Annotated in this window: 46 protein-coding genes, 10 pseudogenes and 2 CRISPR repeat arrays (1 of these 58 running past the window's edge); of the genes and pseudogenes, 31 read left to right on the forward strand and 25 right to left on the reverse strand. The window is 70.2% G+C overall.

Annotated elements, in window-relative coordinates:
- The 3 genes in view from ACZ4WZ_RS15170 to cas6e are tightly spaced (each overlapping or abutting the next) and all read left to right on the forward strand, a layout consistent with a single transcriptional unit that may run on beyond the window.
- Window positions 1–116: the 3' portion of a type I-E CRISPR-associated protein Cas7/Cse4/CasC gene (locus tag ACZ4WZ_RS15170; RefSeq protein WP_467889969.1), read on the forward strand. 1,255 nt of this gene lie to the left of the window's left edge; 116 of the gene's 1,371 nt are visible here — the last part of the coding sequence; the start codon falls outside the window, past its left edge; it ends in the stop codon at window positions 114–116.
- Window positions 113–1,009 (forward strand): type I-E CRISPR-associated protein Cas5/CasD, encoded by an 897-nt coding sequence (gene cas5e / locus ACZ4WZ_RS15175; RefSeq protein WP_467889972.1) that lies wholly within the window; start codon window positions 113–115, stop codon window positions 1,007–1,009. Before ACZ4WZ_RS15170 ends, cas5e begins: the two co-directional genes overlap by 4 nt.
- Complete coding sequence (cas6e, locus tag ACZ4WZ_RS15180; protein ID WP_467889975.1) at window positions 1,006–1,746, forward strand: type I-E CRISPR-associated protein Cas6/Cse3/CasE; 741 nt, start codon at window positions 1,006–1,008, stop codon at window positions 1,744–1,746. Before cas5e ends, cas6e begins: the two co-directional genes overlap by 4 nt.
- Here the strand turns inward: cas6e and ACZ4WZ_RS15185 are convergent.
- Window positions 1,736–5,545, reverse strand: a complete 3,810-nt coding sequence (locus ACZ4WZ_RS15185; RefSeq protein WP_467889978.1) for a P-loop domain-containing protein — start codon at window positions 5,543–5,545, stop codon at window positions 1,736–1,738. The two genes, cas6e and ACZ4WZ_RS15185, sit on opposite strands and share 11 nt — an antisense overlap.
- 186 nt (window positions 5,546–5,731) lie before the next feature.
- On the opposite strand from ACZ4WZ_RS15185, the gene ACZ4WZ_RS15190 reads away from it, so the two are divergent.
- The 6 genes and pseudogenes from ACZ4WZ_RS15190 to ACZ4WZ_RS15215 all read left to right on the forward strand — a co-directional run bounded on the left by ACZ4WZ_RS15190 (window position 5,732) and on the right by ACZ4WZ_RS15215 (window position 8,979).
- Entirely contained in the window at window positions 5,732–5,911 is a 180-nt protein-coding gene (locus ACZ4WZ_RS15190) for a hypothetical protein (RefSeq protein ID WP_467889981.1), read from the forward strand.
- A 367-nt stretch (window positions 5,912–6,278) separates the two neighbouring features.
- Window positions 6,279–6,896: pseudogene (locus tag ACZ4WZ_RS15195) on the forward strand (CRISPR-associated endonuclease Cas1); the annotation flags it as partial.
- Complete coding sequence (cas2e, locus tag ACZ4WZ_RS15200; protein ID WP_467889984.1) at window positions 6,893–7,240, forward strand: type I-E CRISPR-associated endoribonuclease Cas2e; 348 nt, start codon at window positions 6,893–6,895, stop codon at window positions 7,238–7,240. The pseudogene ACZ4WZ_RS15195 and the gene cas2e, both read left to right, overlap by 4 nt.
- Before the next feature lie 345 nt (window positions 7,241–7,585).
- Window positions 7,586–7,732 carry a hypothetical protein gene (locus ACZ4WZ_RS15205; RefSeq protein ID WP_467889987.1) on the forward strand — a complete coding sequence of 49 codons (147 nt, stop codon included), beginning with the start codon at window positions 7,586–7,588 and terminating at the stop codon, window positions 7,730–7,732.
- 123 nt (window positions 7,733–7,855) lie between these two features.
- Window positions 7,856–8,511, forward strand: a pseudogene (locus tag ACZ4WZ_RS15210) (SDR family NAD(P)-dependent oxidoreductase).
- 30 nt (window positions 8,512–8,541) lie between these two features.
- Window positions 8,542–8,979, forward strand: coding sequence for an NUDIX domain-containing protein (locus ACZ4WZ_RS15215; RefSeq protein ID WP_467889989.1), 438 nt, complete (start codon window positions 8,542–8,544; stop codon window positions 8,977–8,979).
- A 120-nt stretch (window positions 8,980–9,099) separates the two neighbouring features.
- On the opposite strand, the gene ACZ4WZ_RS15220 is transcribed toward ACZ4WZ_RS15215, so the two are convergent.
- Window positions 9,100–9,345, reverse strand: coding sequence for a helix-turn-helix domain-containing protein (locus ACZ4WZ_RS15220; protein ID WP_467890124.1), 246 nt, complete (start codon window positions 9,343–9,345; stop codon window positions 9,100–9,102).
- 107 nt (window positions 9,346–9,452) lie between these two features.
- On the opposite strand from ACZ4WZ_RS15220, the gene ACZ4WZ_RS15225 reads away from it, so the two are divergent.
- A complete protein-coding gene (locus tag ACZ4WZ_RS15225) occupies window positions 9,453–9,773 on the forward strand; it encodes a DUF6087 family protein (RefSeq protein ID WP_467889992.1) in 321 nt (106 codons plus the stop codon).
- A 237-nt stretch (window positions 9,774–10,010) separates the two neighbouring features.
- Here the strand turns inward: ACZ4WZ_RS15225 and ACZ4WZ_RS15230 are convergent, their stop codons facing one another.
- The 3 genes and pseudogenes from ACZ4WZ_RS15230 to ACZ4WZ_RS15240 all read right to left on the reverse strand — a co-directional run bounded on the left by ACZ4WZ_RS15230 (window position 10,011) and on the right by ACZ4WZ_RS15240 (window position 11,157).
- Window positions 10,011–10,640, reverse strand: a complete 630-nt coding sequence (locus ACZ4WZ_RS15230) for a hypothetical protein (RefSeq protein ID WP_467889995.1) — start codon at window positions 10,638–10,640, stop codon at window positions 10,011–10,013.
- 167 nt (window positions 10,641–10,807) lie between these two features.
- A pseudogene (locus ACZ4WZ_RS15235) lies at window positions 10,808–10,879 on the reverse strand (hypothetical protein); the annotation flags it as partial.
- Window positions 10,864–11,157, reverse strand: coding sequence for a hypothetical protein (locus ACZ4WZ_RS15240; protein WP_467889997.1), 294 nt, complete (start codon window positions 11,155–11,157; stop codon window positions 10,864–10,866). The pseudogene ACZ4WZ_RS15235 and the gene ACZ4WZ_RS15240, both read right to left, overlap by 16 nt.
- A 133-nt stretch (window positions 11,158–11,290) precedes the next feature.
- Here ACZ4WZ_RS15240 and ACZ4WZ_RS15245 point away from each other — a divergent pair, with 133 nt between their 5' ends.
- Together ACZ4WZ_RS15245 and ACZ4WZ_RS15250 are read left to right on the forward strand one after the other, a co-directional pair.
- Window positions 11,291–11,788: a hypothetical protein gene (locus tag ACZ4WZ_RS15245; protein ID WP_467889999.1), complete on the forward strand. Its 498-nt coding sequence runs from the start codon at window positions 11,291–11,293 to the stop codon at window positions 11,786–11,788.
- A gap of 150 nt (window positions 11,789–11,938) precedes the next feature.
- Window positions 11,939–12,415, forward strand: a complete 477-nt coding sequence (locus ACZ4WZ_RS15250; RefSeq protein WP_467890002.1) for a hypothetical protein — start codon at window positions 11,939–11,941, stop codon at window positions 12,413–12,415.
- A 148-nt stretch (window positions 12,416–12,563) separates the two neighbouring features.
- Window positions 12,564–12,957: a CRISPR direct-repeat array (repeat unit 29 nt; unit sequence CTGCTCCCCGCACCCGCGGGGATGACCCC).
- Between the two features lie 328 nt (window positions 12,958–13,285).
- Here the strand turns inward: ACZ4WZ_RS15250 and ACZ4WZ_RS15255 are convergent.
- Window positions 13,286–13,441 carry a hypothetical protein gene (locus ACZ4WZ_RS15255; RefSeq protein ID WP_467890004.1) on the reverse strand — a complete coding sequence of 52 codons (156 nt, stop codon included), beginning with the start codon at window positions 13,439–13,441 and terminating at the stop codon, window positions 13,286–13,288.
- A 233-nt stretch (window positions 13,442–13,674) separates the two neighbouring features.
- Between ACZ4WZ_RS15255 and ACZ4WZ_RS15260 the strand changes: the two genes are divergently transcribed.
- From ACZ4WZ_RS15260 to ACZ4WZ_RS15270, 3 genes are all read left to right on the forward strand, one after another.
- Window positions 13,675–13,908 carry a hypothetical protein gene (locus tag ACZ4WZ_RS15260; protein WP_467890007.1) on the forward strand — a complete coding sequence of 78 codons (234 nt, stop codon included), beginning with the start codon at window positions 13,675–13,677 and terminating at the stop codon, window positions 13,906–13,908.
- A gap of 23 nt (window positions 13,909–13,931) precedes the next feature.
- Window positions 13,932–14,228 (forward strand): hypothetical protein, encoded by a 297-nt coding sequence (locus ACZ4WZ_RS15265; RefSeq protein WP_467890009.1) that lies wholly within the window; start codon window positions 13,932–13,934, stop codon window positions 14,226–14,228.
- Between the two features lie 186 nt (window positions 14,229–14,414).
- On the forward strand, window positions 14,415–14,687 hold the full coding sequence (locus ACZ4WZ_RS15270; RefSeq protein WP_467890012.1) for a PPC domain-containing DNA-binding protein: 273 nt from the start codon (window positions 14,415–14,417) through the stop codon (window positions 14,685–14,687).
- A 43-nt stretch (window positions 14,688–14,730) separates the two neighbouring features.
- Here the strand turns inward: ACZ4WZ_RS15270 and ACZ4WZ_RS15275 are convergent, their stop codons facing one another.
- Window positions 14,731–15,354: a nucleotidyltransferase domain-containing protein gene (locus ACZ4WZ_RS15275; protein WP_467890014.1), complete on the reverse strand. Its 624-nt coding sequence runs from the start codon at window positions 15,352–15,354 to the stop codon at window positions 14,731–14,733.
- 1,468 nt (window positions 15,355–16,822) lie between these two features.
- Window positions 16,823–17,582: direct repeats of the CRISPR family, unit length 30 nt; unit sequence GCTGCTCCCCGCGCATGCGGGGATGACCCC.
- A 314-nt stretch (window positions 17,583–17,896) separates the two neighbouring features.
- On the opposite strand from ACZ4WZ_RS15275, the pseudogene ACZ4WZ_RS15280 reads away from it, so the two are divergent.
- A pseudogene (locus tag ACZ4WZ_RS15280) lies at window positions 17,897–18,088 on the forward strand (helix-turn-helix domain-containing protein); the annotation flags it as partial.
- A 153-nt stretch (window positions 18,089–18,241) separates the two neighbouring features.
- Window positions 18,242–18,774 (forward strand): annotated as a pseudogene (locus ACZ4WZ_RS15285) (SDR family NAD(P)-dependent oxidoreductase).
- A gap of 504 nt (window positions 18,775–19,278) precedes the next feature.
- Here ACZ4WZ_RS15285 and ACZ4WZ_RS15290 read toward each other — a convergent pair.
- From ACZ4WZ_RS15290 to ACZ4WZ_RS15305, 4 genes are all read right to left on the reverse strand, one after another.
- The gene (locus tag ACZ4WZ_RS15290) at window positions 19,279–19,641 is read right to left on the reverse strand and encodes a hypothetical protein (protein ID WP_467890017.1); all 363 of its coding nucleotides are present in this window, start codon (window positions 19,639–19,641) and stop codon (window positions 19,279–19,281) included.
- Between the two features lie 512 nt (window positions 19,642–20,153).
- Window positions 20,154–21,353: a S8 family peptidase gene (locus tag ACZ4WZ_RS15295; RefSeq protein ID WP_467890020.1), complete on the reverse strand. Its 1,200-nt coding sequence runs from the start codon at window positions 21,351–21,353 to the stop codon at window positions 20,154–20,156.
- Between the two features lie 322 nt (window positions 21,354–21,675).
- Window positions 21,676–22,035 carry a hypothetical protein gene (locus ACZ4WZ_RS15300; protein WP_467890022.1) on the reverse strand — a complete coding sequence of 120 codons (360 nt, stop codon included), beginning with the start codon at window positions 22,033–22,035 and terminating at the stop codon, window positions 21,676–21,678.
- A 295-nt stretch (window positions 22,036–22,330) separates the two neighbouring features.
- Entirely contained in the window at window positions 22,331–22,909 is a 579-nt protein-coding gene (locus ACZ4WZ_RS15305) for a recombinase family protein (protein WP_467890024.1), read from the reverse strand.
- On the opposite strand from ACZ4WZ_RS15305, the gene ACZ4WZ_RS15310 reads away from it, so the two are divergent.
- Window positions 22,897–23,364, forward strand: coding sequence for an amidohydrolase family protein (locus tag ACZ4WZ_RS15310; protein WP_467890026.1), 468 nt, complete (start codon window positions 22,897–22,899; stop codon window positions 23,362–23,364). The two genes, ACZ4WZ_RS15305 and ACZ4WZ_RS15310, sit on opposite strands and share 13 nt — an antisense overlap.
- 96 nt (window positions 23,365–23,460) lie before the next feature.
- On the opposite strand, the gene ACZ4WZ_RS15315 is transcribed toward ACZ4WZ_RS15310, so the two are convergent.
- Together ACZ4WZ_RS15315 and ACZ4WZ_RS15320 are read right to left on the reverse strand one after the other, a co-directional pair.
- Window positions 23,461–24,036: a hypothetical protein gene (locus ACZ4WZ_RS15315; RefSeq protein WP_467890029.1), complete on the reverse strand. Its 576-nt coding sequence runs from the start codon at window positions 24,034–24,036 to the stop codon at window positions 23,461–23,463.
- A 1,348-nt stretch (window positions 24,037–25,384) separates the two neighbouring features.
- Window positions 25,385–26,296: an ArsR/SmtB family transcription factor gene (locus ACZ4WZ_RS15320; protein WP_467890031.1), complete on the reverse strand. Its 912-nt coding sequence runs from the start codon at window positions 26,294–26,296 to the stop codon at window positions 25,385–25,387.
- A gap of 150 nt (window positions 26,297–26,446) precedes the next feature.
- Here ACZ4WZ_RS15320 and ACZ4WZ_RS15325 point away from each other — a divergent pair, with 150 nt between their 5' ends.
- Together ACZ4WZ_RS15325 and ACZ4WZ_RS15330 are read left to right on the forward strand one after the other, a co-directional pair.
- Complete coding sequence (locus tag ACZ4WZ_RS15325) at window positions 26,447–27,577, forward strand: alpha/beta fold hydrolase (RefSeq protein WP_467890034.1); 1,131 nt, start codon at window positions 26,447–26,449, stop codon at window positions 27,575–27,577.
- A gap of 76 nt (window positions 27,578–27,653) precedes the next feature.
- Window positions 27,654–28,127, forward strand: coding sequence for a DUF397 domain-containing protein (locus tag ACZ4WZ_RS15330; RefSeq protein WP_467890037.1), 474 nt, complete (start codon window positions 27,654–27,656; stop codon window positions 28,125–28,127).
- A 169-nt stretch (window positions 28,128–28,296) separates the two neighbouring features.
- Here ACZ4WZ_RS15330 and ACZ4WZ_RS15335 read toward each other — a convergent pair whose 3' ends face one another.
- Entirely contained in the window at window positions 28,297–28,614 is a 318-nt protein-coding gene (locus tag ACZ4WZ_RS15335) for a hypothetical protein (protein WP_467890039.1), read from the reverse strand.
- A gap of 813 nt (window positions 28,615–29,427) precedes the next feature.
- On the opposite strand from ACZ4WZ_RS15335, the gene ACZ4WZ_RS15340 reads away from it, so the two are divergent.
- Entirely contained in the window at window positions 29,428–30,531 is a 1,104-nt protein-coding gene (locus ACZ4WZ_RS15340; protein WP_467890041.1) for a DNA alkylation repair protein, read from the forward strand.
- Window positions 30,532–30,771: 240 nt separating this feature from the next.
- Here the strand turns inward: ACZ4WZ_RS15340 and ACZ4WZ_RS15345 are convergent, their stop codons facing one another.
- Window positions 30,772–31,098, reverse strand: a complete 327-nt coding sequence (locus ACZ4WZ_RS15345; protein WP_467890044.1) for a Rossmann-fold NAD(P)-binding domain-containing protein — start codon at window positions 31,096–31,098, stop codon at window positions 30,772–30,774.
- On the reverse strand, window positions 31,080–31,616 hold the full coding sequence (locus ACZ4WZ_RS15350; RefSeq protein ID WP_467890047.1) for an SDR family oxidoreductase: 537 nt from the start codon (window positions 31,614–31,616) through the stop codon (window positions 31,080–31,082). Before ACZ4WZ_RS15350 ends, ACZ4WZ_RS15345 begins: the two co-directional genes overlap by 19 nt.
- Before the next feature lie 473 nt (window positions 31,617–32,089).
- On the opposite strand from ACZ4WZ_RS15350, the gene ACZ4WZ_RS15355 reads away from it, so the two are divergent.
- The 3 genes and pseudogenes from ACZ4WZ_RS15355 to ACZ4WZ_RS15365 form a co-directional block, all read left to right on the forward strand.
- Window positions 32,090–32,653, forward strand: a complete 564-nt coding sequence (locus ACZ4WZ_RS15355) for a hypothetical protein (RefSeq protein ID WP_467890049.1) — start codon at window positions 32,090–32,092, stop codon at window positions 32,651–32,653.
- A 162-nt stretch (window positions 32,654–32,815) separates the two neighbouring features.
- Window positions 32,816–33,660 (forward strand): annotated as a pseudogene (locus ACZ4WZ_RS15360) (helicase associated domain-containing protein); the annotation flags it as partial.
- A 32-nt stretch (window positions 33,661–33,692) separates the two neighbouring features.
- Window positions 33,693–33,957: pseudogene (locus ACZ4WZ_RS15365) on the forward strand (IS5/IS1182 family transposase); the annotation flags it as partial.
- Here the strand turns inward: ACZ4WZ_RS15365 and ACZ4WZ_RS15370 are convergent.
- Together ACZ4WZ_RS15370 and ACZ4WZ_RS15375 are read right to left on the reverse strand one after the other, a co-directional pair.
- A complete protein-coding gene (locus ACZ4WZ_RS15370) occupies window positions 33,870–34,424 on the reverse strand; it encodes a hypothetical protein (protein WP_467890052.1) in 555 nt (184 codons plus the stop codon). The pseudogene ACZ4WZ_RS15365 and the gene ACZ4WZ_RS15370 sit on opposite strands and share 88 nt — an antisense overlap.
- Complete coding sequence (locus ACZ4WZ_RS15375) at window positions 34,421–34,759, reverse strand: DUF7224 domain-containing protein (RefSeq protein WP_467890054.1); 339 nt, start codon at window positions 34,757–34,759, stop codon at window positions 34,421–34,423. Before ACZ4WZ_RS15375 ends, ACZ4WZ_RS15370 begins: the two co-directional genes overlap by 4 nt.
- 18 nt (window positions 34,760–34,777) lie before the next feature.
- Here ACZ4WZ_RS15375 and ACZ4WZ_RS15380 point away from each other — a divergent pair, with 18 nt between their 5' ends.
- Window positions 34,778–35,284, forward strand: a complete 507-nt coding sequence (locus tag ACZ4WZ_RS15380) for a hypothetical protein (RefSeq protein ID WP_467890057.1) — start codon at window positions 34,778–34,780, stop codon at window positions 35,282–35,284.
- A gap of 859 nt (window positions 35,285–36,143) precedes the next feature.
- On the opposite strand, the gene ACZ4WZ_RS15385 is transcribed toward ACZ4WZ_RS15380, so the two are convergent.
- Window positions 36,144–37,649, reverse strand: a complete 1,506-nt coding sequence (locus ACZ4WZ_RS15385) for a hypothetical protein (RefSeq protein WP_467890060.1) — start codon at window positions 37,647–37,649, stop codon at window positions 36,144–36,146.
- Between the two features lie 106 nt (window positions 37,650–37,755).
- Between ACZ4WZ_RS15385 and ACZ4WZ_RS15390 the strand changes: the two genes are divergently transcribed.
- Together ACZ4WZ_RS15390 and ACZ4WZ_RS15395 are read left to right on the forward strand one after the other, a co-directional pair.
- The gene (locus ACZ4WZ_RS15390) at window positions 37,756–38,097 is read left to right on the forward strand and encodes a hypothetical protein (protein WP_467890063.1); all 342 of its coding nucleotides are present in this window, start codon (window positions 37,756–37,758) and stop codon (window positions 38,095–38,097) included.
- Window positions 38,098–38,324: 227 nt separating this feature from the next.
- Entirely contained in the window at window positions 38,325–38,894 is a 570-nt protein-coding gene (locus ACZ4WZ_RS15395) for a hypothetical protein (protein ID WP_467890065.1), read from the forward strand.
- 368 nt (window positions 38,895–39,262) lie between these two features.
- Here the strand turns inward: ACZ4WZ_RS15395 and ACZ4WZ_RS15400 are convergent, their stop codons facing one another.
- Window positions 39,263–39,388 (reverse strand): hypothetical protein, encoded by a 126-nt coding sequence (locus ACZ4WZ_RS15400; RefSeq protein WP_467890068.1) that lies wholly within the window; start codon window positions 39,386–39,388, stop codon window positions 39,263–39,265.
- Between ACZ4WZ_RS15400 and ACZ4WZ_RS15405 the strand changes: the two genes are divergently transcribed.
- Window positions 39,371–40,093 (forward strand): hypothetical protein, encoded by a 723-nt coding sequence (locus ACZ4WZ_RS15405; protein WP_467890071.1) that lies wholly within the window; start codon window positions 39,371–39,373, stop codon window positions 40,091–40,093. The two genes, ACZ4WZ_RS15400 and ACZ4WZ_RS15405, sit on opposite strands and share 18 nt — an antisense overlap.
- 318 nt (window positions 40,094–40,411) lie before the next feature.
- Here ACZ4WZ_RS15405 and ACZ4WZ_RS15410 read toward each other — a convergent pair whose 3' ends face one another.
- Both ACZ4WZ_RS15410 and ACZ4WZ_RS15415 read right to left on the reverse strand, forming a co-directional pair.
- The gene (locus ACZ4WZ_RS15410; RefSeq protein ID WP_467890074.1) at window positions 40,412–41,074 is read right to left on the reverse strand and encodes a response regulator; all 663 of its coding nucleotides are present in this window, start codon (window positions 41,072–41,074) and stop codon (window positions 40,412–40,414) included.
- Window positions 41,071–42,204 carry a sensor histidine kinase gene (locus ACZ4WZ_RS15415; protein WP_467890077.1) on the reverse strand — a complete coding sequence of 378 codons (1,134 nt, stop codon included), beginning with the start codon at window positions 42,202–42,204 and terminating at the stop codon, window positions 41,071–41,073. The genes ACZ4WZ_RS15410 and ACZ4WZ_RS15415 overlap by 4 nt, the downstream gene beginning before the upstream one ends.
- A gap of 197 nt (window positions 42,205–42,401) precedes the next feature.
- Here ACZ4WZ_RS15415 and ACZ4WZ_RS15420 point away from each other — a divergent pair, with 197 nt between their 5' ends.
- Window positions 42,402–42,821 carry a DUF6223 family protein gene (locus ACZ4WZ_RS15420; RefSeq protein WP_467890081.1) on the forward strand — a complete coding sequence of 140 codons (420 nt, stop codon included), beginning with the start codon at window positions 42,402–42,404 and terminating at the stop codon, window positions 42,819–42,821.
- A 35-nt stretch (window positions 42,822–42,856) separates the two neighbouring features.
- On the opposite strand, the pseudogene ACZ4WZ_RS15425 reads toward ACZ4WZ_RS15420, so the two are convergent.
- Both ACZ4WZ_RS15425 and ACZ4WZ_RS15430 read right to left on the reverse strand, forming a co-directional pair.
- Window positions 42,857–43,053, reverse strand: a pseudogene (locus ACZ4WZ_RS15425) (amino acid permease); the annotation flags it as partial.
- A gap of 124 nt (window positions 43,054–43,177) precedes the next feature.
- Window positions 43,178–43,462 (reverse strand): annotated as a pseudogene (locus ACZ4WZ_RS15430) (DEAD/DEAH box helicase); the annotation flags it as partial.
- Window positions 43,463–43,478: 16 nt separating this feature from the next.
- Here ACZ4WZ_RS15430 and ACZ4WZ_RS15435 point away from each other — a divergent pair.
- Window positions 43,479–43,720 (forward strand): annotated as a pseudogene (locus tag ACZ4WZ_RS15435) (NF041680 family putative transposase); the annotation flags it as partial.
- A gap of 399 nt (window positions 43,721–44,119) precedes the next feature.
- Window positions 44,120–44,620: an RICIN domain-containing protein gene (locus tag ACZ4WZ_RS15440; protein WP_467890084.1), complete on the forward strand. Its 501-nt coding sequence runs from the start codon at window positions 44,120–44,122 to the stop codon at window positions 44,618–44,620.
- 408 nt (window positions 44,621–45,028) lie between these two features.
- Here ACZ4WZ_RS15440 and ACZ4WZ_RS15445 read toward each other — a convergent pair.
- On the reverse strand, window positions 45,029–45,865 hold an 837-nt coding region (locus ACZ4WZ_RS15445; protein WP_467890087.1), incomplete at its 5' end, for a helix-turn-helix domain-containing protein.

The raw sequence follows: 45,865 nt of genomic DNA on the forward strand, positions 1-45,865 counted from the left end.
CCCCCGGCAAAGTCCTCACCTACGACCCGGAGATCGACAAGCAGCTCAGGGAACGCATGACCGACCAGGGCGTACACGCCGAAATCGTCGACAGCGTCGAGAAGCTGACGGCGTGACGGCAACCGACCACGTCCTCCTCATCAGGCTCGCTGCGCCTCTTCAAGCCTGGGGGTCTGTGTCGCGGTTCTCGAACCGCGACACAGACAGCAGGCCGACCAAGTCCGGCGTCATCGGACTGTGCGCAGCGGCGATGGGCCTGGACCGCACCGACGAGCTGGGCGAGCTGGTACAGGTCCGGTACGGAGTGCGCGCCGATCACCCCGGCGAGCCCGTCCGCGACTACCACACGGTCGGCGGTGGCCGTTACCCCCTGAGCCCCCGCGACCTCGTCACCGACCACCGCCGGGCGGCAGCCGTCTCGGCATCGCTGGACGCGGCGACCGGCGACTTCTTCGGCCAGCACGAGCTGGCCGGCTGGTACGGCGCCCCCAAGAAGATCGGCACCGATGCCGTCTCCGGAGCCCTCGTCTCCGGTGAGCTGTTCCGCACGGCGTTGATCACCGAGCGCTGGTACCTGGCCGACGCCGCTTTCGTCGCGGCCCTCCAGCATCCCGACCCGGGGTTCCTCAGAACCGTCGCCAACGCCCTGGAGCGGCCCAAGCAGCTGCTGTGGCTCGGACGCAAGTCCTGCCCGCCCTCCGGAACCCTGGCTGGTGGCGTGCGTGCCGGGACCATCGAGGAGGTGTTCCGTACGACTCCGCTCCTGCCCTGGCCCGGCAGTCCGCGACGGCCGAGGGTGGAACCCCGCCCATGGGCCTGGATCGAGGTGGACGCCGGCAGTCGGGGCGCGGCCCCGGTCAGCGACCAGCCGCTTACTTTCGACGCCACCCGCCGGGCGCACGCGACCCGCTGGGAGACCCGTACCCGCATCACGATCGACGAGGCCGATCGGACCGACGGAACCGGTGGGGCCGCTGACACAAGCCCCTGGAAGGGCATCATCCTGTGACCACGACCGCGCCCGTCCCGAGCGCCGCAACCGCCCGTTTCATCGCCACCCACACCGTGCTGTCCCTCGACACCCGCCACCCGTTCGTCGCGAAGTCCCTGGTGGATGCCCAGGACATGCACCGCACTGTGATGAGCGGTTTCCGCGGCTGGGTGCAGGACGGCGATCCCACCGCCCGCTCCCAGATGGGAGTTCTGTCGACCTGGGCCGTAGACCTGAAGGAAAGCGCCCTGGTGCTGGTGGTCCAGTCCCGGGTAGCCGGCGACTGGTCCCGGATGCCGCGCGCCGCGCTGACCGCCCGCCCGCACACCCTCACCGTCGACCGGACCTTCCGCACCGGTGAGACCGTGGCCTTCCGCACGGTCGTCAACCCCACCAGCAACCGCTCACCCGGCAAAGGGCCCCAGGCACCTGGCCGGGGACGAGGCCCCAGGGTCGCCCACACCACCCCGCACCATGCGAAGAACTGGTTCGTACGGCGGCTGCAGCAGCCCGGCGAGCACCGCGTGGCACCCGACGGTGTGGCCCGCATCGGAGCCACCGCCGACCCGGCCGCGCTGGGCGTCCGGATGCTTCCGACGGTCAGCAGCCCGGCCCCGCACCAGAACCTCCGGATCGTACGCGCGGAGATCCGAGGCGTGCTGACCGTGACGGACCCGGTCACACTGGTGGACACCCTCAACCAGGGGTTCGGCCATGCTCGCGCCTACGGGTGCGGGTTGCTCCTCACCCGCTGACCTGTTTGCCCGTGCCATCCCAATGGGCGAAGAGCACGTCCCGGACCCGCAGCACCGCATTAGGGGCGATCAGGGCCAGCACGGGCAGCGCGTGGTACCAGCCTTCGCCCGCCGTAAGAGCGTCCCGGGCGAAGGCCGCGGCCTGGAAGGTTTGCGGGGGGCCGGGAGCCGGCGATGCCGACGTCCGTGCCAGGAAGCGCAGCACGGGCAGGTACGGGTACCGCAGCCGATTCTCGACCCCGGTGGGCAGGTGCGCCGGGAGCCCGGCCAGGTGGCCGGCGACGACAGCGGAGGCCTCCGCCTGGAGCGCGGGAACCCCCAGGCTACTCACGGTCCGGCGGGCACCGCCGAGGTCACCCAGCGATGCCCGGACGAGGGCGAAACCGGCCAGGGTGGAGAGGTCCGGATCGATTTGCCATGCGTACCGCTGGGCACGCACCAGCCGGTCGAGCACGGCGGCCCGCTGCTCTGCCGTCCCGCCGGGCTCCAACAGGGCGAGAACGAGGTCGTTGTCAGGCCGCCACCGATGGGGCGGTTCCGACATCAGGGGATTTGCCTCCCGTACGGCCTCCAGGAGCCGTTCCCGGCAGCCGGGAGCAGAGGCCGGCGCCGCGGTCAGCAACTCGGCCAGCAGAGGCAGGGGATCGGCGAGGCCCGGCCCCAGAGAGGCCGCTGTAGTCATGACCTGCTCCCGTAATGCGTCGATCTTCCGGCTGACCTCGTCCGGCAGATGCTTGCCCAGTCCGGCCAGCACTGCGAGCCGACTACGACGGACCTCCTCCCGCCGGGCACGACGGCCCGCACCCGCGGTCTCCGAAAGGGCCTCCGCAAGGAGTTCTTTCGCGGCTCTGCGGTCTCCCGCGTGTGCGAGCGCCTGGGCGATGAGTGCCTTTGCTGCGGCCGCCTCGCTGGACTTGGGCAGGGTACGGGCGGCCTGAGCTGCCGCATCGGCGAGACGCGAGGCGGAGTCGAGTCGCCCGCTCGCTGAGCAGGCGAGTGAGGCGAAGGCGTAGACCCGGGCCTTCTCCGGAGGATCGTGGAGCAAGGCGGCGAGCGCTCGGACGTCGGCGTCCGGATCACCGGCCGGGCCACCGGCTCTGCCCGTACGTGTGTCCGTGCCTGCGTCCGGCCCGTCATCGTCTGCTTCGGCCGGGCCGACGGCCGCCAGGGCCCCGGCCAGGACTAGTGGCCAGCGCACCCTGCCCGAGCCGTTGGGATTTCCTTCCGCGGCATGCCGGCGCAGCGCCGCGTCCAGCAGCTCCCGGGCGTCTGGCCCTTTGCCTTGCTCCGCCAGCTCGAGGGCCTGACGCGCCAGCTCCTCGCTGGAGGGGCTGCCGTGGTTATTCTGGCCGACCTGATCGTCGAACTCGAACTCGAAGCCCACTTCGGTGGGGTCGAGAAGGAGTTCCTGCGGCACATCCCCCAGAAACTGCTCGGCCAGGTGCTCCCTCCCGGTGTCCCGCAGGGCCTGCACGACCAGCTCGAGGATGTACGGGAACTGCCAGGCATCAGGAGCGCCTGCGGAAGCGTCGAGCAGGGCGGAGATTCCCGCGTGGGCCCGCTCCGCCAGGCATGCGGCTTGGGCAGGCCGGGCTGTGGCCAGGACAGAAGCGGCAACAGCCTGGTTCTCCGCTCCGACTCCGGAGGCCATCGCATGCTCGGCGATGCGGTCGTACATCCGTTCCGCCCGGTCCGGGTCCACGCGGGCGATGTCCGCCCAGGCGCCGACCGCCGTCAATCCGGCCCCGTCGAAGTACCCGCCCCGGACCTGCTCGGCACGGGACTCCGCCTCGTCGAGCAGCTCACCTGCCAGGACAGCGTCGTGCGGGGGACAGGACTCCGCAGCGTTGACGAACTCGAAAGGGCCGCAGCCCGCCGCCCTGAGCAAGGCCGCAGCGTCCCCTGCGCGTCCGGACTCGATCAGCGCGACCGTGGTTTCGGCGGCGACCCGTGCGCACTCCTCTTCGTCCCGGCTCGCCGGATCAGCCTCCAGGAGCGAGATCCGGAGCCACTTCTGGGCCTCAAGGGCGACCTCTGGAGCGGCATCCGCATGGTCGGCAGCAGCCAGGGTGCGGGCGACGTCGGCCAGAGCGGATGCTTTGGACGCCGGGCACCGAAAGGACAGGGCGAGGCCGCGGGCGCGGCGGGTGTCGCCGAGGACCGCGAAAGCCCGTGCAATGTCCCGGGGCAGGGGCCGGGCACCGGCGGTGATCATGTCGCGGATCGCCGCCACTTCGGCGAGCACTTCGAGGTCGGCGGGGCCGCATCCTCCGGTGGCATCGGCAGCCCGGTCCAGGTCGGCCAGTACCACGTCCGCAGCGGCGTCGGCCAGGAGCCTGCGCTGGCGGCGCCGGTCGAGGGTGAAAGAGACCAGGCGGGGCGCGTCCTGGGGGGAGTGGAGGAGGTTGGCAACGTAATGGTGCAGCAGATAGGGAGGGGTATCCGGTGGCCAGTGTCGGTCGCGGTGATCACTTGCCCAGTCGTGCAGCCGCTGCTCGTACACGGTCAGGTCCCCGAGCTGGGAGACGGCGGCGTCGTAGAAAACCTTGTGGCCCAGTACGTAGGTCCGAGTGGCCTCCGGCGTGGTGTGGTCGAAGGAGAAAGCACGCCCCTTGAGAGATAACAGCCGCTCGTTGACGTCCAGCGGAAGGACGTCGAGGAGATGGGCCAGGTCCCGTGCACTGAGACCCCCGCGGGCAGCGGCGACCAGTCCGACGATCCCGGCCCCGAGCGGCCTGTCCTTCAAGAGCCCGAGCAGGTCGCGCGTGGCGACGGTGAGCGCGGTCTCGGCACCGGGCCAGGCCCGCAGGACACGGCGAGTGGCCGGAAACGTCAGTGGATGGCCAGGCGGGACATCGTCGGGGACCGGAGGGTTGGAGCGGCCGGACACGAGGATGCGCAGGTTGGACGGTGGGTTCGGCGGAAGGCAGCCGGCGATGCTGTGGCCTCCGGGCTCGGCGCCTTCGTCCTCATCGAGTCCGTCGACGACGAGGAGCAGGATCCGCCCGCGGTTCTCGGCGGCCGAGGCGGCCGTCCGGCACAGCTCGTGGAACGATTCCCGGCTGAGTGCCGCGCCACCGGCCGGAGGCTTGCGCCCCGCGACCGCGGCCAACTGTCCGGCCACGGACCTCAGGAACAGGTCCTGACGGTTGTTGCCGAGCCGCGTGGCGATGAAGTACCCCACCACGTCCACGTCGGCGGGCCGGTCGTCCTGCACGAACTGGGCCAGCAGGGTCGACTTCCCGGCGTAGGGACCGCCTTGGAGGTACAGGTAGGCGGGGGCGTCGGGATGCCGGTCCGTCACGAACGCGCTGAGCATGGCGATGTCGGCCTGACGATCCCGGAGACCGCCGGGCACGCCGAAGTACTGCCGTACGAGGTCGGCGTGCGGCCCGGGAATCACGAAGTCGGGGACCGGCTCGTCGCCCTTGCCGACGGCGGACTGTTTGGCGGGGCGGCCGCCGCGATGGGAGAACCGCTCTTGCCTTGCCTCTTCGAGCAGGCGCTTCCAGTCGCGCTCGGACCGGTAGCGGTGCCCCGGAGCGCCCCGGGCCTGCTCCTCGAGGTGCTCGATCATGAGCTGCATGAACCGGACGTACTGCGGTTGCGTGGGAACGTTCGGACTACGGGCGGAGCGAGCGGACAACCACGGACTGATGAGCTGGGCGGGCACGGTGATGCGGTGCTTGGCCCCAAACCTGATGAGGTCGCTCTGCGTGATCCTCTGCCGCCGGTTGGCGGCCTCGTACAGAGCGCGCAGCGCCAGCCAGAAGTGCTGGGCTTTCGGCCCTGTCTCCATGATCCCGCCCCTTGGCCACTGCGTCGCAAAAACCCACCGGAAACTTTCTGATCCCGGTGCTGACCAGCCTAATTGCGGTCACCAGGGGCGTCAGGCGAATGCCGGAAACCCACCGGATGCCGGATACATGAGCCACCGCAGCCGAGCGCATCCGATCGCCGGCGCCACCTGAGAAGGGGGACCTTGATGTCCAACCTGCCCGCACTCCTGAACGACGCGGCAGCCATCGCCGCCGCCGGCGGCCTGACCTACACCGGTGCCGTTGTCGTCGTCGCGGCCACCTCGGTGCTCTCCCGCAACCCGGACCGCCGGCGGGACGCCCGGGCCACGCTGACGATCCTCCTCCGGGGCCGCGGCACCCGCTGACCCCCCACGCCACGCCTTGCGGGGCGGCTGGCACAGGCTGTGACCTGTGTGAGCCGCTCCTGCAGCACCAGCGGGGACAGTCCTCGGACTGGGCGGAACGGCACGCGGTCCACGGACGGCACGCACCCCGGCCTTCCCACCGACACCGCTTCGCAACTGGCCACCCTGCTCGACTTCGCTACCCGCACCAGCCGGCAGTGGACGGTCCTCTCCCCAACCCTCCACTTGACCCGCTCCGAAGCGGCGGTCCCGTGTCCCCTACCAGCACCTCGACGCAGCGCTCAGGACATCCCTGGGCAGTTCGGCCCGGTTTGCCGAAATTATTGCAGTAGTCCTCCACGACCGCGCTGAACGCGGCCGCCTCCCTGCCCGAAGCCAGGCCACGACCACCGCCAACTTGATCCCGCAGCGCACCGTTCTGAGGGTAGGAGATCACCCATCCGGCCTGAACCGGCAAGAACTCCTCGGCTACGAGGGCCGCCGTCTCAAAGACTGCTACCGCCAGCAAGCCGAACGCACCGGCGTTCCATGGCACGGCAGGCACTACGTCCCCGGGGACTTCACCGCCGGCGACGCCCCCAACCAAGTCGTCACCGCCGCAGCCCAGTGCATGTACGGCGTCGCCCACGCGGTCGTGGCCGCACTCGGCTGCGCCACCGGCCTCGGGTTCGTCCACTCAGGACACGAGCTCTCTTTCGTACTGGACGTGGCCGACCTCTACAAGACGGAGATCGGCATCCCCGTCGCTTTCGACGTAGCAGCCGAGAGCGACCAGGACATCGGCTCCCGTACGCGCCGTGCCCTGCGTGACCGCATCAACAAGACCCGCCTTCTCGACCGTTGCGTGGACGACATCAAGATGCTCCTACTACCGGCCGGCGCTCCTTCCACCGCCCGGGAGGGGGACGATGTCGTCACACTTCAGACCGACCGTGATCTCGCTGTCCCGGCGGGGCGCAACTACGCCGGCGAGGTGACTTGGTGACGGTCATCGTCCTCACCCAGTGCCCAGTCGGCCTCCGCGGCTTTCTCACCCGCTGGCTCCTCGAGATATCCCCGGGTGTCTTCATCGGAGGACCGTCAGCGCGGATTCGGGCAGCGCTGTGGGAGGAGGTGAAGCAGTACGCGGGCAACGGCCGTGCCCTTCTGGCGTACAACACCGACAACGAACAGGGCTTCGCCTTCGAGACCCACGACCACAAATGGCACCCGGTCGACCAAGAGGGCGTCACTTTGATCCACCGTCCCAGTGACCGCGCCGCGCTGATGCCGCCGACGAGACAGGGCTGGAGCAAGATGGCGAAGCGCCAGCGCTTCGGAAACAGGTGAGGGGCGTCGAGTACGCCGGCCACAACACCATCGCCGGAGAGATCGCCAACCTGCTGTGGTACCTGCTCGCCCTCGGCGGCTGGCTGGTCCCCCTCCACCAACGCGACACCTAGGTCCGCACCCTGCGCCTGCCCCCACCGCGGCTCCCTTCGTCCAGCACGCCGACGTCTCCGCCCGCCACTGCCATCTCGACTCACCTACACCTGGGCCGCCGGGCCCGGCCGCCGCGCCGCCCTCACTCGCCTTCTGGCCCGCCTCACCGGCGACCTGGGAGCGGCCGCCGCTCTCCCGGCCGGCAGGGAGCTGGAGGCCCTGCGGCCCTTCCCGGCCGCGCGGATCCTCGGCGTGATCCCGCCCAAGTCCCTCGGCGACGCCGAGCTGCTGCTCGTCCTGGCCAAGCTCGCCGAGGCCCGATGCCTCGCCGACCAGCTCGTCCGCGCCGACCCGATGCCCGTGCCCGTCTCTGCGCCCCTGGAGCTGCTGTGCCCCTGACCTCCACCGAACTGCCCCTGGCCGCACGGCCCCTCCAGGGCCGCCCCGCCCTGATCACGGGCGCGGCCCGGGATCGGAGCCGCCACCGCCCGTGCCCTCGCGGCGGCCGGAGCCACCGTCGCCATCGCCCACCTCGACCAGATCGACCAAGCCTGCGGCATCCTCGACGCCGTCCGCCGGACCGGCTCCAACGGCATCGAGATCAGCGCCGACCTCACCGAGCCGGACGCCGTCGCCATGATGGCCAGCCAGATCCGCAACGAACTCGGCCCGGTGGACATCCTCGTCAACAACGCCGGCGCCTACCCCAGGATCCCGTGGGCGGACACCGACGAGGAGGTCTGGGCCAAGGCGCTCGACATCAACCTGACCTCGCACTACCGCACCTGCCGGGCCTTCACCCCGGGCATGATCGAGCGCGGCTGGGGAGGATCATCAACGTCTCATCCGTCAACGCCCGCCTCGGACGCGCCGGACTGTCCGCCTACAGCACGGCCAAGGCCGGAGTCCTCGGCCTCACACCGTCGCTGGCCAGGGAACTTGGCCCGCACGGCATCACCGTGAACACTGTCCTTCCGGGGGCGATCCAGGTCTCCGCCGAGCACGACCTCCCCGCACACCACCGCGCCAGGCCCGAGGACCAGATTGCCCGCCAGTGCGTCCCCCGCCGCGGCCAGCCCGAAGACGTCGCCGCCGCCATCACCTTCCTCGCCAACCCCAACGCATCGTTCATCACTGCCCAGTCGTTGACCATCGACGGCGGCTGGATGCCCCACTGACCCAAGACCGACCACCAGGGAGACCAGCTCATGAAGCAGCGCGTCCGCGCCATCCTGCTCACCGCCGCCGGCACCATGCTCGTCATCAACCGCATCCGCCCCGGCATCCCCCCGTACCAGGTCCTCGTCGGCGGCGGTGTTGAGCCCGAGGACGCCAACCTCGAGGCCGCTCTGGTGCGGGAAGTCCGCGAGGAGATCGCCGGCGAAGCGTCCGACCTGCGTCCGTTCTGCCAGCTGGAGAACGACAAGGGCGAGGCCGAGGACTTCTACACCGCCCAGGTCCTCTCCTGGAACTTCGACGACCGCACCGGACCCGAGTTCCAGTGCGACGACCGCGGCGAGTACCTGCTCGAGGAAGTCCCGCTCACCGTCGAAGCCGTCGAGACACTGAACCTGATGCCGCCCCAGGTCAAGGACGCGCTGCTCGACGCGATCCGCACGGGAAGCCTCACCATCCCCGTGGCGTAGCCAGCCGCCGCCCGGTCGAACCAGCCGAATTCCTCGCCGACCCGAAGGCCGCCTTCACCATCGCCGACCACCTCGTCGGGGCTGTTCACCCCGGGCGTGGCCTCGCCAGGAAGGCAGACCTCAGGTGAGACGTCCGCTCGATGCCTTCCAGCACGCCGACCGGCCCCGCATAGGCGGCCCGGCACGCTGACGGGTCCGCTGCCAGCGGAACGGCCGCGCCCACGAATCAAGCGACCTAATGCTCGCGCCGGAGTCGTACTTCTTCTTCAGGTCCTGGGCGAGCTTGTCGCGTCCGGGCCGGGCGTGAGCCGGCGGGCATGCGACTTCTTGGACGTGAGCTGATTCCTCCCTGCAAGGGTGGGCGATGCCCTCATGATCGCGTCAGGGGGAAGCACCGGCCACCGATTCGGCGAAGACAACGCCATGGCCTGCGGAGGTGGCGGCCCGGAGCCCGCTTGCGTCACGATGCTCCGATGAACGAGGAACCGCTGGAGGAGTGGGCACGGCGGCGCGAGGAACGCCGGGCCGCCTCGAAGGGCAGGCTACGGGCGATCCCGCTCACCGAGGGCCGGCATCGCGCGGCGCACATCGAGCCGGATGCTCCCCGGGTCATTGAGGAGTGGAACGGCGCAGAGTGGGAAACGACCGGCGTCGTCAAGAACCTGGACGCCGCGAAGGCCCTGCTGTATCCGCCGCAGCCGGTGAGGGAGAAGCCAGCCGAGTGGGATCGCCCCGCGCTCCGCCCGGGGAAGGGGCGGCACCGCCGTACGGCCCCGACAGAGGAAGGCAGCTGAGAGCTCGCGTCAGAGGACGCCTTCGAACGGGCCGGACCGCAGCGAGCGCTGGCCGAGGGCCGTGCGCGCGGGCGACGACGTTGCGATCCGGACGCCTCTGCACCGGCTGGTCGACGTCGCCGACACCGGCCTCTCCGCCTACTGCTGAACTGCCGGTTCAATGAGGACCTGCACCGCTGGCGTGCTGGGCGGCCAGCCGATACGGCGGCGGGGTCAGGCATGCCTCAAGCCGGGCCATCACCTCGGCGGCCGGCGCTGCCGAGGACCGCATCTGCCGTTGGGGCCGGTCTCGTCGCAGGTCTCGGTCTGGTGGTCGCGGTAGCCGATCCAGTCCCGCTGCCAAGCGGCGGTGACTTTCTGGCTGTATCGGGCCTCGGGATCGTGCGGCGTGACGATCTCCATGCCCGACCAGGGCGCTCTCGCCGAAGCGGGATCGGGACGGTCGTCCACTGATGCCTTGCCTGTGTCGCGCCGCTCCGTGGTCCGGCGGCTTGCCCGGCCCCGACTGGATTTCGGCCCCCGCCAGCACAGCTGGCCGCTCTCGTTGGTCCAGTCCTGCTGGACCCAGACCTGCCGCAGAATCTCAACAGCGGGCAATGCTCGTAGTCCGGGTAGGGCATCGGCGTCATGAACGGCTCGCAGAATGTACATGCCGTCCTGGCCGACCCGCAGGACGTATGCGATCAGGGCATCGCCTCCCCGGGGAAGCCGGTCATAGCGGACTGGGCGGCCATAGCGGTCACCCCAGTCCGCCGTGACGAGCCCGGCCAGCCACTCCTCACCGTGGGCCACGAGCTCTTCCAGAGCCATCCGTAGTGTCTCGCCGACCAGTTCACCCCGATCGAGCCGGCGGAGCGCCGCCAGCACGTGAGTCGAATCGGTCCAGACCCGACCACGGCGTTTGACCAGGCCCGCGGCCGCGAGCGTTCAACCATCAGGGCCAGCAGCCTGTCGGCGCGATCCCCTTCGGCCAGTCGATCACGGAACTCGCTCAGCACCGAGAAGTCGAAGCCGGCATCGTCCAACTCGAGGCCCAAGCAGTACTTCCAGTCAAGACGGCACCGGACGGCCTCCGCCGCCTGCCGATCGGTCAGTTCACCGTGTATTGCAGCACAGACACCAGCGCGAGCCGAGCCGGCGACAGACCAGGGCGCCCATCCGCCGGATACCAGGCGGCGAAGTCCATGTCGACGAACAACTCGTCCAGGCGATCACGGATCCACATTGCTGCAGTGCCCCGCGGATTGCCCGCCCGGGCCATCCTCACGGTCAGCGGCGGAACCACCCGACCCGAACCACACCCATTGCCATCCCGGCCCCCTCCGACCGGCAGAACTACCCCGCCCGACAACAGCAGCACAACGACCGCCATCACGAACAGCATGTCGAGTGCGGTTCACCCCACCAAGCGAAGATCACCAACAGCATCACTTCTGTGGAGCCCGCGCACTCTGTAACCTGTCGGGACTGGATGGCCTTCGTCACTCGCTGACAGACCTGCTTGGGATCATGCCTGCATGGACTTCGACCTCGCCCCGCCAAACGGCGTTGGCCCGTTGCGGATCGGTATGACTCGACACGCGGCCAACACCGCGTTGGACTCGCTCCGCGATCCTTCTGCGATCTCGGAGTCCGACGGGCCGGGACAGAACGTGTTCCGTCCCAGCGGGCTGATGATCAGCATCCACTGCATGAGCGACATGCTCGAAGCTATCGAGCTGGGAAGGCCCTCGTCCCAAGCGGATCGAGTGTTGTTCCAGGGTGTGGACGTGTTCGCGCTTTCGGCCCGCGAGGTTGTCCGGCGCGTCGGTGAGCTCACCCCGATCGAGGAAGATCCTGACGACGATGCTTCATTCATCGCTTCGGACTTGCTGCTGAGCTTCTGGCGTCCGTTCGCAGCCGACGATGAGCCGGAAGAAGAGCAGGGCTACTACTTCAGCTCGGTCCTGCTGGCACGGCCTGGCTACTACGACACCCCTGCTCAGGCTGCGGAACGACTCCAGCAGAGCTCGTGACTGTCCCGTCAGGATGCCAGCAGGGCTCGTTTCCGCAGGAGATCGAAGCCGGCCCGGCCGTACATCTGGCGCTTGGTCATTTTGATCCGGTTGATGTGGCCTTCGACAATGCCTGGAGCTCCAGTCGGCTCCTCGACGCCGGAGCCGAGGATGTCGTGGTCAGCGACGAACTTGCGCCGTCCGGCGGAGGTGGGCGCCGGCCGCCCCTGGTACGAGCGCGTCTACGGACACATCGTCGGCCCGCACCTGGAACGGGACGCGGAGGAGGCGCAGAGGGCGACAGTCGCTGCGGTCAAGGCCGGTGGCCTCGAGCGGCAGGCCGCAGAGCTCGCGGCGGTCCTCGGTGCCGACTCCAGCCGCGCCGCGGTTCAGTACCAGCGGATCATGAGCGAAGGCCACCTCGCCGAGGACCAGCTACGCCGAGCTGATGCGGTCGACGACGCGGCGGAGGGCATCGAGCAGCGCACACAGCAGATGTACGCAACCAATCGGGAGGAGACTCCTCTGGAGGTCAGGGTCCGCGCCCGCGCCGCCCTCAAGCGCAGCGCGTTCACCTTCCAGCGAGGCCGCCTCCTGGAAAGGGACTGGGACGGCCCGTCGCGGGGCGGCGCAGGATTTGGCCGGTAGAGCTGGCAGTGGCAGACGCTTGGGGAACTGCCCACCGGGCAAGAGTAGGCATGTGATTGGCCCTATGTCAGTAATGGGGGCTATGTCGGATTCAACGAAAGTACTCGAAAACGGCCCATCGCCCAAGTAGAGTCCCAGGTCAGGAAGCCTGCTCCCCGCACCCGCGGGGATGACCCCCGGCGATCGCCCCGACGACGGGGACGCGGGCTGCTCCCCGCACCCGCGGGGATGACCCCATTGCGGGCTGGTTCGGTAAAAGTCGACTGCACTGCTCCCCGCACCCGCGGGGATGACCCCAGTCTGACGTTGAGGCCGCCGGTCTGGGCGATCCTGCTCCCCGCACCCGCGGGGATGACCCCTGCGAACAGGGCGCCCAGCGCAAGGAACAGCCCTGCTCCCCGCACCCGCGGGGATGACCCCGAGGTGGTCGCGCCGTAGGGAACCGACTGCGGCTGCTCCCCGCACCCGCGGGGATGACCCCCAGTGGGATGCCGGGGCGGTGGGGGAGCGGAACTGCTCCCCGCACCCGCGGGGATGACCCCAGTCTGACGTTGAGCTGCCGGCACAGCTCCTCCTGCTCCCTGCACCCGCGGGGGATGACACCGAGGTCGTCTTCTCCGACAGCCTCTGTCAGCTCTGCCCAGACGTCAGCTCTGCTCCCCGGACCGCGGGGATGACCCCGGCTACACACAGAGCCGGGCCGGAGACGAGGCCTGCTCCCCGCATCCGCGGGGAGTGCACCGCCGGGGGTCACCGGGGTGTTTCAGGCGCTGCCGCCCCGCTTGCAGACCGACGGTGTCCTTCTGGGCGCCGACTGGAGCACCGCCGGGCCGGCGCTCGCCCCTCACGGGGCAGGTGACCAGGAGTTTCTTACGGGGCGTCGGGACCGGGTGCCGGCGCCGCAGCGACGGAGCCGGAGAGGGCGGGTGCCGCCAGGACGGCTTCGGGTGCCGGTGCGGCTATGGGGGCGGCGATCGCGGCGGCGATGGCGAGGACGGTGAGAGCGCGAAGGGTCCATTGCAGCATTGGGGGGCTCCGATCTTGAGGGTGAGGGTGTGCGTACACGTTGATCGTCGCCCCGGATCAGGTCTCGGGGGATCGTCCGGAGGTCGCGATCGTGCCTCCCCCGCACGGGGGAGGCGGTCTGCCGCTTGGTTCGCGGCAATTCACGGCGGAGGCGCGGTCGTCGGGGCGCACGGAGTGCAGGACTGGGGTGCGTGAGAGCCGCAGGCGCGACCGATGACCAAGGGCAGCAGCAGATGGCAGAGCGCATGCCCGATGAGAGGGAGCCGTTCGCGGAGGCCGCGGCTGAGGTGGTGCGGACGGCCGTGATGGCGGTTTGGCTCGTCCTTGCCGTCGCGGATTCGGTGCGCAGGTACCAGCAGCGGCGGGGGAGGGGAGCGGAGGGAGAGTTGCCACCCCTTGAGGAGGCTCGTGGGGAGGCCGTTGGAGGGGTGCAGGTGCGGAGGCTTCTGCCGTTTCTGCTGCGGTGACGGAAAGAGGCCACTGGCCCGGGATGACGCGGCAGCTGGTGGTGTTGAAGCGTGCCGGGGTTGAGCTGGAGGGGTTCTTGGCGCGGGTCGGTGAGATCGCGGTGGGCGTGCGGGACCAGGTCGCGGGGTACACGGAGCCGGCGGTCCGGCAGGAGATGGGGGAGTGGGAGAGGTTGCTGCGGGAGACGTTGCAGGCCGGCACTGTGCGTGAGGCGATCCTGGCCTCGCCGGTGTGGCCGGACCTCGCGGTCATGATGGCGCGGCTGGAGGAGCGGGGCGTCGATGTGCGGCAGGTGCTTGTCTCCGCGTACGGCGAGTAGCTCGGGGTCGAGGCAGGTGGTGGGCGGGGAGTTCGCGGCCGGGGCGGCGGAGGTGAGCTGGGACGCGCGGCTGTCGTACGGGCCGATGGCGAGCGGGCTCGACCTCGCGACCTTGACCTGTCGGACCGGGAGCGGGCGCTGCGGCCGCTGGCGATCGCTCCGCACGAGAGCGGGCGCTTCGTACGCATGGTGAGGCAGGCCATGCCGGGCCGGGAGAGGGATGCCGCCCTGATGGGCGCCGCGAGGCAATGGCCGCTCGTCGCGTATGCCACCAATGTCGAGGCGTTCGGCGCCGGCACCCTGGCTCACGACGCGGCCACCGGCGGGATACTCCCGCACATCCACGTCTCCGCCGGTCTGAAGGCCCAGTCGGCCGACGGCAGGACGAGCCACCTCCTCAGCGCGAAGGTCCAGTTCCTCAGCGAGCTGCTGATCGTGAAGTCACGTCGCCCACGATGACCCGCCCGGCCCCGGAATGCCGACCTCTACGACGTGCCGCTGCTCACGTTCGGCTGACCGGCAGGAGCCGGCGGAGCCAGTGGTGGCCAGGCGCGATCACCTTGATCGCGTTCGCCAGCCAGGCGCGTGCCGGAGCGTCGAGCAGCGGCAGAACCGCTTCGAAGTCGGTCTCGTCCCTGTCCCGGGTCGCCTTCGCCTTGTAGAAGAGCTGGACCTCGGGCGCGAGATACGGGATGCCCGTCTCGGTCGTGCGTCCGAGCTGGTCGATCGGGAGGCGGACCGCCGGGTCACGCCGAGAGACCCACTGGGTGCCCTCGGTCTCGTCCAGCATGAGCTGCACCGACCAGGGCGCATTGGGCGTGCGGCGGCACCAGATGTCGTGGAGCGGCGGCTGAAGGACCTCTCCGGGACGCCATGGCCGAAGCTGCCCTTGGCCGGGCGGGTCCGCCACGTACACATCCCAGTCGGCCAGCAGGCCACGTACGAGGGCCTGGTCGCGCCGGAGGACGAGGAGGTCGAGATCGCCGTGTGCGCGCAGCTCGCGGCCGACCGCGAGTTCGATCGCGTAGCCACCGGCGATCCACCACGGGAAGTCCGCCTTGGCGAAGACCGCGGCCACATCCTCGGGACGATCCGGCACCCAGCGTCCCAACACGTCAGCACCCACCCGCCCTTACTCCCAGAGATCAGAGGGACGGAGCGAAGGCCGGCGGCGGGTCGGCGGTCTCGCTGGAGGGCCCTGTCGCCCGCTCGCAGCCCCTGCGCTCATAAACGCCCATGAGCATCAAGGACACCGGCATCCATCGTTGGGCGCGTGACTCGCGACCGGCCTCGTGGCTGGTCCTTGAGCCACGATCCTTCCGGGGCCGCGTGCACGAAGCCAGGTGCTTCCTGCAGCGATATGCCTCTCAGCGGCGTACTGGCCGCGCTTCCGCGACCACGTCGCAGCCCCGGGAGAAGGCCATCGCTGTCACCCACAGGAGGTCCGTCGCCCGATGATCAGCGCGCCATCCGCCGCTCTCGGCCTCGTGTACCGCTGGACCGACCGCACTTGCAACCCGACGGGTGAAGCCCGCGCGGTCCTGCGACGTGTCCTCAAGGGCATGGGGCTGTCTGGGACGTCGTCAGTGACGGCGTCCTGGCCGTCTCGGAGCTCGTGGCGAACGCGCACGAGCACGCGTGCGGCCCGTACGAGGTGCGCGTCCGCTCGGCCGGCGTGAGGTACATCCGGCGTTGATGACGACCTGGTGATTCGTGGAGTATCGATCGCCGATCAGCGGCCTGCAGAGCGCTGCAAAGCCCCTGCGGAATGTCTATCGGCTCGAAGCCCTGGTCAGCTTGGAGCCATGGGAGGCGGTAGATCCCGTGATCAGTCACGTTACTCGGGGCGAGCACACATAAGGCCGCACCTCGTCGTTACGCCGGTCCCCGTTCGAGCAGTCGGTGGCCGTAAGGACCACCCTCACGAGACGACCAGCCCCAACTACCCCGCCGAGACCGCCAGGGCGCCGCGTTCCAGCAGGCGGTCAGAGCAGTGTCATGCCGCCTGATGGAACATGGCCATCAGGCGCGAGATTCCATTGGGTCGCCCAAGAGCGGTAGCCCCTCAGCCCCGGCGGGCTTGCTGTGCCCCGCCGGGGTGGCTGGGGGCCGTCGGCGGCTTCCGGGTCGGTCCGTGCCTGAAAAGGAGGTCATGGCTGAGCCTGGAGAGGCCCGAGGCCGCCACCGGCGGTGGTCGTCCGGCCAACTCGCCATCTGGGCTGTCTTTCGGTGGTACCGCTTCAGACAGCCGTACGGAGTTCCGCGCCAGCTCGTCCACCGGGTTCGGCGATTGCGGTTGGCTCGGCTGGCGGCGGTCAGGCCAAGGACCTTGCCGTCCCTTCCCGCTGGTCAGACGGGTAATCAGTGGCAGGCAAGGGCGGGGGTCCGTAGCGAGAGCTTAAGCCAAGTCGAGGTTGCGGTCAGCGGAGCATCATCCACGCCGGGAAGTAGGGAACCGCCGTTGGATGCGCCGGACCCGAACCGGATGAAAGCGGGGCGATCTCGACATAGAAGTGGCGTATGGCGTCTTTGTCCGAGTCAGTGAAAGTGCTCCAAACCGGGCTTCGGCAGGGGTAGAGTCCCAGGTCAGAAAGCCTGCTCCCCGCGCATGCGGGGATGACCCACTCGATGTCGCGGCCGTCGCGGTGGACCACGACTGCTCCCCGCGCATGCGGGGATGACCCGCCTTCCGGCACTGCTACACAGTCGGCCGAAGCTGCTCCCCGCGCATGCGGGGATGACCCCGACGTCGCGGGCCGCGTCCCGCTCGGCGATCACTGCTCCCCGCGCATGCGGGGATGACCCCGATCCTTGAGCGAATGGTTCGGGGACCAGGATCTGCTCCCCGCGCATGCGGGGATGACCCCCGCGCCGAGATCACCTGGGAGAAGGGCGACGACTGCTCCCCGCGCATGCGGGGATGACCCCGCGGGCTGGGGCAGGGTCGACGAGTTCAGGGGCTGCTCCCCGCGCATGCGGGGATGACCCCGCGCTGATGGCGCCGTCGATCGAGAGGGCCGAGCTGCTCCCCGCGCATGCGGGGATGACCCCTGGCTGGAACAACACCCCTCCGGTATGGCTGGCTGCTCCCCGCGCATGCGGGGATGACCCCGAACACGGCAACCAGCTCGGCATCTCGCTGCGCTGCTCCCCGCGCATGCGGGGATGACCCCTCATCGAAGTGGGAGCCGGCCGCTTGAATCGGCTGCCCGCGCATGCGGGGATGACCCCTTGCACCGAAGGCGGGGCACCACCTGCCGCATGCTGCTCCCCGCGCATGCGGGGATGACCCCGGTTCACCCTGGTCCAGGCAACGGGAGCGCGTCTGCTCCCCGCGCATGCGGGGATGACCCCGCGATCCCGCCCGCCTCCACTTCACCGATCCGCCGCTGGGGACGCTGCTGCAGCGGCTGGTGGCGGAGTACGCCGGTCCCGGGCCCAGCGGACGCGCTGTACGCGCAGTAGCCGGTGCGGACCGCTGCGGCGGTGATGCTGCGCGTCGCGGGCGAAGGCGGCGTGAATCCGGTCCGTGAGGGTGGACTGTCGCCCCGTCGTCTGGCCCAGGTAGTGGACTTCATCCACACCAACCTGTCCCAGCGGGTCACGCCGGAGTATCTGGCTGCTGTGGCGGGGGCGAGTGAGTCCCACTTCACCCGTGTCTTCAGGTCTCGACGGGGCAGTCCCCGCACCAGTACGTGATGCAGCGCCGCCTCGAACCCGCACGGCGTGAGCTCGTACGCACCAGCAGGCCGATCGCGGAAATCGCGACGGAGGCGGGGTTCGCCGACCAGAGCCATCTGACGCTGATGACGCAGGGGGCCACGCCCCAGATACTGCGGGACGGCAACGGCGGGCGCTGAGGGGCCGCGGGATGTTGTGAGCGGTTTGTTCCACCGGTGATCGGATCGTTCAAGATGCACACTCTTCCCGGGGTGATCCACTTTGCGGTGGTATGGCCTCCGGTGTCCGCCGGGGTCGTGCCGTCCCCATTCGGCACACTGCAGGAGGCCGTCATGGTCAGCACCCCTGACAAGACACTCAACGGCAAGGTCGCCTTCGTCGGCGGCGCGTCCCGCAACCTCGGCGGGCTGATCAGCACCACGCTCGGTGCGGAGGGCGCCCTGGTCGCGGTGCACTACAACAGCGACTCCTCCCGAGCCAAGGCAGAGGATGTCGTCGAGCAGATCAACAAGGGCCCGGGCGAGGCGTTCGCGATCCAGGGTGACCTGACGAAGGTCGCCGAGGTGGAGCGGGTCTTCGACGAGGTCCTGAACAGGTTCGGGAAGCTCGACTACAGCATCAACACTGCCGGCATGGTGCTGAAGAAGGCGCTGACCGAGATTACGGAGGAGGAATACGACCGGATGTTCGCGGTCAACTCCAAAGCCGCCTTCTTCGTGATGCGGGAAGCAGCCAGTCGTCCGCGATGAACGGCGACCTCACCAAGGTCGAGGACATCGTGCCGTGGATCCGGCACCTGCTGACCGACGGCTGGTGGGTCAACGGCCAAACCCTCTTCCTCAACGGCGGCTACACCACCCGCTGACCAGCGCCGGCCCGGCGGGCGCTGGTCATCAGCCACCCGCCGGGCCGTCCGCGGCCCTGCTCACAGCCCCATCCGTTCGGAGGCAACCCCGTGACCGCCCAGCTCACCGACCCTGCCGTGGCCGCGCTCGTCCCTGCCCTCAACACCGGACCGGCGGCAAAGACGCCTTCTTCGCCGCTCTCACCCCAGGCGCCACCCGGGCCCGGACCAGGCCGCCCCGGCGCGACGGGAGAGCGGCGGTGGTGTTCTCACGGGCCTTGGGGGCGCTCATGAAGCGGGAGCGCCTCGACGAGCGGAACTTCAGGGCCTGCGCTGACCCGATCCGGTCAAGGCTGCTGCGGGGTTTGTCGGGGTCGTAGAAGGGCCGGCCCGACGGCTTGCCCGGGCGCAGAGAGAGGGATGGGGAGGGGTGACGGACCACGGCCTTCGCCTGGAGCACTCCGTGACGGAGAAAGGCATCAGGTGAAGGTCGCGTTCAACACCCGCCCTCGCTGGACGGACGTCTCACATGTTCCGGGTCTCGGTGTACGAGTCCGCGACCGTGACCTTCGCCCAGGTGTTGGTGACGCGGCAGTTCCGGGTCTGGTGCGTGACGAACACCTGGTATTCCCGCTTCTTGATACCGATCTTGTAGTTCACGCGCTTGCGGGCGGGCACCTCGATCATCACGGTCTTGCCCTTCGCGATGGCGGCGCTGGCTTCGACGGACACTCCGAGCTTGGAGCTGATCTCCGCCGCGGCCAGGTTGAGCGTGCCTCCGATCTCGCCGCTGACGGTGCCCGTCAGGCTGGCGCTTATCTGCCCGGTGACGCTCTCGCGCGTGGTGGCGGCGCTGTCGCGGTTGTCGATGACCCCCGACGCGACCACCTTGTGCCACGTGGACGAGATCTCCGTGTACTTGCGCTTGTAGACGTCGTCACAGATCTCGGCTGCGGACGCGGGCGTTGCCGACAGTCACGCTGGCGGGCGAGATCGACCACTACAGTGCCGGCCCGCTGCGCACCGCCCTCAGCCGCGCCGCGAGCGACGGTTACCAGGGCTTGGTCCTGGACACGTCCGGCGTCGCTCGCCGACTCGGCGCTCCCGCGGGCGCTGGACATCTGGACCCGGACGGGGCACCGTCGCCTCCGGATGGTGAACCCCTCCCGGGCAGGTCCGCCGCCTCCTCGCCGTGGTGCCGTCGGCGCTCCCGCCGCGCGGCCTCCCTCTCCCCCCGCGGCCGCCGGACAGGCGGCCCTCCCACGGTCCGCCGTCCCCGAGACCACCGCGAGAAGCAGTGCACCGTTGACCTCGATGCCATGAGGACTGCCCTCCGGACCGCCCCGCGAGGGAGCGGCCCGGAGGGCAGTCAGATGATCGGGCGGGGTGGCTTCAGGCCGTTACGGGGCCACCTTCAGGAGCTTGTTCACCGTGCCCGTTGAGGGGTTGGTCACCGCGCCGGTGGTCGCCGACGCGTTGAGGGCCGCCGCCGTCTGCGCCGGAGTCGCGGACGGGTGCGCGGCGAGGTAGACCGCCGCGGCGCCGACCACGTGCGGGGTGGCCATGGAGGTGCCGGAGATGGTCTTGGTGCCGGTGTCACTGTCGTTCCAGGCGGACGTGATGTCCGAGCCCGGGGCGTACAGGTCCACCACGGAGCCGAAGTTGGAGAAGGAGGACTGCGCGTCGTCGATGGTGCTCGACGCCACGGTGATCGCTTCCCGGACACGGGCCGGCGAGCCCTGCCCGGCGTCGGCCGACTCGTTGCCCGCCGCGACGGCGAAGGTGACGCCCGACCCGATCGCCCGGCGCACCGCCTCGTCGAGCGCCTCGTCCGCGCCGCCGCCAAGACTCATGTTGGCGACGGAGGGGCCGGAGTGGTTCTTGGCGACCCAGTCGATACCGGCGACGACCTGCTCGGTGGTGCCCGAACCGTTGTCGTCCAGCACCCGCACCGCGACCAGCTTCGCCTTCTTGGCGACGCCGTGCGAGGCGCCCCCGATGGTGCCGGCGACGTGCGTGCCGTGGCCGTTGCCGTCGTCGGCGCTGTTGTCGTTGTCGACGGCGTCGAAGCCGTGCGTGGCGCGGCCCCCGAAGTCCTTGTGGGTCACGCGTATGCCGGTGTCGATGACGTACGCGGTCACCCCCTCTCCGGCGTTGTCCGGGTAGGTGTACTTCTTGTCACCGGTCTTCGCGACCTGGTCGATCCGGTCCAGCCCCCATGAAGGCGGGTTGTCCTGGGTGGCGTTGATGGTGAACTTCTTGTTCTGTACGACCTTGCCGACGGCCGGGTCCGCGGCGAGCCGCTTGGCCTCCGTCTCGCTCAGGCCCGAGGCCGAGAATCCGTTGACCCCGGAGGTGTAGGTGCGTTGCAGTTCGCCTCCGTACTTGTGGGCCAGTTGCTGCCGGTCCGCGGAGCCGTCGAGGATGACGACGTAGCTGCCGCTGATCGCGCCGGGCGCGCCGAGTCCGTACACCGTGCCTTCGGCCGGCGTCGCCGCCCCCGCCAAAGGGGCGCCGAGCAGGGCCACGGCGGCCGCCGTGGCGGCTCCCGCCGTCACTGCTGCATAGCGAAAACGGCGCGAACGCTTGTGAGTTGCCATGTGGAGGGTTCTCCTCGTGTTGACGTGTGGGGCGTCAAACCTTCTGCAGAACCCTGTGCTGATTGACAGGCGCAAATCAAGGTGGCCAAGCCATCCAACGGTTATTCAACAAGGTTTCTTAAAACACCCCACGCATCGCCTTCACTACGCACACACGTTCCTCCGAACTTCTGCACGAATACGGCACGTTCACGGGTGTGATGCGTACGGCTCCCTTGCGGCCCCGCTCAACTCGCGCCGAAGGCATCCGAGTTCTGCTGCCCGGCTCGCGGACAAGCGCGCCTCGCGTCCCCTCGTGTCGAAACCCCGCGCGGTGGCCGCCTCATCCGGCGATCCGGTTCAGCTCTTCACCGATCGCCTCACGCAGCGGGTCATACCGCGGTCCGGGGGCGTACCTCTCGTCGCTCCGGTTCACGCCCGGCGGCGGCAGCCGGGGGTGCTCCCGGGGATCGGCGGTGTCCACTACCTGCTCCCAGGCCGTGGCGGCGCTCCTCCAGGCCGCGAAGGCTCCCTCGGCACCGGGGCGGCGCCCGCAGGCCGTCCCGCGATGCGCCCTCGCCCATCTCCTCGGCGACGTGCAGCAGTACCCGCCCGCGAGGAGCCGGCCCATGGCGGTCCAGCGGGCGATCCGCTTCAGGTCCGAGCCGCTCATCCGCTGGTTCGAGCGGTCCTGCAGGGTCACGTAGGCGGCCCGGGAGAGCCCGATCGCTGTCGCCGGCGAGACGACCGGTGACGGCGCCGGGCGCATCACCGGGGGAGGCCTCGACCGGTTCCACCGGCAGGCCGCCCGGGAAGTCCGCCAGATCGTGGTCGGCAGCACGGCTCGCCGTCCGCGCGGAGACCGAAGCCTGGTCGAGCGCGCCCCTGGCCTGCCGGAACGCGGCTACAGCCCCGGGATGCCCGACCCCCTGGGAAAGCCGGTGAACCACGTGCCCGGCCGCCGCCCAGGCGACCTCCGCATACCGCAGAGCCAGTTCCTACCGTCGGCCATCACCGCGAACCGCGCGGCGAAGAAGGCCGCGCCGGCCGTGATGTCGCCGAGCCCAGCAGGACCATTTGACGCTCGGGTCGTACATCCCGGGCAGGGGTCCGGCGAGCATCTCCAGGACCAGGCCGTGGGCGGTGAGGCGGTCGGCGAGCGCGGTGAGTTCGACAGCATCGCGGCCGAGGCGCTTCATCGCGTAGACGGTGAAGATGACGCGGCAGTGGGGGGCGTGGGCTTTGATGTCGCGGGCGGCGGGGAGGGCGGCTTCGAACTGGGGGCGGACCCGGATGCGGGTGCTGATCTTCTCGCTGAAGACCTTCTCCTGGGGGTGCCGTACTTGGCGAGAGCGTCGAGCTGGGAGTCGAGTTCCTGGCCGAGAGTCGAGCAGCGGGCGTAGCCGATACGGATGTCCGCAGCCGGGGTGTCCGGGTCGAGGGGTGCCCCGGCGGGGTGCCGGGCCGCCAGGGCTGGACGGAGCCGCGGCCCGGCCGGGGTCTGGACCCGCAGCGGTTTCCCGCGTTTCCGCATCCTGCGCGCCGCCGCGAACATGCAGCCGCTGTGGGCGGCGCACGAGCCCGCCATGGACGAGCTACGTTGCCCTTCCTCGGCGAGGAACGGGGAGGGGGCCAGCACCCGTTCGGCGTCCTGCACGCGTTCGGCGTCCTGCACGCGGCTGGTGCGGTGCTTGCGGCAGGCAGCGACTGGTTCGTCTCGAGTCCGGGCCCCTGGCACGGCATCCACGTAGCCGTCAACCGGCAGGTGTGGGCCGAGGGACTCGGGGAGCCGGACCTGCGCCCCCCGGTTCCTGCCCGAGCAGCGGCTCGCCCTGACCGACACCCTCGCCGCGTACACGGCGGGCTCGGCCTGGTGAACCGCCAGGACCAGGCCGGAGTGATCGCCGCCGGCCGGCTCGCCGACCTCGCGGTCCTGGATCGCGCCCCCTTCGCCAACGCCCCCACCGACCTGCACGCGGTCCGCACGGTGGAGACGTACGTCGGCGGTGTACGGGTCCACAGCGCCGAATAGGGCGCCCCGGCCGAGCACACGGAGCCGCAACGTCGTACGGTCTGCCCGGACTGGAGGTCCGGGCAGACCGTCACGCGCTCATCGGCGGATTCCGGCTCAGCAGCCGCCGCAGTTGTAGAACGTCACGTCCCAGTGGTTTCCCTCATCGGCGTAGATGTTGCCGGCGCCGGACTTCCACTGCGGGGCGCCGTCACCGCGCACCCCGATGTAGGTGAACGTGTTCTTGATGTAGGTCCCGACGCACGTGTACTTGCTGAAGTCGAGCTTGTAGCCGTTCCAGTGCGAGTACGTGCCGCCGGCGTGCCCGGTCTCGGTACCACCGGTGATGTTCAGGGCGCAGCCACTGGCGCTCTTGAGGGTCTGGGCGCCCTGCGCGGTGGCGAGGTTGAGCTGCTCGAAGGAGGTACAGGCCGGGTTGTTGCGGTTGGAGCAGCCGCCGGAGGAGGACCAGGTGATCCCGGAGCTGCGGAACATCGAGGTCGCGGTGGCGTGGCTGATCTTGGTGGCCGCGTGGGCGTCGGTCGCGCCGCCGACGACGCCCACGCCTGGGGCGAAGAGCGCGCCGAGGACGAGTGCGAGGACGGTGACCACCACGCGAAGGGCGTTTCCTCGGGGGTGGCCGGAGGTCGTGGCGTCGGCCTGGGGACGGAGGAGTGACTGCGGAGGCTTCATGTGCTTCTCTCCTGGTGCGGATTCCGGCGGATGGGTGCGGAGGTGGCGGGCGTCGACCGCGGTGTCTACCCGCGTCGACTCCCGAGCGCGGAAGGCTCCGTGCGTGGCCCGGGGGAGATCACACGGCGGATCGGGAGGCCGGCGGTGAGCCGCCGGAGTGGCCCGTGGCCGTGGGGTGGCAGCTGTGGGAGACCGGCACCGAGACGCTGTGGTGAAGGAGAACGAGGCCGGGGCGTTGGCCGCCGCCCACCGGGACGGGTGCGCCCTGCTGCTGCGCTGACAGCTGCCACAGCCGGACAGGTAGCTGCCCGCGCCCACGCCGGAGGACGGGGAGTCGCCGAGAGCGACGTACCGCTCCCCGGCTTCCGCGGCGGCGGAGGCGGGCTGGGCAAGGCCGATGCTCGTGGCCGCGGGGGTCAGCAGGACAGGTTGGACCCGCCTTAGCGTGCGCATGACAGGTGCCCACCCCCTGACGTCGTGTGGGGAACAGGAGTTAGTGAAGCGTCATACTTGTAGCAGTGATCGACGCCTGCAGATAGACATGGGACGTGGCTGGTTTCCGTGCGCTTCGCGGGGTGACGATGCCCCACCCTCCTGCGCGGGCCGCCCCGCCTCCCGGAGAGCCTGCCGGATGGGAGCGGACGACCCGCAGCAGCCGGAACCCGGACTGTCTCGCACAGCGCCCTCGGTCAGGGCGCAGGGCGGGTGCGAACGCGGATGCCGCGGCACCGCTGCAGCGGAACACACCGTCGTCATCGCAGAACCAGAGGTCGAAGGAGACGAGGTCAATCCGGTGACCTCGCCGCCCGGCAGCATGATCTGGACCGGGGGAGGGGAGAAGTCGCTATCCGCACCCCGGGGAGGGCAGCTGGCGGAAATGCCGCTCCAAGCCGAGCCCCAGCAAGGCGAGGGGTGCAGCTAGGTCGTCTCTTTCGGATCTCGCCGGCTAAGCCACGTTGTCCGGTGCCGTGCATCGCAAGGCGGCGCGGCTCCCGATTACTGGACGTCCTCGGCTGCCGCGACAACGCGGCGAGGTGCGGTACCGGGCGGCGCGGGTCAGGGGGCACCTCCCAGCGGTGGCTGGAGACGACCCGGACGCGGGACAGCTACCCGTCGGCGAAGTGGGGGCGCTCCCGCGCGCGTTGCGCCTTCTCCTCGAGGAGCCGGCGGAAGCCTGCCGGGCCGTAGCGCTCCCCGGTGGCCGCTTGGGCCCTGGGATGCCGGCCACGGTGGCCGTGCACGGTTGGCGCCGGGGGCTGCCAGCCGGTACACAGGACCCGCAGCTGGGGCGACTTGGAGAACGCGATGGTGAGCATCGGCCGTGAGCTGGCTGCCTCTTGCCACGTCCTCAGCGATCAGCCCCGCCGCCGTTCAGCAGCAGCTCCGCCAGGGCCGTGCGCATGTGGCGCACGGAGCGGCCCGTGCGGGTGGTGGTGAGGAGACCCGCGGCGCGCAGGGCCGAGGCGTGGGCGGAGGCCGTCGCGTTGCTGACGCCGATACGGCGTGCCAGCTCCGTGGTCGTCCGCGCTCCGTCCAAGGAGCACAGGACCGCGAGCCGGGTGCTCCCGAGGACTCCCGCCAGAGCGTCGCCCCGGACGCCGCTCTCGTCCGGGGCGAGCGGCAGTCCCGGGGCGGCGGGGTAGGCGAGCGCCACCGGACGATCGGGCAAGTCCTGGACGAGCGGGCCGCATCGCCAGTGGAACGTCGGCCGCAGGATCAGCCCACGCCCACCGAGCCGGACCTCCCGCACCCCGGGTCCGCCCGGCTGCGGCCATTCCCACACTCCGTCGTGCAGCCGTGACCCCGGGGACAGGCGGGTCAGAGCGGCGCCCAGGCCCCGTTCGGCGACGGCCAAGGCATGGCGAGTGAATTCCGCCCGATGAAGGTCCTGGACCCGCGGCCACACCGGGGCGAGTACCGCCTCGTAGGCCGCTCGATGGGCCCTGCCGAGCGTCCGCCAGGCCCCGGCGTCCCCGCCGTGCAGGGCGCGGATCCAAGGCGGGGCCGACCGTCGCGCGTACACCTGCTCGATCCCGGCCCGTACGAGCTCCGGGCGGGTTGCCCTGATCAGGGCGAACCCCTCCTCCGGCGTGTCTCCGAGAACGTCGAGGAAAGCGGGGGCCACCCCGTCAGGCACCAGGTCCGCGAGCGGCTCGACCGCACCTGGCAGGATCCGCAGCAGTCGGTGCCGCCAGTGCCTGAACAGCAGCTCCTCATGCGGGGCGGCCAGCATCATCAGGGCCGCATGCAGCTCGGGCACGGGCGAGGGCCGCGGCGCGAACCGCACCGCGGCAAAATCGTCCGCCGAGAAATGGATCCGGATCACGCACGTGCCCCCGCTCCGCGCCAGCTTTTCGGACCTGGCCGCAAGCTTCGCCTGGGCACAGGGCCCGCCGCCAGGATGCCTTCCATGATCTCTTCCTTCTCACCCGGTCGCCGTTCCCTGTCCAAGGGCGCCCTTGCTGGGGCAGCCGCCCTGCTGCTCGGCGCCGCCCCGGCCTTCGCCGCCACCCGCGACGCCGCGACGCCCCTGCGTCTGCATCTGCCGACGCCCAGCGGGCCCTACCACGTCGGCGCCAAGACGCTCTACCTCGTCGACTCCTCCCGCAACGACCCGTGGGAGCCCCGCATCGGCGTACGCGAACTCATGGTCACCGTCTTGCGGCCGGCCGTCCCCGGACGCGGCTTCCCGCGCGCTCCCCAGCTGACCCCGGCTGCCGCCAAGGAATTCACCCAATACGGTCCCTGGATCCACCCGGAGCTCCCCACGGCCGGAGTCGACTGGGCGGCCACCCTCACCCATGCCAGAGTCGGCGCCCCACCCCTGCCCGGCCGACGCCCCGTGCTGCTCTACAGCCCCGGTGGCGGCGACGCCCGCACGATGGGGAGCGTTCTCGCGGTGGACCTCGCCTCATACGGCTGGACGGTCGTCACCGTCGACCACCCCGGGGACGCGAGCGAGGTCGAGTTCCCCCACGAGCGGCCGGGCCGCAAACGCGTCCGGACCACCGCGCTGCTGGGCACGCCCGACGCGACTACCTTCCGCACCATGATCGATACCCGGGTCGCCGACCTCCGCTTCGTCCTCGACTCGCTCGGCCTGGAGCACGTTGGCGTCTACGGGCATTCCGCCGGCGGCACGGCGGCCGCACAGGCGCTCCACGAGGACCGGCGGATCACCGCCGCCGTGAACCTGGAGGGCTACCTAGACCAGATGGACGGCGAACTCCTGCCCGTGGCGCGCCAGGGGACGGACCGTCCACTGCTCCTGGCTGGCACCGACGGCTTCCGCAACGTCCGGCTGGACCGGTCCTGGGCAGCACTCCTCGCTCACGCGGGCCCCGCCACCCGGCAGCAGCTCAACGACACCCAGCACTGGGTCTTCACCGACTATGCGGCCCTCGTACCCCAACTCCACAGCGCCAGCTTGACGACCGCCGCCGGGCGCGCCGCCATGGTCGGCCGGGCTGATCCGCGCGTCACCGTGCCCGCCGTTCGCGCTCTGGTCCGATCATTCTTCGCCCGTCACCTGTCGAGGTGAGGGCCGCTCCGTCTGACACGTCGGGACGGGGCATGACCCGGATACGCCAGAACTGCTCGCCGGACACCTGCCCGGGATGTACGACCCCAGGGGACCCGGACGCCTGCTGTTCGCGTTCTTCGCAGCGACGGCGGAGACCGAGCGCGAGAACATCCGGGAGCCCACCCTCGAAGGGCTCGACGCCGCGGCTCGCGAGGGCAAGCACGGCGGCCGGCCGTCATCACCGAGGGCATGCAGCGGCGGCGTCAACGACAATTGCGTTGTGGCGTGCCCGCAGTTGGGGCACGCCCTTATCCGCGACTCCAAGCGCAGTGGAGACCCTGCAGCCCCGATCATCGGCTTCTCTTCCGCTGCCTGGTCGGCGTTCGCCGCGCACACCGGCCGGGGCCGCTGGTCGCGGGTTGGTGCGCGTCCTCCCCGCACCCACCGGGGTGGGCACGCACCTTCAACCAGCTGGTCCCGGAGCACTGACATGCGTCAGCCGCCGTCCGAGCTCCGGACGGCGGCTCATGACGCCCGGCCGTGGTTCCCGGCAGCGGCTACTCGGTGACGAACGTGTCCTGGTACGTGGGGCGCTTGCCCGCGTTCGGGCTGGTCGCTGTGGCCTGCTCCCGGTACGCCGCCGAATCTGCCTAATTCGGCTCGCGTGTTGTCCTCGCTCTCATGAGGAGGACACCGACGCCGACCAGCTTGCGTACGGCACCGACAGACGCCTCGCTTCACGCCGCCGTACGCCCGCCGCGCCGACGCCGAGGCGCGGCGGCCAGGATGACCCACAGCCATCGGCCGTCGTCCCCGGTGTCCGTGCCGACGGAGTCGACGGTGGTCAGTGCCGCCACCGTGCTCAGGGCGGTCTCGTCCGGCGGCCCGGCCACGTGGCTCAGTACGGCCACGAGGACCTTCTCCTCCTGCTCCTCCTGGTCGCCGAGGTGCAGGCTGACCCGCTTCCCGCCGTCCGTGACAGCGGCCGCGACGAGCAGCCGGACGGCCGCCTCGAGATCGGCTTCGTCCAGGGCCGGGTAGCCCCACCCTCGCAAGGCCTCCGCCGTCGGCCGCCCATTCGTCGGCCGTGAAGGTGAGCGCGGCCGTGCGCCGGTTCCGGACGACCATGCGCGGCTGGCGTACCGCGACCTCCGTCTTGAGCTTCTTCGTCGCGGGCTGCGGGCGCGGGGGCTCGACCAGATTCTTCTGCGGCGGCGGTGACTTCGGGGGTAGGACGGAGGCAGCTTCGGACCCTAGGCCTCGGGACTGGTCAACTCGGCCTCGTCGCGGTGGGACACACCATCCTGGCAGGCTTCTTCCACCCAGGGGGACGTACCATCCCGCCTACCCACGACCGAGGCGCTGGCGCCGCATCTGCGTCGTCCCACCCGCACCACCGGACTGGATCACCGCCACCCGCACCGTGGACCTGCCCCGCCTACAGACCTCCGCCACCGGTCTGGAGAAGGACTGGAACGCCGTCGTCCAGGCCTGAGCACCTTCTGGAACTCGGTCCCCGTCGAAGGCCGCGTCAACCACATCAAGAACAATACCCCTACGCCACGCCGCACAGCAGAACGGAGCCGCCCTCTGCTCGGCCGCAACGCTCAGCCTCCACTGTCAGAAACGGATCCTTTTGTCCAGCCTGGCAAGCTGCGCGAAGCGGGGAGTCGTCGCAGCTCAGAGCGCCTGAGGTACCGGCCGTGTGTCAGTGGTCCGTGGCAGACTCGAAACCATGATGCCCAGGTCGAGATTCACACCGCTCCCGAACGAACAGTGGGAGCGCATCGAGCCCCTTCTCCCGCCGGCCGAGAGCCGTACGGGGCGAGCGGCCGGGGGCCTCGACGTGACCGTGGGCGGGCGTTGAGATGGCCGACTTCAAGGATGAACTGTCTCCGGAGCTCATCGGGCGTCTCGCGGGTGACCTCGCGGGTGCCTCGGCCTCGTTCGACCGGACGTCGTTCGAGCAGCTCGCATGTACCGGTATCGGTGAGCTGGAGCTGAAGGCCCGTATCGACTGGATCGCCCGTGCCCTCGCGGCGACAATGCCGACGTCCCCCGAGGAAACCGACCGGGTGATCCGTGGCGCCCTCGACAGCGGGGGCCTCACGGGATGGGCTTCCATGCCCGTCAACGCCTACGTTGCCTCGGAGCTGCTGGACCGGCCCGATGTCGCGCTGCCGCTGCTGGCCGCGCTTACTTCCCGCTACACCGCCGAGTTCGCTATCCGCCCGTTCGTCGAAGCCCACTACGAGGTCACGATGGACCAGCTCAGGGCGTGGACCACCGACCCGGACGAACACGTTCGGCGGCTCGTCTCGGAGGGCACGCGCCCACGGCTGCCCTGGGCATCGCAGATCTCGCGGTTCGTCGCCGACCCCGCTCCCTCGCTGGCGCTCCTGGAGCCTCTCGTCAACGACGAGTCCCTTTACGTGCGCCGTTCCGTGGCGAACCACCTCAACGACATCAGCAAGGACCACCCCGACCTCGTCCTCGTCACCGCCCGGCGATGGTTGCGCGGCAGCACGCAGGGCGATTTCGTCGTACGCCACGGCTTGCGGACACTCGTCAAGCGAGGACACCCGGAGGCTCTCGCGGTTCTCGGGTTCGATCACCATGCTCCGATCGAGATCACGGACCTCGCCTGCTCGCCCTCCACCATCTCCATCGGGGAAGCGACCACCGTCACCTTCACCCTGCACGCCACCGACGCGACGAGAGCGGCGATCGACTACATAGTCCACTACCAAGGGGTTCGCGGCCCCAAAGCGGGCAAGGTGTTCAAGTTGACCGCCCGGGACCTCCCCGCGGGCCAGGCGGTCCCCTTCTCGCGCCGGCACCGGTTCGAGAGCCTCTCGGTCCGCACGATCCACCCCGGTCCGCACCGCATCGAGGTCCAGGCCAACGGTCGCGTCCTCGGCGCGACCGAGGTCCACATCACCGCCGCCGAGACATCGCAGGGCCCAGCCTGAGCCTGCTGGATGATGGTGTTGCGGGAGACACCGAGGAGCTTCGCGATCGAGGTAACGCTGTTCTCCGGGCGGGCGAGCAAGTGGCGGGAGCGCCAGGCGCTCCATGCCTTGCAGTCGTTGCGGCTTCCGGCAAGCGACCGGCCGACTACGACGACCTGCGGGTGTCGGCGTTGATGACGATCTGGCGGCTGGTGGAGTACCGGTATGGGGTCGGCCGCCGCATGATGATGAACGGCGAACCTAGCGGAAATCGTCCGCGTGCTCTTCCGCCCACGAGCGGAACGTGCGCGCCAGCGCTCCGGTGATCTCTTCCACCGTGGAGGTGATCAAGTCGGATTCGGGCCGCGTCTCCGCGCTGGCCAACAGGGCCTCGACGAGAGCGGGTGGCCGGCCGTCGGCGAGCATCTGCTCTCGTGCGGCCTGTAGGGGAACCCTCTCGAAGCGCGTCGTGCGGCCGATCACTTCCCCGATCGTGTGCACCTGCTCGGCTCTGCCCAGTACCTGCGGGCCGGTCAGGACATGTTTGAAACCTACATGCCCGTCATCGGTCAGCGCATGCACCGCCACGCCGCGACATCGCGCTCGTGGATCACCGCCGTGGCGGCGATGTCGGGACCGCGAACGACGTTCGTGGTGCGGATCTGCTCGGCCCACCCTCGCGCGTTGGAGGCGATGGTGTTCGACCGCAGGACGGTCCACTCCCGGCCGGACTTTTCGATCAGGCGCTCCATGTCGGCGTGGAGCTGGTTGATCGGGTCGGTCTGCCGTTCGGTGTCCTCGTTCACACCCGACGACGAGAGATAGACGATGCGGCGGGCATGTCGTGCAATCGCTTCCAGTACGGCAGGGGCGCCCTCTGTCGTAAGGAATGGCCAGATCAGGAACACTGTCTCGCTACCGGTCAGTGCCCCCTCCAGCGTGTCCGGCTCGGACAGGTCCCCACCCACGACCTCGACTCCTTCCGGTAGCTCGGCCGATTCGGGATCACGCGCCAATGCACGTACAGCGGTGCCTGCGGCCAGGAGCTGAGCAACAACTTCTCGGCCGACATTGCCCGTCGCGCCCGTCACAAGAATCTCACTCATGATCAGGTCAGCCTCGGCCGTGCTCGGAGTATTCCGTCCTGCCCGCCCGTGCTCGAAGGCGAGGGGCGGGCACGGCTGTCGAGGCGTCAACGACTACCGTCACCCTTCGGCGTCACCGATCACGCCACCGAGCCGTTCGATTGACCAGACCCGGTCGAGGGGCGGGCGGCAGGGCTCTGGGGCGCTCCCCGGCGCCGCCGACCACGCCCACATGCGGCCCGCCCCGCCCAGTGGAATAGTGGGAAGCCGAGGGAGGCCGCCCCTGGGGGCGTGGGTGATCACAGACCTCCACGTGTCGCGAGCAACTCCGTCTCCTTGCGCCGAGGCCGAAGACGCCGCATTACCCGTCGGCTCCGAGGCCTGCCGATCAGAGGTGAGCTCCCTGACAGGACACGTTCACCGCCGACACTCCTCCGCGAGGCGCGACCTACTCGAGCGAAGCGACTGCCTTCAGTCGAAGGAAGGGACATCTCATGCGAAGGAAGACCCTCTCCACCGCGGTCGTGGCCGCTGTGGCGTTCAGCGGGTGGACCGCCGTCACCGTGACGACGGCCGGAGCAGCGGAACGGGCCGCACCCGGCGCCACCTGCTTCCTCTCGGAAGGCCCGAACAACACGTTCGGCGTGTCGGGCGAAGGGTTCAGATCCGGCGAGCGCGTCACCGTAAAGAACTCACAGGGCACCACCGTGCGCACGACCACAGCCATCACAGGAGGCTTCTTCGAGGTCACCGGGCTGCCGAACGACACCTACAGCGCCGCAGGACGTCGGGCCAAGGCGATCTGCCCGAAGTGGGTGTCGGACGAGGAGGCCGCGATCAAGTGCACCGTGACCAAGGGCCCTGGAACGACCTACGGCGTGTCCGGCAGGGGATTCCCGGTGGCGGAGACGGTCACGTTGAAGAACTCCTCCGGCGCCGTCGTGAACACCACCCAAACCATCCAGGACGGGTTCTTCGAGTTCACCGGCGTCCCCAACGACACGTACACCGTGACCTCGAAGTTCGCGAAGGTGACCTGCGCCAAGGCCGCCGAGTAGCGGCACCCGCCCCCGCCCCACGATCGGCCGACCAGGGCACGAGACGGGCACCCGCCGATACGGTCCTCGACTGGTGCCCCCGCCGGTGAATCGGCTCGGACTCCTCCGCCGTCATTCCCGGCCTGCCGTCGGCACCGACCTGCTTCTGCCAGCGGATCCGGCGAGACCGACGTCGGCGTCATCAAGGACTTCCCGCTCGGCCGGTGGGTGCACCAGCAGGGCAAAGCCCTGCGCGCCGGCGAACTCGAGGACCGGCGCAAGGAACTGCTGGACGCGCCGGAGGCCGGGGCGGTCTGGGGCGAGGAAGCGTGGGAGGACAAGCTCGCCGCACTTCGCTCCTACCACCGCGCCACCGGGCATCTCGCGCCCCGCCAGGACGCCTTCTGGGGCGAGGACGGTGAGACGATGGCCAACCTCCGGCGCAAGGGCGCGAAGAACGGTCTCGGGAAGAACGAGGACACCGCGAAGACCCGAGCCGCACAGCTCGCCGCGATCGACAAGGACTGGAACTGCCCCTGGCCGCTCGACTGGCAGCGGCACTACCGCGTGCTGGCCGACCTGGTCGACGCCGACGGCGCCCTGCCCGACATCGCACCCGGCGTCCTCTTCGACGGCGACGACCTGCGCAAGTGGCTGGCACGGCAGAAGCAGCCCAGCACCTGGGCGCAGCTCTCGGCCGAGCAGCAGGAACGGCTGACTACGCTCGGCATCAAGCCGCTTGAGGCGCCCTCTCCCGCCCCTGCGGACGGTCGTACGGCGAAGAGTCCGATCCAGGCACAGCAGGCATCCAGCGCGGCCTGAAGGCCCTCACGCAGTGGATCGCGCGGGAAGGCGCGGACCGGCCGGTCCCGAGGGCCCACGGCGAGGAGATCACGGTCGAGGGCGAGGCGGAGCCGGTCGTTGTGAAGCTGGGCGTATGGGTCTCCAACACCAAAGCCCGCCGCCACAAACTCACCACCGACCAACTCGCCCCGCTCGCGAAGCTGGGCGTCGAGCGGGCAGAGTAGACAGTCACACCCTGGCCCGTCACCGGCGATGGCGACCGTTCGGTGACCGCGGCTACGACACGACGAGTACCGACGTGTGATTCGCACCCGCGGCATCACGCCGAAGATCGCCCGGAAGGGCGCCGCCCACTGCTCGGGCCTCGGCAAGACCAGATGGTCGTCGAGCGAACCTTCGTTGGGCTCCACCCATTCACAGGCCTCCGGATCGGCTACGAGATCCCAGCTGACCTCCACCTCGGGCTGCTCCACCTCGCCTGCAGCATCATCTGCTTGCGACGCCTCCGGACGTCGTTCTGAAGCGATCGGTCATAGGTTGACGCGCGGGCGGCAAGAACCAGGGGAATGGTGGTCAGGACCGGTGGTGTGATCCGGGCGTCGGCGAGGGGGGCGAGGAGCAGCGCAAGTCCGAGGTAGAAGGCGGTGTTCCGGCCGATGGCCACGGCCACGCGGGCGGCCCCCGCGAAATGACCGAGGACGGCCATGGCCAGGGTAAGGACTGCACATACGCCGGCGAGGAAGGTATCCCAGCGGTGGACTGCCCGCACGGCCACGGTTTCCGTGGCGTTCCGGGCGCGGCCGGTGAAGGCGAGCCAGATCACGGCGGGGATGACGGTGATCAGCGCGGCGAGAAGGAAGTTTCCGGCCCCGCCGACCATCGCAGGGACGGGGATGCGACTTTGCCCGAACGCCAGGCCCGCGCCGGCCGTCACAACCGTGACGGCAGCGAGCGCAGGGACGCTGCGGGATGCGGCCCACCAGTTCACCGACCCGCTCCTTCAGGGTTCAGGGTCGGCTTCTTCTCGCATCCGGTGAGCGCGGCCCGGTTCACCTCGTACCAGGCGTGCTGACGGGCGGAGGACAGCGTGAGGATCTGCTGGGCGAGTTTCGCGTCGTCGGGAGAGACACGGCCCTGGGCCGGCGCCGGGGGTGCTTGGGTGGCGATGGCCGTCAGCCATCCAGTGATAACCGCATGGTGCGACCCCACCCGCTGCACCCCCGGTGCCAGGGGGATTTCCGCGGCAAGAGGCAGTACATCGCCCGCAGCCAGCACTCCAAGACACCGTTGACGGGCCGGACCCAGGCGCCGTGGAAATCGCACAATTCGGGAGACGGAAGAATGAGATCATTGGAACTGGTCCGCATCGAAGCCGGGCTGCACGACTGGGCTGCGATGACGTGCGGCTGCTCATGGGGGCCGAACCGGTATTCGGCGGAGCACATTCCCCAGGAGCTCATCAGGCTGCTGGAAGGCAACCCGGAGGATCTGGGCACCGACTGGGCGGAAAACCACGCCCGCATCCAGTCGAACCTGATGGATCCGGCCGTCGCCACCGCCTCCCTGGCCCTGGCCGCTCTCGCAGGGCGCCCGCCCGTCGGAGTCCGCAAGGACCTCCTGTACATCCTGGGCGTCCTGTCGGCAGGCGAGCAGGACGACGTAGCCGAGACCTGCCTGAACGTGGCCCGGCAAGGCGCCTGGCTCTACTACGAGGAGCTGGCGGCGTTCGAGATGGTGGGCGCCTCGGCGGAGGCGTACGAGCTACTGTCCTGCATGGACGAGCAGGCCGAACGCCTCGCGGCCTACCACCGCATATACCGCGACAGGCTTCCCCATGACCTGAGGTGACCGGCACAAGCCGCAGCGGCACGCCGGCGGCATGCATGCCGACGCGACAAGCTCGCCGCCGACCAGCACCGCCCTCGCGAAACTGGGCGTCGACTGGGCGTGACACGCCACCTCGCACATCGTTGAGCTGTGAGGTCAGCGGAGTGAAGGGCCCTGGGACGTCGTGACCCCCGGGGCCCTCGTCTTGCCTCCTGGCACTGGACGGCGGTGTAACACGGGCTGCAACACAGCTCCCCTTTGATGGCTGTGGGACCCTGTCTGTGAAGGTCACGGGAGCGGCGGTCCACCCGCAGCAGTGCCGTCAGTCGTCCCCGGCGAGGATCAGATCGGCCGCGTGGTGCGGGCAGGCTGGGGTGTGCCAGGTCACCGACAGAAACTCCCCTCGACGCTGAGAGTCCGCGCTCCACCAGTGGCCGCAGTAGCCCGGCAAAAGCCGCAGAAGACGACCTTCAAGGGAAACAAGTCTGCCGAAGGGCGGGTCGTGTCGTCGGCTCCAACGTCTGCTCCTGCGGTGCCAGCACGGGCGAGACCCCTCACCTACCCACCCATGCTCCCAAGCAGCCGCAGGCGTTTAGGGCGAAACCGTGGAAAACCCCGGCAACAGCGAGAGCACTCCCGCCCGTCAGACCATGGCAAGGCCCCGGGACGGGGGAGTCCCGGGGCCAGTCGCGGCACCGCAAGGGGGGAGCGGTTCGTGCATCTGACGCGACGGTATGGATAAACGATTCAGCAATAGCCAGGTTACGGCCGCATCCAACCAACGCGCGCCATCGCGGCCGGTAGGCCAGCCGCAGGAGGGCTGCATCCCTTCCCCGGACCCGGGCACGTCGGCCACGGGGACGTCCAGGCGCAGCCGTACTCAGCGTCGGGCCGCCGGTGACGGCGGGGTGGCGGCGCCGTTCAGGCAGTGGTCGAGGAGCGCCTGCATGCGGGGGACGGGCAGGGACGGGTTGGCGGCAGCGCCCTCTGCGGTGCGGGGGTCGGCGAGGAGGGCCTCCAGGGCCTCCGGTGCCAGGCCCGGGTTGGAGGCCGCTGCCCGGCACACCGACTCGTCGGGGTCTTCCAACGGGGGTTCGGGCAGGGTGGGATCGGCTGCGGCCAGGGCGCGTACCTCGGGGTCCGGGTGGCCGATGAGGTGGGTAAGGCCGGTGCGGGGGATCGCGGGGAGGGTCAGCAGGTGCGGACGGTGGGCGGGGCGGGTGACGAAGACGTCCAGGAGGAGCGTCGGCGGGGCCAGGGGGTGGTGGCAGGCAACCCGGATCCGTACCTCCTCGTCGTCGTCCCGCGCGAGCGTTTCGACGAGTTCTGCGGGCAGGCCCGGCCAGCTCGCCGCAACCCGGCGCAGCACCGGCTCCTCGGACGCCGCACAGGCGGCGAACCAATCGGGGGACGGCTCGGTGTCAAGCTCGGCGGCCGGGCAGGTGCAGTCCGGACCGTGTCCGATGACCCCGTGGATGGCCCAGTACTCGGCCCAGGTGCGGGGGAAGGGGTGGAGGCGTGCGCGCATCCGCACGCCCTCGTCCGGGTCCTCCCTCAGCTCGGTGACCAGGTCTGGCCCCACGTCCGGCCTGGCGGCGACCATCTCGCGGACCTTCGCCTCGGGGTGGCGGGCGAGCCGGGCGACGGCGTAGGCGGGGGTGTGGCGGTTCCAGGTCAGGGGGTACACCGTACCGTCCGCGAAGCACTGCTCGACGAGCGCGGGGGACAGGACGCACGTGCCGAGCACGAACAGCTTGCCGTGCGAACCGATGGACGGCAGCTTGGCCTCCACCGCTTCCGGGTCCAGCTCCCAGATGCTTTCCTGCGCCGCTTCCCGTACGGCGGGGTCGGGGTCGTCGAGCAGGGCCTCCCGCTGCGCAGGGGTGAGCGACTGCCACCTCCAGGTGGCGCGTACGCGGAGCTCGGGGTGCTCGTGCCCGGCCATGGAGCGGTGGAATGACAGCGGGGTCTGCCGTGAGGCGCTGAGCTCCTGGGTGATCTCGTGTTCGGTGAGCATGCCGTCCTCGCCCCCGTCCTTGGCGGTCAGGAGGGTGACGAGGATGCCGTCCGGCAGTGGTCGGACCCGTCGGGGCCGGGGGCGGGGGCCGCCGGCGAGCCGATAGCGGACGATCCCGGACGGGTCCGTGGACAAGGGGGCGAGTCGCGCGGGGTCGACGTGCCGGTTGAGGGCGAGCGCGCCGCGGATCTTCCCGGCGGGGTGGCGGAGCGCTGCGTCGATGACGGCGTCGGGCAGGTCGCGGCCCTCGCACATCATCGGGCCCACCTCGCCGGCGGCTCGATCCATCAGGCGTATCAGTACGTCGGAGGGCGCCGCCGGATTGAAAGCGATGCCGCGCAGCCACAGTTCACGGAGAGAGTCAGACACCGCGTCATCCTGCCACCCCATCCCTTGCCCGTCGTGCAGACGGTGACCGCCGCGGTGCGCAGGCAGGGGATCACACAACATCAGTGTCGAGTCAAGGAACCGGGCGTTGCTGAAACTCGGCTACATCGTTTCCCTTGCCCACGCCCGGCGTCGCCGCGTTGCGGTTGCGCCGCCGAGCGGTGACGGCGCCACGGTGATCTGGGGTACCGGTTGCCTCGCTGCCGACAGTCTCCGTGCGTTCCGCCTGGGCTCTTGCAAAGACAACGGAGACCAGACGACGTGGACGGTTGACGACCGCACCACCCAGTTCGAGAGCCTCCAGCTCTCGAACAACGCTTACGCGACCCTGAGCGTTTGCCTCACCGACCTGAAGGCCGAAAGCCATGTGACGCTCGAAGAGTGCGACAGCGCCGATGCCCGCCAGAGGTGGAATGTCCGGCCGTTCTAGACCGTGCCCGAGGAAGAACTGAGCGGCATCCCCGCGCAAGCGGTTTCCCTGACTTCGCGGGGATGCGCCGGCTTCGGCATCGTCGAGCCTGGCTTGTTGGTCAGGAGAGGCGCAGACGATGTCGCCGAGTTTCACCAACACTCGTGGCTTGACTCGGGACGGGTACCGTGCGTTCCGGTGGTGGGGGTGGCCGTAGAGCCCGGCGGCACGCCGCGTACGGTCGGCGTATGCACGATGAGCAGGATCAGGATCCACGCAAGGGCAAGCCCGCGCTGGGGCAGGCCGCCGCGCCTGCTGACCTCACCGATGGGGCTGTGGCGTCCGATGCTGTGCTTTTCGTGTGCGCGACGTGTGGAGTCCCCTTGACGGAACCGCTTACCCGGCTGCCCGCAGTTCCCGAGCCTCCGTTCTTCGCATGGTGGGACGCGGACGAGCCGGGCCCGTCGCCGGCAACCGTGCCGCCAAGCTGCTACGCCATCGAGACGCAGCCCTACGGTGCGCCCTTGGTCGCCACCGACGTCCCCGGGGAGGCGATGCCGCGCCGCGGGGCGAAGGCTGACGTGCACGGGCGATGGCTGGTGTCGCAAGGTCCGCGAGGCAACATCGTCATCAACCCGGACGACGCGCGCGGCCTGGCACTGCAGCATGCTTCCCCCGCCTGCTGCGGAGCGACCCCAGACGGTGGAATGAACCAGCTGTGCGCCTGCGGAACCCTCGTCGGGACCCTCTGCTCCGACTGCTGTCTGCCGTACGAACTCCACCTCTCAGCCGACCACGTCCGCGCCGTCCACCCCTAAAACAGGTCTGGGCTGCTGTTACTTCTCCGCCACCAGGCATCGGCTGATCTCGAAGGCCGTCGATATGTGCTGATAGATCTCTGCAACTCGCCGACCTAGCCAGGCGCGTGAGAGAGCTACGGCGAGTACGAGGCGGCGGGCCGGCTGCGGGTGCCGGTGGCCGCGTGGCGGTGGGCGGCCGGCACCGGGCTGGTCCCGCCGGCCGACGCCGGGCGGGGGTCGTGGTCGCGGGTGGTGGTGGAGGCTGCCGATGCGGAGGCGGTGTGCGCGGCGCTGCGGGCCCGGCGGGTGCGGGGTGGCGGCGGACCGGCTGACGGAGGCGTTGGGGGAGCCGTTGCGGTGCCGGCCGCGGGTGACCGCCTCGGCGGTCACCCGCTCGTGAAGCCGGCCTGCTGGTCTACCTCGGCGGGGACGTCGAGTTTCCCGACGTCCACCCGGACCAGGTCGCGGCCCTGGCGCGCCGCCGGGACCTGCCGGTGCTCCTCGACCGGCATGTTCCGCTCGGCCCGGACCAGGCCGCGCGCCGGCTCGGTGTCCGCCGGGTCGACTTCGACCAGGTCGTGCGCCTGGGCTGGGTCGCGCCGATCGGCTCGGTGGAGATCGACTACAAGCGCCACGGCGGCGTCACCACGGTGCCGCTGTACTCCGCCGAGGACGTCGCGCTGCTCCCGGTCGCGCGGCCCTTGGTGGACTGGCGGGCGGTGTACGCCGCTCCTGCGGGCAGCCGTTCCCCGCTTGCCGCCCTCGACCCGATTGTCCCGGGCCGGGACAGGGTGTTTCTGGGGGAGGTGGGGCGAATGGCTCGGGTGGGTCGGGCCGCGGTAGTGAACTGGCGTCGCCGGCATGCCGGCTTCCCCGGCGCGGTCGGCGGCACGGAGGTGCGTCCGCAGTTCGACCGGCCGGCGGTGGTCGCTTGGCTGCTTGCCAACGACAAGATCGAGGTGCCCATCGGGATGCCGTCGGCGTTGCTGACCATGGCCGGTGCCGGGCGCCGTACGTCCCGGTTCCGGCTGGACGGCCCGCACCTGGTCCTCGCCGACGACGCCGAGGGAGAGGACCAGCTGTCGGGCTGGTCCACCGACGAGGACGCCGACGAACTGGCCGCCTTGACGGCGGGGGATTCCGGGTGCGGCGGTGCGCCGGCTGACGGCGCCGGGCACGGTGCCGTTGGCGGTGCTGGGCGGGGTGCGGGTGATTGAGCGGTTCCGTTCGGGATCGGGTGGCCTGCGGGTGACGCTGGCGTGGCCGGCAGGCCTGCGGGCCACCGCCGCGCGGCACGGGGCGAGCGGCTGAGCACGCGGTCCTACACGCGGCGTGGACGCCGACCGGGACCGAGCCGGCCTTCACTCCTCCGGGGCCGGACCGGGCATCCCCGCCCGGTCGCCGGCTCCGTGGTGGGAGGCTGTGGGTATGGATGCTGCGTGGTGGGATCGGCGTGTGTATGGGTCGGAGCCGGATGATCCGGAGCCGGGTCCGAGGCCGGGCCACGAATGCGGTCCAGATGTTGCTGATGGATGTCAGGAGTTGCGTGGAGTTACCAGGCCGGATTCGTAGGCGAGGATCACGAGCTGGGCGCGGTCGCGGGCGTGGAGTTTGGTCATGGCCCGGTTGACGTGGGTCTTCGCGGTCAGTGGGCTGATCACCATGCGATCCGCGATCTCGTCGTTGGACAGACCCTGCGCGACCAGGACGACGGCTTCGCGTTCGCGGCCGGTCAGCTCCCCCAGCGCCGTGCCCGTGTCGGTGGGGAGTGGCTGGGTGACGTACCGGTTGATCAGTTTGCGGGTGATCGAGGGTGCGAGGAGGGCGTCGCCGCGGGCGGCCACGCGTACGGCGTGCAGGAAGTCCTCCGGCAGGATGTCTTTGACGAGGAATCCGGCGGCGCCGGCGCGCAGGGCGTTGAAGACGTATTCGTCCAGGCCGTAGTTGGTGAGGATGACGACGCGCACCCCGGCCAGGATGGGGTCGGCGGCGATGCACCGGGTCGCCTCGATGCCGTCCATGACGGGCATCTGGATGTCGATGAGCGCGATGTCGGGGAGGTGCTTTCCGGCGAGTTCCAGGCCCTCCTGGCCATTGGCTGCTTCGGCCACGACCTCGATGTCGTCTTCGAGGTCGAGGAACGCGCGGAATCCGCTGCGGATGAGGGGCTGGTCGTCGATCAGCAGGACCCGGATCATGATGCTCGTTCCACGGGGAGTTCAGCCTGGACGGTGAAGCCGCCTTCGCCTCGCGGCGCTGCCCGGAGCCGGCCGCCGAGGGCGGTGACGCGTTCGCGCATTCCGAGGAGTCCGATGCCGGGCACGGGGGTGGCGTCCGGTGTGGCCTTGCCGTTGTCGTCGATCTGGAGGGCTATGGCGTCCGGTCGGTAGTCGATGTGGACCGATGCCGTGGTGGCGTCCGCGTGACGGGCGATGTTGGTGAGGGACTCCTGGACGATCCGGTAGACCGTGCGGCCCACGGCGGCCGGTACGTCGTGCCGTTGGCCCTCGATCGTCAGGGTCGCCTCCAGACCGGTCCGGCCGGCCCTCTCCAGCAGTTCGGGGACGTGATCGAGGCCGTGCGGCGGGGTGGTGTCATCGTCGCGCAGTGCCTCCAGGGTCGCGCGGAGCTCCCGGGACGCCTCGCGGCCGGCCTCGCGGATCGCGAGCAGGGACTCCGAGACCGGTTCGCCGCGCTTGCGCGCCACGTGGACGGCGGCTTCGGACTGCACCTTGATGACCGAGATCTGATGGGTGAGGGAATCGTGCAGCTCCCGCGCGATGTGCAGCCGCTCCTCGTCGGCGCGGCGCTGCGCGCTCTCCTCCCGGGTCCGCTCGGCTTCGTCGGCCCGCTGCTCGGCCTGCCGGAGGGCTTCACCGGCGGCGCCGGCCGCGATGAGCCAGGCGATCTGGAGCGCGCCGCGGGCCTGCGCGAACGCCTCGCCCGTGTCGTGCAGGCCGGAGATCAGGGCCGCGAAGGGCAGGGCGGCGAGCACGGCCACGCTCACCGCCGCCGTGACGGTGCGGTGTCCCGCCCGCATGGCCGCGTACACCGCGAAGAGGAACGCGACGGCGGCCACGTCGAAGCCCGCCGCCTGGTAGCCCACGGCGCAGAGCCCGGTGACGGCGAGGACGGCGACCGGAGCCCGGCGGCCTGCGGCCAGCGCGAGGCCGCCGACCGCCAGCAGTGCGTAGCCGAGCGCGCCTGGGCCCGCGGGGGGCTGCGGCCCGGATGCCCCGGTGACCAGCAGTGCCGCCGCCACACCGATGGCGACCAGCCAGTCCCTGACCGCGGCGGGGACACGCACACCGAACCGTCCTTTACCCATGCGCGCACCGTAGCCCCTGGCAGTCGCGGGCGGATCCCGCGCACGGACGAGCGGCTCGCTACCGCGCACGCAGTACTTTCCCGGTGCCTGCCACGCCCGTGGCAGTGCGAAGTGCCTGCGTTTGCTGGACGACGGGCGGTGGGTCCGGCCGACATGCTCAGACGACGTCCAGCCGTAGGAAGACAAGGAGCACCTTCATGTCCGTACGTCGCCTGCTCGCCACCGCCGCGGCCGCCCTGCTCGCAGGCCTCGTGCTTGCCGCACCAGCGGCAGCGCACGACCTGGCCCAGTCCGCCGACGTCGATGCATACGCCCTGACCACCGCGCGGTTCTGGGCCACCTCGGCCGCGCTGCTGGGGCTGGCCGGCGCGGTCATCGGCGGGCTGGCGCGGGCCCGCTCCGTTCGTCGCATCGGCTACGGCGGGGACAAGTGGGCCATCGCGGCCCTGGTGGCGGGGCTGATCGCCACGGTCGGCGGCGCGCTGAATCTGGCCGTCGCCGACGGGGGCCCCGGCACCGGCAACGGAGTAGTCGCCGGCGTCTTGGCCCTGGTGCTGGGGCTGACCGCCACGGTCCTCGGCGGGCAGGCTCTGGCCCGCTCCCGTCGCACCAGCTGACGAGAGCGGTAACGCCGGGTTCGGGTCCGCCGCGGTCATGCCCTGCGGGCGGTCACCGCGCGACGTACCGCGTAGGCAGCGGCTCCGGCGGCCAGGACTGCGGCGCGCCGCTGCTCACCGAGGAGGCATGTAGGGCGAAGGCGAGGACGAGGCAGCCGGCCAGCCCGACGACGGGGATGATCCGCGCCGGTCGTCCCTCGTCCGGCGCGAGGGTCCAGGCACCACTCGATGAGCAGCGGGTCGTCCAGGCGGACGACGTCGGGGTCCAGGCCGGCGCGCCGGAGGAATTCGAGGAGGTTGGCGGGGCCGAGGGCGCGGCCGAGGATTTCGCCGTCGCATCGGACGCGGCGTCCGCCGGGGCGGAAGCTCGCAGAGGCCACCATGTCGGTCGGGTCCTCGCCGGGCTCCAGGAACACGGGCACGATGATCCGCGCGATTTTCGTGGAGCCGTCGGGGTTGAGCCGCAGGGCCGGGCGGATGTTCTGGATGATTTCGACCTGGGAGTTGCGGGTGTAGGCGAAGCAGATGGCTTCGACGCCGCGTTCGCCGGTGATGTCGACGCCTTCGCCGAGGACGTGTACGGAGGCGAGGAGGGGCCGGTGTACGCGCCGGTTGTCGGCGTCGATGCCGTTGGTGAACTGGTAAGAAGCTGCGAAGCCCAAGGCCGGCGAGCGCTGGACCTGGCTGATCATGCCCTCACACACCCGGATCCGCCTTCTGCGCGAGGCCGCCGCCGACTTGCGGCGGCCGCGGGAGAAGCCCGCCGAGCCTGGCCGACTCACCCCGGCCCGAGTCCGCCGGGGTTTCGGAACCTCCGCCCGCACCTGCACTGCCCGGCCTGCGTGCCAAACTCTCAACGCCTGGCCGATCTCGGCCCCGCGACCAGCAGGCCGGCCTCGACGAGGCGGCCGACCGCCGAGGCCGTCATCCGGCGCTGGCAGCGAGGTACCGGGCCACCGAGGGAGGCGGCACCTGGCAGGAACGTCCAGCAGGCGGCGGGCGCGCGGCGGCGGTCGCTGTACCTAAAGCCACACTTACGCGGTACGAGCCATTCCTCTGCCCGTACCAGCCACCGAGCCACGTTTGGCCAACCTCCGAGCGCGACCGATGCTCAGATGCCCCCTGTTCCATGAACTGGCCGTTCCCGAGCAACGACAAGCATCCGGAGGTCTGTCGTGAACCAACTCAAGATCCGTGCTGCCGGCCTGGCTGCCGCCTTGTGTTTAGGATTGTCGCTCCTTCCCACTGCTCATGCCGCCGCTGGCCCGAACACCCCCGCGCAGCCGGTGCCGCAGGCCATGAAGCTGTCCGAACTCGAAGTCCGGGGCGCGGCCGCGGCGACGCCGGTCCAGATCAGGCCCTTGCACGACACCAGCAAGTGCCTGGACGTCGAAGCCGGCTGGACGCACGACGGAGCCAACGTCTTCCAGTGGACTTGCCTGCCGACCCACCCGGCCAACCAGCTGTGGTATCTCGTGCCCCTGACCGACGGCACCTACCGCATCAAGCCGGCCCACGACCCCAGCAAATGCCTGGACGTCGAAGCCGGCTGGACCGGCGACGGAACCAACGTCTTCCAGTGGACCTGCCTTCCGAACTTCCCGGCGAACCAGCGGTGGCACATCACCAACGAGCTGTACCAGGAGGGTCGCGTCCGGTACAGCATCAAGCCGGCTCACGATCCCAGCAGGTGCCTGGACGTCGAAGCCGGCTGGACGCACGACGCAGCCAACGTCTTCCAGTGGACCTGCCTCGGCGTTGGCCAGCGGAACCAGCGGTGGGGCTTCTACTCCGTATAAGTTCGGTCCCCGCAGACAGCAGGACGGCTGAGGCGCTCGTCGGCAGGGTGCCCGCGACCTGGGGACGGGGTGGGGTGGAGGGATGACACGTGCCGGGCGCCGACTTCCCAGGGGTGGGATGGCCGGCGCCCGGCATGGTGGTGGGGGAGGGCCAGCGGCGGCTCCCCGCGACGGCAGGGGCGAGGTAGAGGCTGGTGGTGTGGAGGACTTCCGGGCTGGGGAGGAGCGGCGGCTCCTGGGTCCGGACCGGGAACTGGAACAGTTCCGCGTCCAACCCTTCCTCCAGCGCGGCCGCGGCTGCTGGCTGAGTGCCGACGGGGGCCGGTCCACCGGGTGGTGATCCTTTGCAGGGGTGTGCCAGAGTCCGGCTGTCCCTCCCTGGCGTGGCGTTCACGGCCGGCCGGGCAGTCATGCGGCGGTCGGCAGTTCTCGGGCGGTGCGGGTGATGAAGTGTCGGGTGTGTTCCGGGTTGAGGGCCTGCGCTTGGAGGTGCTCGTGCAGGGTGTTGTAGTGCTGGACGTCGGATCGTTTCTCCGGGTATAGGTCGCTGGTGAACCGTTCCAAATACACCGTCCCCGTCCCGGGGGAACCGGGGAAGTGGAGGATGGAGAACTGTCCCGAGACGCCCGGGTGGGCTCCCGCGCTGTGGGGGAGGACCTGCACGGTGATGTGCGGCTGCGCACCGAGGTGGTTGAGGTACTCAAGCTGCTCGCGCATGACCTGCCGGCTGCCCACCATGCGGCGCAGTGCGGATTCGTCCAGCACGACCCATAAGCGCAAAGGCCGGGCCGGGTGGTGGGCTCGGCACTGGCGGCGCAGCCGGACCTCACGGCGCACGGCGATCTGTTCGGAGGTGGCCAGCGGGATCGTTTCCTCGATGACGGCCCGGGCGTAGGCCGGTGTTTGCAGCAGGCCCGGGATCACCAGGGGCTCGTAGGAGCGGATCGAGGAGGCTTCCGTCTCCAGTGCGATGTAGACCGCGTACGGGACCTCCCCGCAGGCGACCCACCAGCCCTGCCGGTCCGCTTCCCTGGCCATCTGCATCAACGCGTCGACCACCTGCGGGTCGTCGACCTGGTAGAGGCCGCACAGGTCCCGCACATCACGGGCCTTGATGGCGCGGCGGCCGTTCTCCATATGGCTGATCTTGGGCTGGGAGATCAACAGGCGCTCAGCCACCTGCGTACTGGTCAGACCACAAGCCAGACGCAGCCGACGCAGCTCCGCGCCCAGCCGGCGTCGCCT

Source organism: Streptomyces sp. NPDC029122 (assembly GCF_055569445.1).

What these genes read in the sequence shown, in the direction of transcription:
- ACZ4WZ_RS15355 (WP_467890049.1), top strand. Translation starts at nt 32,090, where the DNA reads ATGCGAAGGAAGACCCTCTCCACCGCGGTCGTGGCCGCTGTGGCGTTC.
- ACZ4WZ_RS15245 (WP_467889999.1), top strand. Translation starts at nt 11,291, where the DNA reads ATGGACTTCGACCTCGCCCCGCCAAACGGCGTTGGCCCGTTGCGGATC.
- ACZ4WZ_RS15420 (WP_467890081.1), top strand. Translation starts at nt 42,402, where the DNA reads ATGTCCGTACGTCGCCTGCTCGCCACCGCCGCGGCCGCCCTGCTCGCA.
- ACZ4WZ_RS15225 (WP_467889992.1), top strand. Translation starts at nt 9,453, where the DNA reads ATGAACGAGGAACCGCTGGAGGAGTGGGCACGGCGGCGCGAGGAACGC.
- ACZ4WZ_RS15215 (WP_467889989.1), top strand. Translation starts at nt 8,542, where the DNA reads ATGAAGCAGCGCGTCCGCGCCATCCTGCTCACCGCCGCCGGCACCATG.
- ACZ4WZ_RS15240 (WP_467889997.1), bottom strand. Translation starts at nt 11,157, where the DNA reads ATGCTGTTCGTGATGGCGGTCGTTGTGCTGCTGTTGTCGGGCGGGGTA.
- ACZ4WZ_RS15260 (WP_467890007.1), top strand. Translation starts at nt 13,675, where the DNA reads ATGGCAGAGCGCATGCCCGATGAGAGGGAGCCGTTCGCGGAGGCCGCG.
- ACZ4WZ_RS15395 (WP_467890065.1), top strand. Translation starts at nt 38,325, where the DNA reads ATGCACGATGAGCAGGATCAGGATCCACGCAAGGGCAAGCCCGCGCTG.
- ACZ4WZ_RS15440 (WP_467890084.1), top strand. Translation starts at nt 44,120, where the DNA reads ATGAAGCTGTCCGAACTCGAAGTCCGGGGCGCGGCCGCGGCGACGCCG.
- ACZ4WZ_RS15410 (WP_467890074.1), bottom strand. Translation starts at nt 41,074, where the DNA reads ATGATCCGGGTCCTGCTGATCGACGACCAGCCCCTCATCCGCAGCGGA.
- ACZ4WZ_RS15315 (WP_467890029.1), bottom strand. Translation starts at nt 24,036, where the DNA reads ATGAAGCCTCCGCAGTCACTCCTCCGTCCCCAGGCCGACGCCACGACC.
- ACZ4WZ_RS15185 (WP_467889978.1), bottom strand. Translation starts at nt 5,545, where the DNA reads ATGGAGACAGGGCCGAAAGCCCAGCACTTCTGGCTGGCGCTGCGCGCT.
- ACZ4WZ_RS15400 (WP_467890068.1), bottom strand. Translation starts at nt 39,388, where the DNA reads ATGCCGGTCGAGGAGCACCGGCAGGTCCCGGCGGCGCGCCAGGGCCGC.
- ACZ4WZ_RS15325 (WP_467890034.1), top strand. Translation starts at nt 26,447, where the DNA reads ATGATCTCTTCCTTCTCACCCGGTCGCCGTTCCCTGTCCAAGGGCGCC.
- ACZ4WZ_RS15250 (WP_467890002.1), top strand. Translation starts at nt 11,939, where the DNA reads ATGTCGTGGTCAGCGACGAACTTGCGCCGTCCGGCGGAGGTGGGCGCC.
- ACZ4WZ_RS15350 (WP_467890047.1), bottom strand. Translation starts at nt 31,616, where the DNA reads ATGAGTGAGATTCTTGTGACGGGCGCGACGGGCAATGTCGGCCGAGAA.
- ACZ4WZ_RS15330 (WP_467890037.1), top strand. Translation starts at nt 27,654, where the DNA reads ATGTACGACCCCAGGGGACCCGGACGCCTGCTGTTCGCGTTCTTCGCA.
- ACZ4WZ_RS15415 (WP_467890077.1), bottom strand. Translation starts at nt 42,204, where the DNA reads ATGGGTAAAGGACGGTTCGGTGTGCGTGTCCCCGCCGCGGTCAGGGAC.
- ACZ4WZ_RS15380 (WP_467890057.1), top strand. Translation starts at nt 34,778, where the DNA reads ATGAGATCATTGGAACTGGTCCGCATCGAAGCCGGGCTGCACGACTGG.
- ACZ4WZ_RS15255 (WP_467890004.1), bottom strand. Translation starts at nt 13,441, where the DNA reads ATGCTGCAATGGACCCTTCGCGCTCTCACCGTCCTCGCCATCGCCGCC.
- ACZ4WZ_RS15265 (WP_467890009.1), top strand. Translation starts at nt 13,932, where the DNA reads ATGACGCGGCAGCTGGTGGTGTTGAAGCGTGCCGGGGTTGAGCTGGAG.
- ACZ4WZ_RS15270 (WP_467890012.1), top strand. Translation starts at nt 14,415, where the DNA reads ATGGTGAGGCAGGCCATGCCGGGCCGGGAGAGGGATGCCGCCCTGATG.
- ACZ4WZ_RS15340 (WP_467890041.1), top strand. Translation starts at nt 29,428, where the DNA reads ATGGCCGACTTCAAGGATGAACTGTCTCCGGAGCTCATCGGGCGTCTC.
- ACZ4WZ_RS15295 (WP_467890020.1), bottom strand. Translation starts at nt 21,353, where the DNA reads ATGGCAACTCACAAGCGTTCGCGCCGTTTTCGCTATGCAGCAGTGACG.
- ACZ4WZ_RS15190 (WP_467889981.1), top strand. Translation starts at nt 5,732, where the DNA reads ATGTCCAACCTGCCCGCACTCCTGAACGACGCGGCAGCCATCGCCGCC.